The 55457-nt window shown below is 70.4% G+C and carries 56 protein-coding genes (2 of these 56 running past the window's edge); 42 read left to right on the top strand and 14 right to left on the bottom strand.

Annotation, left to right across the window (positions count from 1 at the left end):
- Positions 1-1077, top strand: the 3' portion of a protein-coding gene (locus ABZ370_RS32470) for a hypothetical protein (RefSeq protein ID WP_358628022.1). Its footprint begins 345 nt before the window's first position; 1077 of the gene's 1422 nt are visible here — the last part of the coding sequence; its start codon lies beyond the left edge, outside the window; its stop codon occupies positions 1075-1077.
- Here the strand turns inward: ABZ370_RS32470 and ABZ370_RS32465 are convergent.
- Both ABZ370_RS32465 and ABZ370_RS32460 read right to left on the bottom strand, forming a co-directional pair.
- Positions 1067-1399, bottom strand: a complete 333-nt coding sequence (locus ABZ370_RS32465; RefSeq protein ID WP_358628019.1) for a YnfA family protein — start codon at positions 1397-1399, stop codon at positions 1067-1069. The genes ABZ370_RS32470 and ABZ370_RS32465 overlap by 11 nt on opposite strands.
- Before the next feature lie 36 nt (positions 1400-1435).
- Positions 1436-1984, bottom strand: a complete 549-nt coding sequence (locus ABZ370_RS32460) for a hypothetical protein (RefSeq protein WP_358628016.1) — start codon at positions 1982-1984, stop codon at positions 1436-1438.
- Positions 1985-2132: 148 nt separating this feature from the next.
- Between ABZ370_RS32460 and hemL the strand changes: the two genes are divergently transcribed.
- From hemL to ccsB, 7 genes are all read left to right on the top strand, one after another.
- Positions 2133-3440, top strand: coding sequence for a glutamate-1-semialdehyde 2,1-aminomutase (hemL, locus tag ABZ370_RS32455; protein ID WP_358628013.1), 1308 nt, complete (start codon positions 2133-2135; stop codon positions 3438-3440).
- Positions 3441-3448: 8 nt separating this feature from the next.
- A complete protein-coding gene (locus tag ABZ370_RS32450) occupies positions 3449-4135 on the top strand; it encodes a histidine phosphatase family protein (protein ID WP_358628010.1) in 687 nt (228 codons plus the stop codon).
- 164 nt (positions 4136-4299) lie between these two features.
- Entirely contained in the window at positions 4300-5481 is a 1182-nt protein-coding gene (locus ABZ370_RS32445; RefSeq protein ID WP_358628007.1) for a hypothetical protein, read from the top strand.
- Positions 5482-5550: 69 nt separating this feature from the next.
- Positions 5551-6168, top strand: a complete 618-nt coding sequence (locus ABZ370_RS32440) for a TlpA disulfide reductase family protein (RefSeq protein WP_358628005.1) — start codon at positions 5551-5553, stop codon at positions 6166-6168.
- A 6-nt stretch (positions 6169-6174) separates the two neighbouring features.
- Positions 6175-6936, top strand: a complete 762-nt coding sequence (locus ABZ370_RS32435; protein WP_358628002.1) for a cytochrome c biogenesis protein CcdA — start codon at positions 6175-6177, stop codon at positions 6934-6936.
- 3 nt (positions 6937-6939) lie between these two features.
- Entirely contained in the window at positions 6940-8700 is a 1761-nt protein-coding gene (locus tag ABZ370_RS32430; protein ID WP_358627999.1) for a cytochrome c biogenesis protein ResB, read from the top strand.
- Positions 8697-9791, top strand: a complete 1095-nt coding sequence (ccsB, locus tag ABZ370_RS32425; RefSeq protein ID WP_358627996.1) for a c-type cytochrome biogenesis protein CcsB — start codon at positions 8697-8699, stop codon at positions 9789-9791. Before ABZ370_RS32430 ends, ccsB begins: the two co-directional genes overlap by 4 nt.
- A gap of 37 nt (positions 9792-9828) precedes the next feature.
- Here the strand turns inward: ccsB and ABZ370_RS32420 are convergent, their stop codons facing one another.
- A complete protein-coding gene (locus tag ABZ370_RS32420) occupies positions 9829-10236 on the bottom strand; it encodes a PLD nuclease N-terminal domain-containing protein (RefSeq protein WP_358628141.1) in 408 nt (135 codons plus the stop codon).
- Positions 10237-10324: 88 nt separating this feature from the next.
- Here ABZ370_RS32420 and ABZ370_RS32415 point away from each other — a divergent pair, with 88 nt between their 5' ends.
- The 3 genes from ABZ370_RS32415 to ABZ370_RS32405 all read left to right on the top strand — a co-directional run bounded on the left by ABZ370_RS32415 (position 10325) and on the right by ABZ370_RS32405 (position 13412).
- On the top strand, positions 10325-11776 hold the full coding sequence (locus ABZ370_RS32415; protein ID WP_358627993.1) for a menaquinone biosynthesis decarboxylase: 1452 nt from the start codon (positions 10325-10327) through the stop codon (positions 11774-11776).
- Positions 11773-12675 (top strand): menaquinone biosynthesis prenyltransferase MqnP, encoded by a 903-nt coding sequence (mqnP, locus tag ABZ370_RS32410; RefSeq protein ID WP_358627990.1) that lies wholly within the window; start codon positions 11773-11775, stop codon positions 12673-12675. The genes ABZ370_RS32415 and mqnP overlap by 4 nt, the downstream gene beginning before the upstream one ends.
- Before the next feature lie 62 nt (positions 12676-12737).
- Positions 12738-13412 (top strand): UbiX family flavin prenyltransferase, encoded by a 675-nt coding sequence (locus ABZ370_RS32405; protein WP_358627988.1) that lies wholly within the window; start codon positions 12738-12740, stop codon positions 13410-13412.
- Between the two features lie 29 nt (positions 13413-13441).
- On the opposite strand, the gene ABZ370_RS32400 is transcribed toward ABZ370_RS32405, so the two are convergent.
- Entirely contained in the window at positions 13442-13609 is a 168-nt protein-coding gene (locus tag ABZ370_RS32400; protein WP_358627985.1) for a hypothetical protein, read from the bottom strand.
- A 126-nt stretch (positions 13610-13735) separates the two neighbouring features.
- Between ABZ370_RS32400 and ABZ370_RS32395 the strand changes: the two genes are divergently transcribed.
- From ABZ370_RS32395 to ABZ370_RS32355, 9 genes are all read left to right on the top strand, one after another.
- Positions 13736-14197: an Lrp/AsnC family transcriptional regulator gene (locus ABZ370_RS32395; protein WP_358627982.1), complete on the top strand. Its 462-nt coding sequence runs from the start codon at positions 13736-13738 to the stop codon at positions 14195-14197.
- Positions 14198-14260: 63 nt separating this feature from the next.
- Complete coding sequence (mqnE, locus tag ABZ370_RS32390; RefSeq protein ID WP_358627979.1) at positions 14261-15442, top strand: aminofutalosine synthase MqnE; 1182 nt, start codon at positions 14261-14263, stop codon at positions 15440-15442.
- Positions 15443-15502: 60 nt separating this feature from the next.
- Positions 15503-16072 carry a GNAT family N-acetyltransferase gene (locus ABZ370_RS32385; protein WP_358627976.1) on the top strand — a complete coding sequence of 190 codons (570 nt, stop codon included), beginning with the start codon at positions 15503-15505 and terminating at the stop codon, positions 16070-16072.
- Positions 16073-16178: 106 nt separating this feature from the next.
- Entirely contained in the window at positions 16179-16469 is a 291-nt protein-coding gene (locus ABZ370_RS32380; protein ID WP_358628138.1) for a DUF4229 domain-containing protein, read from the top strand.
- A gap of 349 nt (positions 16470-16818) precedes the next feature.
- Complete coding sequence (locus tag ABZ370_RS32375) at positions 16819-18153, top strand: dicarboxylate/amino acid:cation symporter (protein WP_358627974.1); 1335 nt, start codon at positions 16819-16821, stop codon at positions 18151-18153.
- Between the two features lie 217 nt (positions 18154-18370).
- Positions 18371-18952 carry a hypothetical protein gene (locus tag ABZ370_RS32370; protein WP_358627972.1) on the top strand — a complete coding sequence of 194 codons (582 nt, stop codon included), beginning with the start codon at positions 18371-18373 and terminating at the stop codon, positions 18950-18952.
- A gap of 26 nt (positions 18953-18978) precedes the next feature.
- Entirely contained in the window at positions 18979-19404 is a 426-nt protein-coding gene (locus ABZ370_RS32365; RefSeq protein ID WP_358627969.1) for a hypothetical protein, read from the top strand.
- 23 nt (positions 19405-19427) lie between these two features.
- Positions 19428-19865, top strand: coding sequence for a hypothetical protein (locus tag ABZ370_RS32360; protein ID WP_358627967.1), 438 nt, complete (start codon positions 19428-19430; stop codon positions 19863-19865).
- Positions 19866-19889: 24 nt separating this feature from the next.
- Positions 19890-20939, top strand: a complete 1050-nt coding sequence (locus ABZ370_RS32355; RefSeq protein WP_358627964.1) for an ATP-binding protein — start codon at positions 19890-19892, stop codon at positions 20937-20939.
- Here the strand turns inward: ABZ370_RS32355 and ABZ370_RS32350 are convergent.
- Positions 20904-21923: an alpha/beta hydrolase family protein gene (locus ABZ370_RS32350; RefSeq protein WP_358627961.1), complete on the bottom strand. Its 1020-nt coding sequence runs from the start codon at positions 21921-21923 to the stop codon at positions 20904-20906. The two genes, ABZ370_RS32355 and ABZ370_RS32350, sit on opposite strands and share 36 nt — an antisense overlap.
- A gap of 242 nt (positions 21924-22165) precedes the next feature.
- On the opposite strand from ABZ370_RS32350, the gene ABZ370_RS32345 reads away from it, so the two are divergent.
- Positions 22166-22759 carry a TetR/AcrR family transcriptional regulator gene (locus tag ABZ370_RS32345; RefSeq protein WP_358628135.1) on the top strand — a complete coding sequence of 198 codons (594 nt, stop codon included), beginning with the start codon at positions 22166-22168 and terminating at the stop codon, positions 22757-22759.
- A 59-nt stretch (positions 22760-22818) separates the two neighbouring features.
- On the opposite strand, the gene ABZ370_RS32340 is transcribed toward ABZ370_RS32345, so the two are convergent.
- The 5 genes from ABZ370_RS32340 to ABZ370_RS32320 form a co-directional block, all read right to left on the bottom strand.
- The gene (locus ABZ370_RS32340) at positions 22819-23418 is read right to left on the bottom strand and encodes a hypothetical protein (RefSeq protein WP_358627958.1); all 600 of its coding nucleotides are present in this window, start codon (positions 23416-23418) and stop codon (positions 22819-22821) included.
- Positions 23415-23915 carry a hypothetical protein gene (locus ABZ370_RS32335; RefSeq protein WP_358627955.1) on the bottom strand — a complete coding sequence of 167 codons (501 nt, stop codon included), beginning with the start codon at positions 23913-23915 and terminating at the stop codon, positions 23415-23417. Before ABZ370_RS32335 ends, ABZ370_RS32340 begins: the two co-directional genes overlap by 4 nt.
- A 189-nt stretch (positions 23916-24104) precedes the next feature.
- Positions 24105-25280 (bottom strand): lipase family protein, encoded by a 1176-nt coding sequence (locus ABZ370_RS32330; protein WP_358627952.1) that lies wholly within the window; start codon positions 25278-25280, stop codon positions 24105-24107.
- Positions 25281-25388: 108 nt separating this feature from the next.
- A complete protein-coding gene (locus ABZ370_RS32325) occupies positions 25389-26474 on the bottom strand; it encodes an AraC family transcriptional regulator (RefSeq protein ID WP_358627949.1) in 1086 nt (361 codons plus the stop codon).
- A 187-nt stretch (positions 26475-26661) separates the two neighbouring features.
- Positions 26662-26865 carry a cold-shock protein gene (locus ABZ370_RS32320; protein WP_014178671.1) on the bottom strand — a complete coding sequence of 68 codons (204 nt, stop codon included), beginning with the start codon at positions 26863-26865 and terminating at the stop codon, positions 26662-26664.
- A gap of 361 nt (positions 26866-27226) precedes the next feature.
- Between ABZ370_RS32320 and ABZ370_RS32315 the strand changes: the two genes are divergently transcribed.
- The 5 genes from ABZ370_RS32315 (at position 27227) to ABZ370_RS32295 (ending at position 32419) form a co-directional block, all read left to right on the top strand.
- Positions 27227-28099 carry a menaquinone biosynthesis protein gene (locus ABZ370_RS32315; protein ID WP_358628132.1) on the top strand — a complete coding sequence of 291 codons (873 nt, stop codon included), beginning with the start codon at positions 27227-27229 and terminating at the stop codon, positions 28097-28099.
- Between the two features lie 67 nt (positions 28100-28166).
- The gene (locus ABZ370_RS32310) at positions 28167-29927 is read left to right on the top strand and encodes a serine/threonine-protein kinase (protein ID WP_358627945.1); all 1761 of its coding nucleotides are present in this window, start codon (positions 28167-28169) and stop codon (positions 29925-29927) included.
- Between the two features lie 57 nt (positions 29928-29984).
- Positions 29985-31184 carry a cyclic dehypoxanthinyl futalosine synthase gene (gene mqnC / locus ABZ370_RS32305; protein ID WP_358627942.1) on the top strand — a complete coding sequence of 400 codons (1200 nt, stop codon included), beginning with the start codon at positions 29985-29987 and terminating at the stop codon, positions 31182-31184.
- Entirely contained in the window at positions 31184-31636 is a 453-nt protein-coding gene (locus ABZ370_RS32300) for a hypothetical protein (protein WP_358627939.1), read from the top strand. Before mqnC ends, ABZ370_RS32300 begins: the two co-directional genes overlap by 1 nt.
- Before the next feature lie 90 nt (positions 31637-31726).
- Entirely contained in the window at positions 31727-32419 is a 693-nt protein-coding gene (locus ABZ370_RS32295; protein WP_358627936.1) for a demethylmenaquinone methyltransferase, read from the top strand.
- 41 nt (positions 32420-32460) lie between these two features.
- Here ABZ370_RS32295 and ABZ370_RS32290 read toward each other — a convergent pair whose 3' ends face one another.
- On the bottom strand, positions 32461-32967 hold the full coding sequence (locus ABZ370_RS32290; protein ID WP_358627933.1) for a GNAT family N-acetyltransferase: 507 nt from the start codon (positions 32965-32967) through the stop codon (positions 32461-32463).
- 105 nt (positions 32968-33072) lie between these two features.
- Here ABZ370_RS32290 and ABZ370_RS32285 point away from each other — a divergent pair, with 105 nt between their 5' ends.
- On the top strand, positions 33073-34395 hold the full coding sequence (locus ABZ370_RS32285; protein ID WP_358627930.1) for a geranylgeranyl reductase family protein: 1323 nt from the start codon (positions 33073-33075) through the stop codon (positions 34393-34395).
- A 50-nt stretch (positions 34396-34445) separates the two neighbouring features.
- Here the strand turns inward: ABZ370_RS32285 and ABZ370_RS32280 are convergent, their stop codons facing one another.
- Positions 34446-35231 carry a VOC family protein gene (locus ABZ370_RS32280; RefSeq protein ID WP_358627927.1) on the bottom strand — a complete coding sequence of 262 codons (786 nt, stop codon included), beginning with the start codon at positions 35229-35231 and terminating at the stop codon, positions 34446-34448.
- 247 nt (positions 35232-35478) lie between these two features.
- Between ABZ370_RS32280 and ABZ370_RS32275 the strand changes: the two genes are divergently transcribed.
- Positions 35479-35898: a CBS domain-containing protein gene (locus tag ABZ370_RS32275; protein ID WP_358627924.1), complete on the top strand. Its 420-nt coding sequence runs from the start codon at positions 35479-35481 to the stop codon at positions 35896-35898.
- A gap of 121 nt (positions 35899-36019) precedes the next feature.
- Here ABZ370_RS32275 and ABZ370_RS32270 read toward each other — a convergent pair whose 3' ends face one another.
- Positions 36020-36835 (bottom strand): C40 family peptidase, encoded by an 816-nt coding sequence (locus tag ABZ370_RS32270; protein WP_358627921.1) that lies wholly within the window; start codon positions 36833-36835, stop codon positions 36020-36022.
- 754 nt (positions 36836-37589) lie between these two features.
- On the opposite strand from ABZ370_RS32270, the gene ABZ370_RS32265 reads away from it, so the two are divergent.
- Genes ABZ370_RS32265 through nuoN form a run of 14 tightly spaced genes read left to right on the top strand, consistent with a single transcriptional unit; the run spans position 37590 to position 53667 of the window.
- Positions 37590-37949: an NADH-quinone oxidoreductase subunit A gene (locus tag ABZ370_RS32265; RefSeq protein WP_358627918.1), complete on the top strand. Its 360-nt coding sequence runs from the start codon at positions 37590-37592 to the stop codon at positions 37947-37949.
- 32 nt (positions 37950-37981) lie between these two features.
- On the top strand, positions 37982-38536 hold the full coding sequence (locus ABZ370_RS32260; protein WP_358627915.1) for an NADH-quinone oxidoreductase subunit B family protein: 555 nt from the start codon (positions 37982-37984) through the stop codon (positions 38534-38536).
- Entirely contained in the window at positions 38533-39270 is a 738-nt protein-coding gene (locus ABZ370_RS32255; RefSeq protein WP_358627912.1) for an NADH-quinone oxidoreductase subunit C, read from the top strand. Before ABZ370_RS32260 ends, ABZ370_RS32255 begins: the two co-directional genes overlap by 4 nt.
- Complete coding sequence (locus ABZ370_RS32250) at positions 39270-40622, top strand: NADH-quinone oxidoreductase subunit D (RefSeq protein WP_358627909.1); 1353 nt, start codon at positions 39270-39272, stop codon at positions 40620-40622. The genes ABZ370_RS32255 and ABZ370_RS32250 overlap by 1 nt, the downstream gene beginning before the upstream one ends.
- A gap of 17 nt (positions 40623-40639) precedes the next feature.
- Positions 40640-41449, top strand: a complete 810-nt coding sequence (nuoE, locus tag ABZ370_RS32245) for an NADH-quinone oxidoreductase subunit NuoE (RefSeq protein WP_358628129.1) — start codon at positions 40640-40642, stop codon at positions 41447-41449.
- A complete protein-coding gene (gene nuoF, locus ABZ370_RS32240; protein ID WP_358627906.1) occupies positions 41449-42831 on the top strand; it encodes an NADH-quinone oxidoreductase subunit NuoF in 1383 nt (460 codons plus the stop codon). The genes nuoE and nuoF overlap by 1 nt, the downstream gene beginning before the upstream one ends.
- Positions 42828-45323: an NADH-quinone oxidoreductase subunit G gene (locus ABZ370_RS32235; protein WP_358627904.1), complete on the top strand. Its 2496-nt coding sequence runs from the start codon at positions 42828-42830 to the stop codon at positions 45321-45323. The genes nuoF and ABZ370_RS32235 overlap by 4 nt, the downstream gene beginning before the upstream one ends.
- Positions 45320-46687, top strand: a complete 1368-nt coding sequence (nuoH, locus tag ABZ370_RS32230) for an NADH-quinone oxidoreductase subunit NuoH (RefSeq protein ID WP_358627901.1) — start codon at positions 45320-45322, stop codon at positions 46685-46687. The genes ABZ370_RS32235 and nuoH overlap by 4 nt, the downstream gene beginning before the upstream one ends.
- Positions 46677-47285 (top strand): NADH-quinone oxidoreductase subunit NuoI, encoded by a 609-nt coding sequence (gene nuoI / locus ABZ370_RS32225; RefSeq protein WP_358627898.1) that lies wholly within the window; start codon positions 46677-46679, stop codon positions 47283-47285. Before nuoH ends, nuoI begins: the two co-directional genes overlap by 11 nt.
- Complete coding sequence (locus ABZ370_RS32220; RefSeq protein WP_358627895.1) at positions 47282-48142, top strand: NADH-quinone oxidoreductase subunit J; 861 nt, start codon at positions 47282-47284, stop codon at positions 48140-48142. Before nuoI ends, ABZ370_RS32220 begins: the two co-directional genes overlap by 4 nt.
- Positions 48139-48438: an NADH-quinone oxidoreductase subunit NuoK gene (gene nuoK / locus ABZ370_RS32215; protein ID WP_009715954.1), complete on the top strand. Its 300-nt coding sequence runs from the start codon at positions 48139-48141 to the stop codon at positions 48436-48438. Before ABZ370_RS32220 ends, nuoK begins: the two co-directional genes overlap by 4 nt.
- A 16-nt stretch (positions 48439-48454) precedes the next feature.
- Entirely contained in the window at positions 48455-50350 is a 1896-nt protein-coding gene (gene nuoL / locus ABZ370_RS32210; RefSeq protein ID WP_358627891.1) for an NADH-quinone oxidoreductase subunit L, read from the top strand.
- A gap of 3 nt (positions 50351-50353) precedes the next feature.
- Positions 50354-52018, top strand: coding sequence for an NADH-quinone oxidoreductase subunit M (locus ABZ370_RS32205; RefSeq protein WP_358627888.1), 1665 nt, complete (start codon positions 50354-50356; stop codon positions 52016-52018).
- Positions 52015-53667 (top strand): NADH-quinone oxidoreductase subunit NuoN, encoded by a 1653-nt coding sequence (nuoN, locus tag ABZ370_RS32200; protein WP_358627885.1) that lies wholly within the window; start codon positions 52015-52017, stop codon positions 53665-53667. The genes ABZ370_RS32205 and nuoN overlap by 4 nt, the downstream gene beginning before the upstream one ends.
- Positions 53668-54243: 576 nt before the next feature.
- On the opposite strand, the gene ABZ370_RS32195 is transcribed toward nuoN, so the two are convergent.
- On the bottom strand, positions 54244-55457 hold the final stretch of the coding sequence (locus tag ABZ370_RS32195; protein WP_358627882.1) for a fumarate reductase/succinate dehydrogenase flavoprotein subunit. 1537 nt of this gene lie beyond the right edge of the window; 1214 of the gene's 2751 nt are visible here — the last part of the coding sequence; its start codon lies beyond the right edge, outside the window; the stop codon is at positions 54244-54246.

Genomic DNA, 55457 nt, shown 5'->3' with positions numbered 1-55457 from the left:
CACCAGCAACAGCAGCAGGACAACCACCAGCAGCAGGACAACGGGCATCACGGCAACGGCAAGCACGACGACGGGCGCCACGAGAATGGCCGCCAGGACAACGGCCAGCAGGACGGGCGCCACGAGAATGGCCGCCAGGACAACGGCCAGCAGGACGGGCGCCACGAGAACGGCCGCCAGGACAACGGCCAGCAGAACGGGCGCCACGAGAACGGTCAGTCCGCGAACGGCCAGCAGAACGGGCGCCACGAGAACGGTCAGTCCGCGAACGGCCAGATGGCCAACGGCCAAGCGGTCAACGCTCAGGCCGCCAACGCTCAGGCCGCCAACGGCCAAGCCGCCAACGCTCAGGCCGCCAACGGCCAAGCCGCCAACGAGGGCCAGAGCGGGCGTATGAACGGCCGTCCGACCCGCTGGCAGCGCGAGAACAGCGCCCCGCAGGGCCACGGCTACCAGCAGCGCAGCATGGCCCAGCCCGAGGCGGCTGAGCAGGCCGCCGACGTCATGCCGCAGGATCGTTACGGTGCCCCGTCCGCCCACGGCGACCACCAGGACGACCACGGCCGCAAGGACGACCACGGCCGCAATGACGACCACGGTCGGCAGAACCACCAGGCCACCAACAACGCGCAGAGCGCCGAGGGACCGGTGACGCTCCAGCGGGCCGTGGAGATCGCCGAGTGCGAGGCCGGCGGCCAGGCCGTCAGCGCCGAGCTGGTGGACGACTGCCCCGAGGACGACCCGCGGCACAACGACCACGGAAAGGACAACAACCGCAAGGACGACCACCGCAAGGACAACAACCGCAAGGACCAGCAGCACCGTGACCCGCAGCGCCACGGCGACAACAACCAGCACGACAACAACCAGCACGACAACAAGCAGCACGGCGACCACAAGCAGCAGGACTCGCGCCACAAGGACGACGACCGGCACCAGGTGTGGGCCGTGGACGTCGAGTGCGACCACACCGTCACCCGGGTGCTGATCGACCCGGACACCGGCTGCGTCCTCGGCTCAACCAAGCAGCAGGACAACGGCGACCACGCTCAGCACGGCCACCCGCTCACCTTCTAGGCGCGTACATGATGACGGCGACACCGGCCAGGCAGATCAACGCACCGAGAACATCGAAGCGGTCCGGCCGGTAGCCGTCGGCGACCATGCCCCAGGCGAGTGATCCGGCGACGAAGACGCCGCCGTACGCCGCGAGGATGCGGCCGAACTCCGCATCCGGCTGGAGCGTGGCCACGAAACCGTAGGCGCCGAGAGCGACGATCCCGGCGCCGATCCAGGCCCATCCCCTGTGCTCGCGCACACCCTGCCAGACCAGCCAGGCGCCTCCGATTTCCAGGAGGGCGGCCAGGACGAACAGACTGACGGAGCGTGCGATGAGCATGGGGGAAGGCTACGGCCGAGGGGCTACGGCCGAGGGCTAGGGCCAGACCAGGCAGTACGGCTGATGGCCCGCCTCGTGCAGCCGGTGGCTGAAGTCCTGCCACTCGTGGAGCAGTTGGTAGACCAGGAAGGCATCGCGCGGGCCGCCGCGGTCCGGGACCGTGGACCAGATGAACGCCGCGGCGCCCACCGCCTCTTCGCCGACGCCGCGCAGCGGGTCGACGGCGGTCATCGGCAGCTTGACGACGGCGTAGTCCGGGTGCAGGACGACGAGTTCGAGCGGCGGCACCTTGTGCAGCGGGACGCCCTCGATGCCGGTGAGGACCATCGCGGCCACCGTCTCCGGCTTGATCTTGGTGAACATGCCGTGGCCCAGCTCGTCACCGCCGAGCTCCTCGGGACGCATGGAGATGGGGACCCGGGCGGCGGTGGCCCCGTCGGGCGCGCCGAAGTACTTGTAGGTCACCCCCATGCGGCCCCCACTCCTGCTTGCCCTGCCCGCGTCTTCTCGCCTATGGCGTCCGGGACGGGGACGCTCGGGGCCTCGATCGTCAGTCCCCTCACCCAGTTCGCCACTGCGATGCATATCTCCACCCGACCACTCGCGGCCGCCGCCGCGCAACCCGATCATTGCGACTGATCAAACTGATCAATATGACTTGAGACCTCCCCCGAGTAGGCGCTATGAAACTCCCGGCGGCAGGACTCCGTCACCCTCTGACAACATGGCTTGCGTGAGCTATCCGTACGCAGCCCCAGTTTCGCAGACGCTTTTCGATCGTGCGGCCGTCGTGACGCCCGGCGGCGTGAACTCTCCGGTCCGGGCTTTCCGCGCCGTCGGAGGTACGCCCCGCTTTATGGTGTCCGGTGACGGTCCGTACCTCACCGATGCCGACGGACGCGAGTACGTCGACCTCGTATGTTCGTGGGGACCGATGATCCTCGGCCATTCGCACCCCGAGGTGATCGCGGCCGTGCAGGCCGCCGTCGCACGTGGCACGTCGTTCGGTACGCCGGGCGAGGGCGAGGTCGAACTCGCCGAGGAGATCGTGGCCCGGATCGGCCCCGTCGAGCAGGTGCGCCTGGTGTCGTCCGGCACCGAGGCGACGATGTCGGCCATCCGGCTGGCCCGTGGGTACACCGGCCGCCCCAAGGTGATCAAGTTCGCGGGTTGTTACCACGGCCATGTGGACGCCCTGCTGGCCGCGGCCGGGTCCGGGGTGGCGACCTTCGGGCTCCCCGACACCCCCGGGGTGACGGGCGCGCAGGCGGGGGAGACCGTCGTGCTGCCGTACAACGACCTGGAGGCGGTACGGGCGGCGTTCGCCGCGCACCCGGGCGAGATCGCCTGTGTGATCACCGAGGCCTCGCCGGGCAACATGGGCGTGGTGCCGCCGCTGCCGGGGTTCAACGCGGGCCTGAAGGAGCTGTGCGCCGACAATGGCGCGCTCTACATCTCCGACGAGGTCATGACCGGCTTCCGGGTCTCCAAGGCCGGGTGGTTCGGGCTCGACGGGGTCGTACCCGATCTGATGACCTTCGGCAAGGTCATGGGCGGCGGCTTCCCGGCCGCGGCCTTCGGCGGCCGCGCCGACGTCATGGCGCAGCTGGCCCCGGCCGGTCCGGTCTACCAGGCGGGCACGCTCTCCGGGAACCCGGTCGCGACGGCCGCCGGTGTGGCGCAGTTGCGGCTGCTGGACGACGCGGCGTACCAAAAGGTCGACGCGGCCTCCGCGCGGCTGCGGGCGCTGGTGACCGAGGCGCTGGACAAGGCGGGTGTCGCCCACCGGCTGCAGACCGCGGGCAACATGTTCTCCGTCTTCTTCACCGACGAGGACGTCACGGACTACGCCGGGGCGAAGGCGCAGCAGGCGTTCCGCTTCACCCCCTTCTTCCACTCGATGCTGTCCCAGGGTGTCTATCTGCCGCCGTCCGCCTTCGAGTCGTGGTTCGTCTCGACCACCCATGACGAGCGGGCGCTGGAGCGGGTGGCGGAGGCTCTGCCGGGGGCGGCGCGGGCCGCCGCCGAGGCGACTGAATGATGGGTGACATGACACAGAGCGAGAACGACATCACCGTCGTCCATGTGATGCGCCACGGTGAGGTGGAGAACCCGGAGGGCGTGCTGTACGGGCGCCTGCCCGGCTACCACCTGTCCGAGCTGGGCCGCCGCATGGCCGACCGGGTCGCCGAGCACCTCGCCGAGCGCGACATCACCCATGTGGTCGCCTCCCCGCTGGAACGGGCCCAGGAGACGGCCGCGCCGATCGGCAAGGCGCACAGTCTGGACGTGGCGGTGGACGAGCGGCTGATCGAGGCGGCGAACGCCTTCCAGGGGAAGACCTTCGGGGTGGGCGACGGCGCGCTGCGCAGGCCCGCCAACTGGCGTCATCTCACCAACCCCTTCCGTCCCTCCTGGGGGGAGCCGTACATCGACCAGGTGGTGCGGATGATGGGGGCGCTGGGCGCGGCGCGGGACGCCGCCCGCGGGCATGAGGCGGTCTGTGTCAGCCATCAGCTGCCGATCTGGATCGTGCGCAGCTTCGCGGAGCGGCGGCGGCTGTGGCACGACCCGCGCAAGCGGCAGTGCACCCTGGCCAGCCTCACCTCCTTCACCTACCGCGGCGACAAGATCGTGTCGGTCGGCTACAGCGAACCGGCCCGTGATCTGGTCCCCGCCCATCTCCTCGCGGGCGCCAAGAAGGTGAAGGGGGCCTCCAAGGGGGTCGGTGCGTGACCAGCGCGCTGTAGGCGTCTCATCGCATGGGGTAATCGTTTCGGGGGTAATGTTCCGGAACTGTAATTGAGCGCGTCCGTTCGGAACCCCGCTATTCGTCTCGCCATCTCAAAGGTCGTCCGTGGCCCGGACAACCAGTACGGCGAGTGCGAATTGAGGACGCTATGCGTGAGGTCAGCCGGAGGGGGATGCTCGGTCTCGGTATGGGGGCGGTCGCGTCACTGACCGCTGTCGGCTGTTCATCGGGGTCGGAAAAGGCGGCGCCGAAGAGGACGGCACAGGCAAAGCCGATAGGCGACGGTTCGACCTCCCGTGGGGTGACCCGGCCGAAGGACCCCAAGCCGGAGCGTCTTGAGCGGGGGCAGAAGCCGCCGCAGTTCGTGGTCTTCTCCTGGGACGGTGCGGGAGAGGTCGGCAACGGCCTCTTCCCGCGTTTCCGGAAGATCGCCGAGGATCACGGCGCGACCATGACGTTCTTCCTCTCCGGCCTTTACTGCCTGCCGGAGTCGAAGAAGTCTCTCTACAAGCCGCCGAACAACCCGGTGGGCGCCTCCGACATCGGCTATCTCACCGACGACCACGTCAAGGCGACGCTGGACAACGTGCGTCGTGCCTGGCTGGAGGGCCACGAGATAGGGACCCACTTCAACGGCCACTTCTGTACCGGCCGGGGCAGCGGCGCCAACTGGACCTCCGCCCAGTGGGAGTCCGAGATCGAGCAGGCCGTGTCGTTCGTGACGCAGTGGCGTACGAACACCGGATTCAAGGACGTCGATCCGCTGCCCTTCGATTACCGCGAGGAACTGATCGGCGGGCGCACCCCGTGTCTGCTGGGACAGCAGAATCTGCTGCCGACCGCACGAAAGCTCGGCTGGCGCTATGACGCCAGTTCGCCCGGCGGGCGGCAGGTATGGCCGACGAAGAAGATGGGGCTGTGGGACTATCCGCTCCAGCAGATTCCCTTCCCCGGGCATTCCTTCGAAGTGCTGTCGATGGATTACAACATCCTGGCCAACCAGTCGCAGAATTCCACGAACGCGCCGCCCGCCAACTATCCGGGCTGGCGCAAGCAGGCCACCGACGCGTACATCTCCGGTTTCCAGCGGGCGTACGAGTCCAATCGCGCCCCGTTCTTCATCGGCAACCACTTCGAGAAGTGGAACGGCGGGATCTATATGGACGCCGTCGAGGAAGCGCTCAAGCACATGGCCGACGAGAAGCGGAAGGACGTGCGGCTGGTGTCCTTCAAACAGCTCACGGACTGGATGGACGCGCAGGACCCGGCGGTGCTCGCCGATCTGCGGAGGTTCGGCGTGGGCGAGGCGTGGAGCGCGAGCAGCGGCTGACCGCCCCGCTCCGTAAGGCGGCGAGGGGGGTGGCGAAGATCGGCAAATGGGCCATGCGAAACTTTTCACATGAGTGCCTGCCGCGCCCCTCGGCGCCTCGCGACCTACCGTCGCGCAACCGTGCTGGCCACCGGGGCCGCGGTTGCCGCGCTGTCCCTCTCCGCCTGTGGTAGCGGCGGCACCTCGGGCGGATCGGCCGATACCAAGTTCGTGCAGGGCAAGGGCGGCGTCGACACCGTGGCCAAGGGGGACCGCCACGAGGCTCCCGAGCTGTCCGGCAAGACCCTCGAAGGCAAGCCGCTCGATGTGGCCGACTACAAGGGCAAGATCGTCGTCCTGAACGTGTGGGGCTCCTGGTGCGCGCCCTGCCGGGCCGAGGCCCCGAACCTCGCCAAGGTCGCCAAGGACACCAAGGCCAAGGGCGTCCAGTTCATCGGGATCAACACCCGGGACAGCAACCGAGCCCCCGCGCTCAGGTTCGAGAAGGCGTTCAAGGTCGACTACCCGAGCCTGTACGACCCGATCGGCAAGCTGATGCTGCGCTTCCCCAAGGGAAGCCTCAACCCGCAGGCCATCCCGTCGACCATCGTTCTGGACCGGGATGGCAAGATCGCGGCCCGCGCCCTCACCCCGCTCAGTGAGGACAGCGTGCGCAAGATGATCGACCCGCTCATCGCGGAGAAGTGACCTCTTGTGACTACGCTCGCCGCCGCAGGCGCGAACGAGACCGTGATGACCGGGGCGCTGCTGCTCGCGCTGCCGATCGCCGTTCTCGGCGGACTGGTCTCCTTCTTCTCCCCCTGTGTGCTGCCCCTGGTACCGGGCTACATGTCCTACGTCACCGGGATCACCGGTACGGATCTGGCGGAGGCCAGACGCGGCCGGATGGTCGCGGGCGCCTCGCTCTTCGTGCTCGGCTTCACCGCCGTCTTCGTCTCCGGCGGCGCGCTGTTCGGCCACTTCGGCTGGACGCTCCAGGAGCACAAGGAGACCATCTCCAAGATCCTCGGGGCCGTCACGATCCTGATGGGCCTGGCCTTCATGGGGCTGCTCAAGGGCTTCGGACAGCGGGAGTTCCGCTTCCACATCTCGCCCACGATGGGGCTGGCGGGCGCGCCGGTGCTGGGTGCCCTGTTCGGCGTCGGCTGGACGCCGTGCCTGGGGCCCACCCTCACCGCCGTGCAGGCGCTGGCGTTCAATGAGGGGAGCGCGGGTCGCGGCGCTCTGCTCACCGTCGCGTACTGCGTCGGGCTCGGGCTGCCGTTCGTCGCCGTCGCGGTGGCCTACCGGCGCGCGCTGGGCGCCTTCGCCTGGGTCAAACAGCACTACGTGTGGGTGATGCGGACCGGTGGCGGTCTGCTCATCGCCCTGGGGGTGCTGCTGCTCACAGGTGTCTGGGACAGCATCATGAGCGACACGCAGAGCTGGGCTCAGGGCTTCAACGTTGGGATCTGATCCATGTCCACCACCGATACCGACTCCGCGGCCGAGAAGGCGGCCGAGGCGGCCGACGAGACGGCTGACAAGGCGGCCGACAGCGGCAAGGCCGCCGAGGAGCGCGAGCTGGGCGCCGCGGGGTCGCAGCTGTCCACCGCGCCCGTCGAGGAGGTCAGCGTCCCCTCGCTGGGGCCGCTCGGCTGGGCCAGGTGGTTCTGGCGGCAGCTGACCTCGATGCGGGTCGCGCTGCTGCTGCTCTTCCTGCTCTCCCTGGGGTCGATCCCGGGCTCGCTGATCCCGCAGACCAGCATCGACCAGCTCAAGGTCCAGGACTTCAAGGACAAGCACCCGACCGTCACCCCGGTCTACGAGAAGCTTCAGCTCTTCCACGTCTACAGCTCGGTGTGGTTCTCGGCGATCTACATCCTGCTGTTCATCTCGCTCATCGGCTGCATCGTGCCGCGCACCTGGCAGTTCGTGGGCCAGCTGCGCGGCCGCCCGCCGGCCGCCCCGCGCAAGCTCACCCGGCTTCCCGCGTACACCACCTGGCGCAGCGACGCCGAGCCGGAGAAGGTGCTGGAGGCGGCGCAGCGGATCATGAAGCGGAGGCGCTTCCGCAGCCAGCTCACGGGGGGCGCGGTCGCCGCCGAGAAGGGCTACCTGCGTGAGGTCGGCAATCTGCTGTTCCACGCCTCGCTGATCGTGCTGCTGGTCTCCTTCGCCGCGGGCCAGCTGTGGAAGACCGAGGGCAGCAGCCTGATCACCGAGGGCGGCGGCTTCTCCAACAGCCTGACCCAGTACGACGACATCAAGACGGGGCAGCTGTTCAAGAGCGACGACCTGGCGCCCTTCAGCTTCCAGCTGGACCGCTTCCACGCGACCTACGAGCGCAGCGGCCCCCAGATGCGCACGCCGCGCACCTTCCGCGCCGATGTCACCTACTGGGACGGGGCGGACGGGCCCGCCCGGAAGACCTCGATCAAGGTCAACGAGCCGCTGGAGATCCAGAATTACAAGGTCTTCCTGCTGAACCACGGCTACTCGCCGGTCGTCACGGTCCGGGACGGCAAGGGCGATGTGGTGCACCAGGGGCCGGTGGTCGGGCTGCCGATCGACGGGGCCAACCTCACCGAGAGCATGGTGATCAAGCTCGGTGACTACCGCGACAAGAACGGCAAGCGTGACCAGGTCGCGTACCAGGGGCAGTTCCTGCCGACCTGGGTGCGCAGCAAGGGCATGTTCTCCCAGTTCCCGGCGCTGGACAATCCGGCGCTGGTACTGACGGCCTACCACGGCAGCCTCGGCATCGACGGCGGTACCCCGCAGAGCGTGTACCAGCTCGACAAGTCGCGGATGAAGCAGTACCGGGAGCCGGACGGGAAGACCAAGTTCGCCCGGGCGCTCGCGCCGGGCGACACCATGAAGCTGCCGAACGGCGAGGGCTCGCTGACCTTCGACGGCATCAAGAGCTGGGCCAGCTTCCAGGTCTCGCACAAGCCGGGTGACCAGACCGCCCTGCTGGGCGCCGTGGGGGCCCTGGTGGGCCTGGTCGGCTCGCTGTTCATCCAGCGCCGCCGGGTCTGGGTCCGGGCGGCACGGGGCGCCGACGGCGCGACCGTCGTCGAGATGGCCGGACTCGGCCGCAGCGAATACGCCAAGCTCCCCGAGGAGCTGGCCGAACTGGCCGTCCGGCTGCAGACGGACGCGCCCCCCGCGGCAGAACCGGAAGACGGTCCGGAACCCGCAGACCCCGCAGATCCCGCAGAAGGAGCGCGCGCGTGAACCTCGCGGCCGCAGTCAACGAGAATCTCGCCCACTACAGCAATGTGCTGATCTACACGGCGATGGCGGTCTACACCCTCGCCTTCCTCGCCCATATCGCCGAGTGGGTCTTCGGCAGCCGCAGCGCCGTGGGCCGCACCGCCGCCGCGATCACCACCGAGACCGCGGCCGCCAACCGCGCCTCGGCCACGGTGCGGACGGCTGAGAAGGGCGGCGGCACCGCCGTCCTGGAGCGGCCGAAGGTCATCACCCGGGCCGCCGCGGGCAGCCGCGACGTCCCGGACGGGCCGGGCGCGTCGGGCGGCACCGAGCAGGGCGATGTCTACGGCCGGATCGCGGTGGGCCTCACCGTGCTGGCGTTCCTCACTCATGCCGGTGGTGTCCTCACCCGCGCGCTGTCCGTGGAGCGGGCGCCCTGGGGCAACATGTACGAGTTCTCCACGACCTTCGGCATGGTCGCGGTCGCCACATACCTCGTGCTGCTCGCGCTGAAGAAGAACGTCCGCTGGATCGGTCTGCCCCTGGTCACCACGGTCCTCCTCGACCTCGGACTCGCTGTCTCTGTCTTGTACACCGACAGCGACCAATTGGTTCCGGCGCTGCACTCGTACTGGCTGTGGATTCACGTCAGCTGCGCGATCATCTCCGGCGCCGCGCTGTACATGGGGGCCGTCTCCACGCTGCTCTACCTCTTCCGCGACCGCTACGAGGCGCAGCTGGAGAACCCGGAGAGCAAGCAGTTCCGGCAGGGCGTCAAGTCCGTGCTGGCGCGGGTGCCGTCGGCGGCGTCGCTGGACAAGTTCGCGTACCGCATCAACGCCACGGTCTTCCCGCTGTGGACCTTCACGATCATCGCGGGCGCGATCTGGGCCGAGGCGGCCTGGGGCCGCTACTGGGGCTGGGACCCCAAGGAGGTCTGGTCCTTCATCACCTGGGTCGCCTACGCCTGCTACCTGCACGCCCGGGCCACCGCCGGGTGGAAGGGGCGCAAGGCCGCCTACCTCGCGCTGATCGCCTTCGCCTGCTACCTGTTCAACTACTACGGCGTGAACATCTTCATCACCGGCAAGCACTCCTACGCCGGAGTCTGATCCGGTACACCACGCCGCTCACGCCGCCCGCGCTCCGTCAGGACGCGGGCGGCGTGTTGTCGTCCGGGCCGTCGCCGCCCCTGCGGCGCAGCTCCTCCTCGCGGCGGCGCAGATCCGCCTCCCAGTCCTTCAGCTGCTCCTCGTCGCGCTCCTTCGGCGGCTGCTCGCCGCCGTCCGCGTCCTCCTTCGGGCGCTCGCCCAGGGACTTCAGGAACTCCGGGTTGTCGTCCGGGGCGACCCATTCGCGCCGGACCTCGGCCGCCGGGACCCGCTTGCGGCCCACCAGCAGCCAGGAGATCGAGCCCACCACCGGGAACAGCAGGACGAGGATCGCCCACAGCGGCTTGGGGATATAGCGGACGTCCCGCTCTTCGGTGGTGATGCAGTCGATGAACGCGTAGATGCTGAGTGCCAGCGGCACCAGGATCATCAGCACCCGGAGCATGAGGCGATCCCCCTGCGTGTGGTGTTCGGGCCGGTCGTACGGGCCCCAGTTACGGGACCAGGGTAGTGCGTACCGGATACTGGGACGCATGGCTTATGACGATCTTCGTTCCTTTCTGCGGGCGCTCGACAGGGAAGGCGACCTCAAGCGCGTCAAGGCCGAAGTCGATCCGTATCTGGAGATCGGCGAGATCGTCGACCGCGTCAACAAGGCCGGCGGTCCCGCGCTGCTCTTCGAGAACGTCAAGGGCGCGGCGATGCCGCTGGCCATGAACGTCTTCGGCACGGACCGCAGGCTCCTCAAGGCCCTGGGGCTGCGCTCGTACGACGAGATCAGCGAGAAGATCGGCGGACTGGTCAAGCCCGAGCTGCCGCAGGGCTTCGGCGGGATGCGCGAGGCGTTCGGGAAGCTCGGTTCGATGGCGCACGTACCGCCGAAGAAGGTGAAAGAGGCGCCGGTCCAGGAGGTGGTGCTGACCGGGGACGACGTCGATCTCGACGCGCTCCCGGCGCTGTTCACCTGGCCCGAGGACGGCGGCTCGTTCTTCAACCTCGGTCTCACCCACACCAAGCACCCCGAGACCGGGGTGCGCAACCTCGGCCTCTACCGCCTCCAGCGCCACGACCGCCGCACCATCGGCATGCACTGGCAGATCCACAAGGACAGCCGCAACCACTACCAAGTCGCGGCCCGGCGCGGCGAGAAGCTGCCGGTCGCGATCGCCTTCGGCGCGCCGCCCGCCGTGACGTACGCGTCGACCGCACCGCTCCCCGGTGACATCGACGAGTACCTGTTCGCGGGGTTCGTCCAGGGCCGCCGGATCGAGATGGTCGACTGCAAGACCGTGCCGCTCCAGGTCCCGGCCGCCGCCGAGGTCGTCATCGAGGGCTGGCTGGAGCCCGGGGAGATGCTGCCGGAGGGGCCGTTCGGCGACCACACCGGCTTCTACACGCCCCAGGAGCCGTTCCCGGCGCTGACCATCGACTGTGTGACGATGCGGTCCCGCCCGCTGCTCCAGTCGATCGTGGTGGGCCGTCCGCCGACCGAGGACGGGCCGCTGGGGCGGGCGACCGAGCGGTTCTTCCTCCCGCTCCTCAAGATCATCATCCCGGACATCGTGGACTACCACCTCCCCGAGTCGGGCGGCTTCCACAACTGTGCGATCGTCTCGATCGACAAGAAGTACCCCAAGCACGCGCAGAAGGTCATGCACGCCATCTGGGGTGCCCACATGATGTCGCTGACCAAGCTGATCGTCGTGGTCGACGCCGACTGTGACGTACACGATCTGCACGAGGTGTCCTGGCGCGCGTTGGGGAACACCGACTACGCCCGCGATCTGACCGTGGCCGAAGGCCCCGTCGACCATCTCGACCACGCCTCGTATCAGCAGTTCTGGGGCGGCAAGGCGGGCATCGACGCCACCGCGAAGTGGCCCGAGGAGGGCTACACCCGCGACGGCGGCTGGCCGCATATGGTCGAGTCCGATCCGGAGACATCCGACCGGGTGACGCGACGCTGGAAGGAGTACGGGCTGTGACCTCTGCCGCTGCCGCCGTGCCGCAGCCCGGTCGCACCAAGGCTTTCCTGCGCCTGGTGATGATCGAGCACTCCGTCTTCGCGCTGCCCTTCGCGTACACCGCCGCGCTGACCGCGATGCTGCTGTGGGACGGGCGCGTCCACTGGGCGCGGCTGCTGCTGATCACGGTCGCCATGGTGGGCCTGCGCACCTTCGCGATGGCCGCCAACCGGATCATCGACCGCGAGATCGACGCGCGGAACCCCCGGACCGCCTCCCGCGAGCTGGTCACCGGCGCGGTCTCGGTGCGCACCGCCTGGACGGGGGCGCTGGTCGCGCTCGTCGTCTTCCTGGGCGCCGCCGCACTGCTGGGCCCGCTGTGCCTGGCGCTCGCACCCGTCGCGGTCGTGCCGATGGTGGTCTATCCGTACGGCAAGCGGTTCACCGACTTCCCGCACGCCATCCTGGGCCTGGCCCAGGCCATGGGCCCGATCGGGGCCTGGATCGGGGTCACCGGGGAGTGGTCGTGGGACGCGGTGATCCTGGGGCTGGCGATCGGCATCTGGATCGGCGGGTTCGACCTGATCTACGCCTGCCAGGACGTGGCCGCCGACCGGGCGCACGGGGTGCGGTCCGTACCGGCGCGTTTCGGCATCGCGGGGGCGCTCCACGGGGCGCGCGCCTGCCATGTGATCACCACACTGCTGCTGGTCTGGTACGCGCTGGCCACCGGCGCCGGGGCCTTCTTCTGGCTGGGGCTGGTGATCGTCGCGGCGGCGTTCGCGTACGAGCACACGATCGTGCGCCCGGACGATCTCTCCCGCCTGAACCGCGCCTTCTTCACGGTGAACGGCTTCATCGGAATCGCCCTGTTCTGCTGCGCTCTGCTCGACCTGGTGGTGCGGGGCCTCGGCCTGTGAGACCCGCCGGATAGGCTCGGTGTGTGGAGCCGCCGTACGGGCCGAACAGGCCGCACGATGAAGTGAGCAGACGCCGGCCCTGGGTGGTCGGTGTGTCCGGCGCGTCCGGGACGCCGTACGCCGCGTCGGTGCTGCGCGCGCTGCTGCACGCGGGGGAGGCCGTGGACCTGGTGATCAGTCGCGCCTCGCGGCTGACGCTGCTGGACGAAACGGGGATCGGATTCCGGGACGCGCACTGGCGGGAGGATCTGCGCCGCTGGCTGGCGCGCGGCGCGGACGGTACGCCGGACGCCTTCGACGTGCCCGTGGACTCGGCGGACGTGTCCCACTGGTCGGCCGGGGATCTGGCCGCCGGGCCGTCCTCGGGCAGCTACGACGTCAAGGGGATGCTGATCGTCCCCGCGAGCACCGCGTGTGTGGCCGGGGTCGCACTGGGGCTGTCGAAGGATCTGCTGCAGAGGGCCGCGAGCGTGACGCTCAAGGAGCGGCGCAGGCTCGTGGTGGCGGTGCGGGAGACCCCGCTGAGCGGGCAGACCCTGCGGCATCTGGTGTCGCTGGACGAGGCGGGCGCCGTGGTGCTGCCCGCCTCACCGGCGTTCTACGCGGGCGCGACGCACATCCAGGATCTGGTGGACTTCGTCGCGGGGCGGGTGCTGGACGCGGCGGGGGTGCCGCACAAGCTGTACCGCCGGTGGGAGGGGGAACTCGGTGGAGACCGGGGACCGGAGACCGGGTAGGGGGTGCCCCGGGCCGGGGTCCGGCGCGTCTAGCGCGTCCAGCGCTTCCTGGCACGGGCGGCGTGGGCCGCGACGACGGCCGCGCGGCGGGCCGTGCGGGACACCGGGCGGTCGGGGTGGCGGACCACGGCACGCGAGCGGCCGGCCAGTTCCCGCAGCTCCAGCATGCGGGCTTCAAGACCTTCGATCGTGTACACGGTGAGTTCTCATCTCCTGAGGTAACAGGGCGAACGCCTCAATGATTTACAGGACTTGTGGTCCTGGTGCCTTAGATTGTACATGTAAAGTCGCTCTAACCCTGAATAATGGAAGGCGCACGGCATATGGACGCGGTGGACAGGCAGCTCATCCAGGCCCTGCGGGAGAACGGCAGGGCCTCGTACGCGGAGCTGGGCAGACTCGTCGGCCTGTCCGGGCCGAGCGTCACGGACCGGATCAACCGCCTGGAGACGGCCGGGGTGATCACCGGCTATCGCGCGACCGTGGACGCGGCCTCCCTCGGCCTCGGCGTCACCGCCCTGATCGGCCTCCAGCTCTCCGACGCCGCCGACCACGAGGACGTGGCGCAGCGGCTGCGGGCCCTCGCCGAGATCGAGGACTGCTGGTTCATCGCGGGCGACGACTCGTACATGCTCAAGGTGCGCACCTCGAACGTGGACGGCCTGGAGCGCACCGTCCGCAGGCTGTCCGGCACCAAGGGCGTCGCCCGGACGCGTAGCACGATCGTGCTGTCCACCAAGTGGGAGAACCGGGTCGGCGAACTTCCCGAGGACGTCGAGGCGTAGTCTCGGCGAAGGCCGACACCGGCACGACGACGTAGGGCCAGACGCATGGGAGGCGGCCGTCGCATGAGCGCAGCGACACACGACGCGGGTTTCAAGCGGGAGTTGGAGCAGAAGGTTCTCGCGGGGGAGCGGCTCACCCGTGAGGACGGCATCGCCCTGTACGAGTCCGACGACCTGGCCTGGCTGGGCGGGCTCGCCCATGAGGTCCGCACGCGCAAGAACGGCGACGTCGTCCACTTCAACGTCAACCGTCACCTCAACATGACGAACGTGTGCACCGCGTCCTGCGCCTACTGCTCCTTCCAGCGCAAGCCGGGGGAGAAGGACGCGTACACGATGCGCATCGAGGAGGCCGTCCGCCTCGCCAAGGCGATGGAGAACGACAAGCTCACCGAGCTGCACATCGTCAACGGGCTGCACCCCACCCTCCCCTGGCGCTACTACCCGCGGTCGCTGAAGGCGCTCAAGGAGGCGCTGCCCGCCGAGGTGTCGCTGAAGGCCTTCACCGCCACCGAGATCCACCACTTCGAGAAGATCTCCGGAATGTCCGCGTCCGAGATCCTGGACGAGCTGATCGACGCCGGTCTGGAGTCGCTGACCGGCGGCGGCGCGGAGATCTTCGACTGGGACATCCGGCAGCACATCGTCGACCACGACACCCACTGGGAGGACTGGTCGCGCATCCACCGGCTGGCGCACGAGAAGGGCCTCAAGACCCCGTGCACCATGCTGTACGGGCACATCGAGGAGCCCCGGCACCGGGTGGACCACGTGCTGCGGCTGCGTGAGCTGCAGGACGAGACCGGCGGTTTCCAGGTCTTCATCCCGCTGCGCTACCAGCACGACTTCGTGGACATGAAGGACGGCAAGATCCGCAACCGGCTCCAGGCGCGCACCTCCATGGCGACCGGCGCGGAGGCGCTGAAGACCTTCGCGGTCTCCCGGCTGCTGTTCGACAACGTCCCGCACGTCAAGGTCTTCTGGGTGATGCACGGGGTGCAGACCGCGCAGCTCGCCCTCAACCACGGCGCGGACGACATGGACGGCTCGGTCGTCGAGTACAAGATCACGCACGACGCGGACAACTACGGCACGCCGAACAAGCTGACCCGTGACGACCTGCTGGACCTGATCCGGGACGCGGGCTTCCGCCCGGTGGAGCGCAACACCCGGTACGAGACCCTCCGCGAGTACGAGGGTCCGGACCCGGCCCGGCGCGAGTCGCCCCAGCCGATGCGGGTGTGACCGCCCGCGTCGCCGGGCCGGGGGCCAGGTTCGGACAGGTGCTCGGTTATCGTCGTCCGCATGCCGCTGACGTTCGACCTGGACCCCGAGACCACGCCTGAGCTGCTCGACTCGATCCGCACGCTCTGGGCCGACGTCTCGAACGCGGGCGGCGCGGTCGGCTTCGTGCCGCCGGTGACCACGGAGGACGTACGTCCCGAGCTGATCAAGCACCTCGCCGCGATGGCCGAGGGGCGCACCCGGCTCCTCGTCGGCCGGGACGAGGCCGGGCAGGTCGCCGCGACGGCCTTCTTCACCTTGAACGCCCACCGGCTGATGCGGCACTGGTGCTGGCTCTACAGCGTGATGGTGCACCCCTCCCACCAGGGCAAGGGGTACGGCCGCGAGCTGATGGCCGCCGCGGAGAAGGCCGCGCGGGGGATGGACGGCATCCACGGGATACGGCTCACCTGCCGGGGCGGTACCGGGGTGGACCGGTTCTACGCGGGGTGCGGCTACCAGGAGGTCGGCCGGGTGCCGGGGGCGATCAAGGTCGCGGACGACGACTTCCGCGACGACATCACCATGTGGCTGCCGCTGAACCCACTGCCGCTGAACCGACTGCCACTGAACCCACTGCCGCTGAATTGATCAGAAACCGGACGTGATTCACTGGGAGGACAGGCACTTCCAGCAGAACGTCCAGGAGAACCTCCAGGAGAAAGGGGACCCCGTGGTGTCCCTCAAGCCGAGCGCCATGTTCCGCTACACCAGCATGCGCCTGGGCATCTTCGCCGGGTGCTTCCTGGTCATGTGGGGTCTGGTCTACTTCCGCGTGGTTCCGGCGGGCCTCGGCGCCTCCAACCTGTTCTGGGTCGTGCTGCTCGCGCTGATCGTCTCCGCCCCGCTCAGCTTCGTCCTGCTGCGCAAGCAGCGCGAGGCGATGGCCGTGCAGGTCGCTGAGCGCGTCGACCGGGCCAAGGAGCGGCTGGCCGCGAGCCAGAGCCAGGAGGACGGCGCGCAGAAGGCCGCGCAGGACGGCGTGTAAGCCTCCTCACACCCCACACACGTTTCCGACGCCCCCTGGGCCAGCGACCGCTGGCCCAGGGGGCGTTGAGCTGTTTCCGGCCACCCCGGACCGTCCGGAACGGGTCCGAAAGGTCAAAGATTTTCTTTGGGTTCCCCAAAGACACGGTGTTAATGTACTTGTCATGAAGACAGCAGCCGCGCCCCGTATCGCAGCGAGCGTTCCGCTCGTGGCGCGCCTGCACATCGATCTTTGCCGCTGTCGGTCCGCGGCCTGTCAACGCCGCTGACCTCTCTCGTACAGCGGCCGGAGATCCCGTACGGACTCCTGGCTTTCTCTCGCCCTCTTAACCTCCCCCGGAGTGTGTCCGTTGTCGTCCCGCCCCGAGACGTCCGACAGGACGTCGTCCTTCCGCCTGCCCAAGGTGCCGTTCTGGGCGCAGATCCTGCTGGGTCTCGTCCTCGGCGTGGTGCTCGGCTGGGTCGCCCGCAGCGGCGACGTCGGCTGGCTGGTCACCACGCTGGACAAGATCGGCTCGACCTTCGTCCAGCTGCTGAAGCTCGCCGTCGCCCCGCTGGTCTTCTTCGCGATCCTGATATCGATCACGAACCTGCGGAACGTCAGCAACGCCGCCCGGCTGGCCACCCGCACGCTGCTGTGGTTCATGGCCACCTCGCTGATCGCGGTCGCCATCGGCCTGGCGATCGGCCTGCTCACCAACCCGGGCGCGGGCACCGGCCTGACCGCCAAGGACGGCGCCAAGCCCGACCACGCCGGGTCCTGGCTGGACTTCCTCACCGGCATCGTGCCGACGGACGTCATCACGCCGTTCACCGAACTGCAGGTGCTGCAGATCGTCTTCCTGGCCGCCGTCGCGGGCGTCGCCGCCCTGCAGCTCGGCGAGCGGGCGCAGCCGATCCTCACCCTGAGCCAGTCGGTGCTGGAGCTGCTGCAGAAGGCCCTGTGGTGGGTCATCCGGCTGGCCCCGCTGGGTACCGTGGGGCTCATCGGCTCCGCCATCGCCGAGTACGGCTGGAACCTCATCGGCAAGTACGCGACCTTCACCGCCGACGTCTACATCGGCTGCGCGCTGGTGATGTTCGGCGTCTACCCGCTGCTGCTGGCGACCGTCGCCAAGGTCAACCCGCTGAGCTTCTTCAAGGGCGCCTGGCCCGCGATCCAGCTGGCCTTCGTCTCCCGCTCCTCGGTCGGCACCATGCCGGTCACCCAGCGGGTCACCGAACGCCTGGGCGTGCCCAAGGAGTACGCGTCCTTCGCGGTGCCCTTCGGCTCGACCACCAAGATGGACGGCTGCGCCTCCATCTACCCGGCGCTCGCCGCCATCTTCATCGCCGAGATCTTCGGCGTGCACCTCGGCATCGGTGACTACCTGCTGATCGCCTTCGTCTCGGTCATCGGCTCCGCCGCCACGGCCGGCCTCACTGGCGCGACCGTCATGCTCACCCTGACCCTCTCCACCCTCGGCCTCCCGCTGGAGGGCGTCGGCCTGCTGATGGCCATCGACCCGGTCCTGGACATGATGCGGACGGCCACGAACGTCGCCGGACAGGCCCTGGTGCCGGTTCTGGTCTCGGCCCGCGAGAAGATCCTCGACCACGACGCCTACGCCCACGCCACGTCGTCGCCCCTGGACGACCGCGAGAAGGCCGAAGAGCAGCCGGAGCGTCAGCTGGCCACCGTGTAACCCCGGAAGCCCCTGCCCCGCGCCAAGCCCTGTGCCCCCGAGCCTCCCCGAGGCCGGGGGCACTGTGCTGTCCGGGTGGCGGGCTGTGGCCTCAGGGGAGATTGTTTCGATCAGGGGGTGCTGTATTCCTGTCAGTTTCTTTCACGGTATGTGTTATCCAGTGTTACGGCGCTAATATGTGATTCGTGTACATGCGGTCATACGGGGGAGAACACGCATGCCTGACACCACAGCGGGGAAATCGCTGCGCTCCGCGCGCGACTTGATCGAAAAGGCGCTCCGGGAGATGGCGGACAAGGCCGTCCTGCCGAAACCGGGTGCCGAGCGGGGCGTTGTCGGCAAAATCGCGCTCCGTCACATCCTGAAGATGATCGATGTCGTGATCGCGGCTCTGGAGGCCCCGCCGGAATCCGACTCGATCGTCGTGTACGGCATCCTCGCCGAGGAGTGCGAGCCCGTTCTGGGGCTGCCGCCGAGTGACGTCTTCAGTGCGCTGGTCGAGATGTGCGGCGAGCCGTACGGGTCGTCCATCCGGCCGGAACTGCCCCGGGCGAAGCCGTCGGTGATCGATACGCTCCGCCGGGAGATCGTCGCGGTGACCGTCGAATACCGGGCCCGGCCCGGGGAGACGGGGGTGCGGATCATCGAAATGCTCTACGGGGCCGATCGGCAGAAGGTGCGCCGCAAGCGCATCAAGCAGGAGATCGACTGGGGCGACATACCCGAGGACGTGCGCGGGCGGATCATTCGCGACGGCGACGAGGGCGTCACCTTGAGCCTTCCGCTGGGGAGGGCTTGATGGCTTTCTTCATTCCTCTGATCATCATGGCCATCGGTCTCGCCATGTGGAACCGCATCATGGTCTGGGCCCGGGATCAGCTTTTCCCCTGGGTGGCCGAGCACGTTCCCTGGATGTCCGACACGGTGAAGCTGGCCTTCACGGAACTGGACAAGTACGCCACCGCGATCCGCCGGAATGTGAAGACGGCTTGGCAGCAGCTGCGGACCTATCTTCTCGAACAGGTCATCGAGTTCGAGAAGGGGCTGACCCCGAACACCTATGTCCGTCGCATGACCGCACTGATGAAGAACCATCTGCGAAGTGACGCGCCGGTCAAGCGGATCGTGGTCGAGGAGGACGTCGCCTGGGACGACCTTCCCGAGAAATACCGTCAGTCGCTGGTGGCGGGCGACGGGGGAAAATACCGCATGGACGTGACCAGGATGCGCGACCAGGAACTCGAAGAATGATCCGCAGAGGAAGAAACGGGCACATGTCGCTGTGGTGGTGGACGGGCGTCGGTGTAGTGGTGGTGGCGGCCCTGGTCGCGTCGCGGCGATGGCCGCGGCCCGCCGGGCGTGGGCGGGGCGGCCGTCTCACCGCCGTCGTCCTGGCGGCCTTGGCCGAGGACTGGGCGGCGCGCATGGACTCGCGCCCCGACGACATCCGGGTCGCCGTTCTCGGCTCCGGACCAGCCGGACTGCGCGACCGGCTGGTATCGGAAGTGCGGGAGGTGGAGGTCGTGTTCATCCGGCCCGCGACCGGGCGGTCGGACGCGCACACCGTCGTCCGCTGCGTCTACGGGAACCCCGAAAGCGCCCTGGTGACCGAGACCGTCACCGGCTGGGACGACATTCCCGACGATGTCCGCGCGGAGTTCATCCGCCAGGAAATCGACGAGGTCAGCCGTCGCTGGACCATGGCCGGCTGACATCCACTGATACGGGGGCAGTGAATGGACGAGGGACGTAACACGGTGCCGCGGCGCTGGACGTTCGCCGATTCCGGCGGCGAGACGGTCCGATCGGCTACGACGACGGCGACCGCGCCCGCTCGGCGCACCGAACGTGCCGGGGAATCACCCGAGACGGTCGACTTCCGGGTGGAGCGGCCCGCCCGGACCTTCGGTGATCTCGTCCTGGCGGACGTGGTGCGCCGACGCGTCGACACCGCGCTGAACGTGGTCGCGCACCGGGACGTGCTGTTCAAGGAATGGAATCTGGCCGCGATTTCCCCGCACCGCGGCGGCGCGGTGGTGAGCCTGTACGGCCCGCCCGGTACGGGGAAGTCCGCGTGTGCGGAGGCGATCGCCCACCGTCTCGGCCGCCCGTATCTGCGGGTCGGCTATGCCCAGATCGAATCCCGTTACGTCGGTGAGACGCCGAAGAACATCGTGCGGTGTTTCGCCGAGGCCCGACGGCACGATGCCGTGCTCGTCTTCGACGAGGCGGATTCCATTCTCGGCCGCCGGCTGAGCCGGGTCACCCAGAGCGCCGACCACAGCGTCAATGTCTCCCGCTCGGTGATGCTCACCGAACTGGACCATTTCGACGGCGTCGTGGTCTTCACGACCAACTTCCCGGAAAACTATGACGTGGCCTTCGTCCGCCGGATTCTGGCGCATATCCGGCTGGAACTCCCCGACCTCGCCGCGCGGCGCGATCTGTGGACGAAACTCCTCCCGAAGGAACTGCCGCTGCACCCCGAGGTCACCGCCGACACCCTGGCGGCCGAATCCGAGGGCATGGCCGGTGGCGACCTCGTCAACGTCATCATGGCCGCCGCCGCGGCGGCCGTGGCCCGCAGCGGAGAGAGGCGGGTGGTCGAACTCGCCGATCTCCGCGACGAACTGGCCGCCGCGGCCCGGGCGCGGCGCGAGGTCGGGAAACCGCCCGCGTCGCCGCGCCTGGTGGCCTGGGAGGACGTGCCCCCGTCCGGCTCAGGGACGTCCGGCTCGGGGGCGGGCGGCTCAGGGACGGGCGAGGGCGGTGGTCAGGAGGGGTAGCGCACGGTCCAGTTCGCGCTCCCAATACGGCCAGGTGTGGGTGCCGGGGCCGTAGAGGCGGGCGGTGAGGGCCAGGCCGTGGGCCCGGGCGCGGCGTACGTAGTCCTGGGCCATCAGCCCGAGGCCCTGTTCGGTGGGGTCGACGGGACGGCCCGCGGGATCGAGCGGCCCGGGGGTGCCGTCGCCGCAGGAGACGTACACCGGGTAGCCGCGGGGGAGCCGGGTGAGCTGGGTGTACGGGTCGTGGGCCGCCCACAGCGCGGACTGGGCCGTGGGGTCGCCCCACAGCGCGGTGGGGTCGGCTCCGTACTGCTTCACGATGCCCTGGACGCCGCCCGGGTTCCGCAGGGGGTGGACGACGCCGCTGAACGAGGCGGCCGCGCGGAAGAGGCGGGGGTGGCGGGCCGCGTAGGACAGGGCGCCGAAGCCGCCCATCGACAGGCCCGCGATCGCCCGGCGGCCGTTGCCGCGCAGCGCGCGCTCCAGCAGCGGGCGCAGCTCGGCGAGGTGGAAGGTCTCCCAGGCGGGCGGGCCGTAGGCGCCGCCGTTCCACCAGTTCGAGTAGAAGCCGGAGGGGCCGCCCTCCGGGGACACCACCAGGGCGGGGACGGACGCGGTCAGCCCCTCGACGTCGGTGTTGAGGGTCCACGCCTCCCAGCCCGGGCCGGGGTCGCAGCAGCCGTGCAGGAGGTAGAGAACCGGCCAGCGGTGGTGCGGCCGGCGGTCGTAGCCACGGGGCAGCAGGACCCGGGCGTGGCCGTCGCGGCCGAGGGCGGGGGAGTTGATCGTCAGGTCGAGGACGCGTTCGCCGACGCGGTCGGCGGCGGTGATGCGGGCCTGGTCGGTGGCGGTGCCGGGGGCGTGACCGGCGGCGGTGTCGTGGGTCCGGTCGGCGGGCCGGGAGCGGGCCTCGGCCGGGGTGGGGAGCAGGGGCGCGGCGGCCAGTGCGGCGAGCGCGGCGGCTGCGCGGCGGCGGGAGGGCATCGTCCGTATCTCCTTCGCTCGGTGCGTGCGGAGCTGAACGGGGCGTTGCGCGTGCGCTGTTGACACTGTGAAGGGACGAGCGGGCCGTGACAAGAGTGGGTGCCGACCAGGTGATCTTCGTTCCGGTCCCCCGTACGCTGGTGGGCGTCAGAGGTGTGCGGGGGCACTGTCGTAAGGGGGCGGTCCGCGTGGGCGGGGTGACCAGGAGCAAGCGCGTACCGCGGGTGGTGCGGGAGCAGCAGATGCTGGACGCGGCCGTGCGGGCCTTCGCCCGGAGCGGCTACCAGCACGCCTCGATGGACGACATCGCCGAGCTGGCCGGGGTCTCCAAACCGCTGGTCTATCTGTACCTCAACTCGAAGGAAGACCTGTTCGCGGCGTGTGTTCGGCGGGAGGCGGCGTCGCTGGTGGCCGCGGTGCGGGGTGCGGTCGAGCGGGGCGCGCCGCCGGACCGTCAGCTGTGGAGCGGGCTGAGCGGCTTCTTCGCGCACACCGCGTGCCACCCCGACGGATGGGCGCTGCTGCACGTCCAGGCGCGGACGCACGGCCACCCTTACGCGCACGAAGTGGCGGCGATGCGGACGGAGATCGTGGCGTTCGTGACCCAGCTGATCGCGGCGGCGGCGCGGAAGGGCGCACGGGAGCGGCGGCTGGCGGCCGCCGAGGTGTCCGGGCTTGCCCACGCCCTGGTCGGGGCGGCCGAGTCGCTGGCGGACTGGGCGGGCGGCGGGGCGGAGCCGGACGGCCTCCCGGCCCAGGAGGCGGCGGCCACCCTCATGAACTTCGCCTGGGCGGGGCTCGGGAACCTGCTGCGCGGAGAGGGCTGGAGGCCCTAGTTTTCACCGGTCGCCGGTCGCCGGTCGCCGGTCGCCGGTCGCCGGTCGCCGGTCGCCGGTCAGCCGATCCGCGCCCGGGCGTACAGCGCCGCCGGGTCCGCCGCGCGGGAGACCGCCGAGGGGTGGGCGTCCCGCTGGGACACCGGATGTCCGACGCCCTCCCGCCAGGCCGCGGACGGGTTCGTTCCGCTGTCCGAGCCCGCCTTGTCCGGGGCCAGGTCGAGCGGCACGAAGTTGGACGGGGCGGTGTGCCAGCCGTCCGGGGCGACCCGGGTGGCCAGGAGGTACGTCCGCCCGGTCAGCAACGCCGGGGCCTCGCCCACCACGACCCGTCGCCGCCGCAGTGGATCGTCGCCGCCCTCCTGGGCGACCCGTACGTCCCCGGACACCTCGCCCTTCAGGGTGGACTGGACCTCGACCCGGTACGTCGTCCACAGCAGCCGCTCGCCGTCGGTGCGCCGCACCCCCTCGCGGGCGGTGACCTTGCCGACGAAGACGTCATCGGCCCAGCCCGCGGCCAGCCCGGGCGTGTCCAGCCGGACCGCGTAGGTGGGGTGGAGCCGCGTACTGCGGTACGGGACCTCGAACCAGGCCAGCGCGCTGGCGCCCACCGCCGCCAGGGCCGTGACCAGCGCGATCGTCCCGGTACGGAGGCTCATGAGCCCCACACGGCCCGGTACGCGGAGATGTCGGCGGCCGTGGGGGCGAAGGCGGTGCGGGTGTCGTTGCAGTACATGACCGCGCCGCGGGCGGAGCGGTGGCCCAGCCGGAGGGCGTGGCCCAGCTCGTGGGTGACGATGCCGCGCTTCACGTCGGCCGGGTACGCGCCGAGGAAGTGGTCGTTGAGGACGATGTCGTCGGAGCCCAGCTCATGGGACTCCCACAGCCCCGACCAGCCGATGTCGGCGCGGTCGACGTCGGTCGCGTCGACGTCCGCGTAGGCCGAGCCGGTGTGCGGCTTGATGTCGACCTTGCCCAGGGCGTTCCAGCTCTCCCGGGCCCGCGCCCACTCGGCGGTGTACTTGGTGTGCAGGGCGTACGTCAGCTCCGAACCGTCCACCGATCCGGTCGTGTTCGGGTCGTCCGGGCAGTCGGCGGCGACGGCCGATGACGCGGGCAGCCCCGCGCACAGCCCGGCGGTCAGGGACGCGCTCACCGCGATGCGTATACACCGCCGGGCGAAACGGGCGCCATTACATCGACCCACGTCCGCAAACCCCTCGTTCGTGTGAGGCCCGAGAGCTTCAACGTACGAGGGGTCGCGGGGCGCCGCATGTGCACAGGGCCTCCTGGGGGAACCGGAGGCCGTCGTCGGGCCGGCGCCTATCGGTGGCTCAAGCGGGGCTCAGGTGCCGCAGTTGCCGTCCGCCGGTTTGTCGTCGAGCCGTGCGCCGAGCCAGTCCATGGCCGCTGGGACTCCGGTGAACGCGGTCGTCACATGGTCGCCCGGATAGCTCTTCCACTCCACCCGCGCGCCCTTCTCGCACCACCGGGTGCGCAGGTCAGCGCCGACCTGGTACGGAATCAGCTCGTCCGCCGTGCCCTGATAGAGGTAGACCGGATGGTCAGGGGCGCGGTCGCCCAGATAGGAGGCGCGCAGCGCGATCTGCCAGAGCGGCGAGGCGAGCGGGTCCCGGACGGTCACATCGGACAGCTTCTGGAAGAGCCCGGCGATGGTGCTGATCGATGCGCAGTTGTTCCGCATGAAGGCGACATCGTCCTTGCCCTGCTGGTTGAGGTAGGAGTCGAGCGCCAGTTCGGGGAAGGCCGCGTCTTGTCCGGCGAGGGCCATCAGGGCGAGCCCGGCGCCCACGCCGCCGTCGTTGTAGTCGAGGGTGGCGGGCAGATCGGCGGGCACGCCCCCGGCGACGGTGCCCTTCACCCGCAGCTCGGGTGCGTAGGAGGAGCTCAGCTGGGCGGCCCAGCCGGCCGCCTGGCCGCCCTGCGAGTACCCCATGATCCCGACCGGGCCGTCCGGCGAGAGGCCCGCCTCGGGGAGCCGCTGCGCTGCGCGCGCCATGTCCAGCAGGGCGTGCCCCTCGGACCGGCCGACCGTGTAGGTGTGATCGCCGGGGGTGCCCAGGCCCTCGTAGTCGCTGACGGCGACGGCCCAGCCGCGGCGCAGCGCGAGGTCGATCAGCCCGCCCTCGGAGCTGGTGCCCTGCGGGAAGCGGCCGGAGGCCGCGCAGCTGTCGGCGAGGCCGACGGCGCCCATGCCCCAGGTGACGAGCGGGCGGGGGCCGGTCTTGCCGTCGTCGGGGACGATGACGGTGCCGGAGACGGTGTTCGCGGTGGACCGGGCGGTGGTCGAGCGGTAGGTGACGTGCCAGGAGCGGGTGGTGACGGGCGCGCCGGGCAGGGCGCGGAACGAGGTCGGGGACTTGGTGACGATGTCACCCGGCCTGTCCTGGGTGGAGGCGGTCCGGGCGGTGTCGGTCGTGGCCATGGCCGGTGCGGTCGGCAGCGCGGCCGACAGGGCCAGCGCGGTGAGGGTGGCGAGCACGGTGGTGCGGGTGCGCATACGGCTCTCCCAACGGTGCGATTGTGCTGCGGTGCTGTGAGGGGGACCGTAGAGACGTGTGGTTTGTCTGTTGCTGACCGGAGCGCTCAGATTCGCTGACCTTATGTCTCATCCGGTCGTGTGGCCGTACGCCAGCCGGTACGCGCCCGGCGTCATCCCCGTCCAGCGCCGGAACGCCCGGTGGAACGCGGTGCCTTCGGAGAAGCCCAGCCGCACCGCCAGCTCCTCGATCGGCTCCCCGGTCTCCCGCAGGCTGCCGATCGCCGCGTCCCGCCGCACCTGGTCCTTGAGCTGCTGGAAGGAGGTGCCCTCCTCGTCCAGCCGCCGGCGCAGCGTCGCGGGGCTGACCGCGAGCCGGGCCGCGACCTCCCGCAGCTCCGGCAGCCGCCCGGCGGCGGCCGGGCGCGCGCGGTGGCGGCCGACCGGTCCGCCGCCGGTCCGCAGACCCCCGGCGAGCACCTGGCGCACCTGCTGGGCGACGGTCGTGCGGTACTCGGGGCGGCCGAGCAGCCCGTCGGGCGCGCGGCGCAGCAGCGCCTGGAGGGACGCCTCGTCCTGGATCACCGGTGCGGACAGCCAGCGGGGGTCGAACCCGGCGGCCGTACGGTCCCCGCCGAAGTACGCGGCACAGTCGAACAGTTGCTCGTATTCGTCCGCGTGTGGGGGCGCGGGGTGGGCGAACTGGGTCCACAGCAGCGGAATCCGGCGCCCGATCAGCCAGCCCGCGAGCCGGTGCCAGACGAGCATCACCCATTCGGCGACGATCTGGCTCTCGTGGCGGGTGCGTATCCGCCCGTGGATGCCGAACACCGCCTCGTCGCCCTCGCCGCGCTCCAGTTCCAGGTTGGGCCCGCCGGGGAAGAGCCGGTAGAAGCGCGCGCCGCGCTCCAGGGCGGTGCCGAGGTCCGGGCAGCCGAGCGAGGCGTAGCACATCATGGCGAACGTGCCGGGCCGGCTGCGCGCGGAGCCGAGCCCCAGGAACTCGTCCCCGGTGGCCCGGTGCAGGGCGCGCACCAGCCGGGCGAACTGCTCGGGGGAGAAGCGCGCGCGGTCGTCGCCGAGCAGCAGCGGCGGTATCCGGGCCCGCTGGAGCAGCGGTGCGGTGTCGACGCCGAGCCGCTGCGCGCCGTGCACCGCGGCGCGTACGTGGTGCACCGTGACCGTCCGCCGCCCCCGCCCCTTGGTCCGCCCCATGGTCAAGACGTTAGCCCGACCGGGTGCGGGGTGTCGACGATGCGTCGCGATCACCTTACGCAGCGTAAGGCTTGGGGTTTCGCTTTTGAATGAAATTGAATGGCCCGTGAATAGGAAAGGCCGGAAAAGGCAGGAGCCCTGCTCCCCCGCCGAAGCGGGGGAGCAGGGCTCCTTGGGTACTGCTGGCTCAGGCCGCGCTGACGTTCTCAGCCTGCGGACCCTTCGGGCCCTGCGTGACGTCGAAGGTCACGGCCTGGTTCTCCTCCAGGGAGCGGAAGCCAGACGCGTTGATCGCGGAGTAGTGAACGAAGACATCGGGGCCGCCGCCGTCTTGGGCGATGAAGCCGAAGCCCTTCTCGGCGTTGAACCACTTGACGGTTCCGGTAGCCATAAAGCCCTCCTTGGGCCAAAGGGTTGCCCTGCTCCAGAACCTACAAGAAGTCTGAAAACTACAAAAGCCTGCGGTTACATGCTCCGCAGGCTCTGTACTGCAAGGGAAACCAAACTGCAACTTGCGTTGAGCTTAGCACGCTCCGTGTCCACGAGGAAAGAGCCGAAGATCACGAATGCGGAGGGTTTCCGGACCCCGGAGGAGGGATAGGTACGCAGGTCGAGCGTGTGGTTCCGCGAGATATCGGGCCCGCCGCGTCCACCCCGCCGCCGCTTCGCGCGAAGAGCGGCGCTAGCCTCCGGTTGTGGACAATTCACCGAGTTCCCCCTCGCGGAGTACACCGGAGGCCGCCGAAAGCGTCATCCCCACAGCCCTGGGGCGTCGGGACAGGCCGAGGGTCGGTCACATCCAGTACCTCAATTGCATGCCGCTGTATTGGGGTCTCGCCCGGACCGGCTCGCTCCTGGACTTCGAGCTGACCAAGGCGTCCCCCGACACGCTCAACGATCTGCTCGTCGACGGCGACCTCGACATCGGCCCGATCAGCCTCGTCGAGTATCTGCGCAACGCCGACGACCTGGTGGCGCTGCCCGACATCGCGGTGGGCTGCGACGGGCCCGTCATGTCGTGCGTGATCGTCTCGAAGGTGCCGCTGGAGCAGCTCGACAAGGCGCGCGTCGCACTCGGCTCCGCCTCGCGCACCTCCGTACGCCTGGCTCAGCTGCTGCTCGCCGAGCGGTACGGGATCGAGCCCGACTACTACACCTGCCCGCCCGACCTCAGCCTGATGATGCAGGAGGCCGACGCGGGGGTGCTGATCGGCGACGCCGCGCTGCGCGCCAACCTCCACCACGCCCCGAAGCTCGGCCTCCAGGTCCATGACCTGGGGCAGATGTGGAAGGAGTGGACCGGACTCCCCTTCGTCTTCGCGGTCTTCGCCGCCCGGCGTGAGTACCTGGAGCGCGAGCCGGAGATCGTGCGCGAGGCGCACCGGGCGTTCCTGGAGTCCCGGAACCTGTCCCTGGAGGAGGCCGGGAAGGTCGCCGAGCACGCCACGCGCTGGGAGGACCTGGAGGCGGAGGTGCTGGAGCGTTACTTCACCACCCTCGACTTCTCCCTGGGCGCGAAGCAGCTGGCGGGCATCGCCGAGTTCGCCCGGCTGACCGGTCCGACGACCGGCTTCCCGGCGGACGTCCGGGTGGATCTGCTGGACACCCCCGCCACGACGGGTTAGCCGACCGGGCTGGGCTGCTGCTGTCATGCCCGCCTAAGCTGGTGCGGCGCAGTCGAGGGGGAGGCACATGCAGCCGCTGGAAGCGGAGGACCCGCAGGTCATCGGGGCGTACCGGCTGCTCGGACGGCTCGGTTCCGGCGGTATGGGCGTGGTGTACCTGGGCCGTAGCGCGGGCGGGCGCACAGTTGCGGTCAAGGTGGTGCACGCGCACTTCGCGCTCGACGAGGAGTTCCGCGCGCGCTTCCGGCGGGAGGTCGACGCCGCGCGCCGGGTCGGTGGTTCCTGGACCGCACCGGTCCTCGACGCCGACCCGGAGGCGCGCGTTCCGTGGGTGGCGACCGGGTATGTGGCGGGCCCCTCGCTCAGTCAGGCCATCAGCCACCAGGGCCCGCTGCCCGAGTCCTCGGTACGGGCCCTGGGCGCCGGGCTGGCGGAGGCGCTGGGCGCCGTCCACGGGCTGGGCCTGGTCCACCGCGACGTCAAACCGTCCAACGTGCTGCTCGCCCTCGACGGCCCGCGGCTGATCGACTTCGGTATCGCCCGGGCCACCGAGGGCACCGTCTCGCTGACCTCCACCGGCGCCTCCATCGGCTCGCCCGGTTATATGTCGCCCGAGCAGATCCTCGGCCACCCCGTGACCGGTCCGGCCGACATCTTCTCGCTGGGCGCCGTGCTGACGCACGCGGCCACCGGCGAGCAGCCCTTCCCGGGCGACAGCTCGGCCTCGCTGCTCTACAAGGTGGTCCACGAGGAGCCGCAGCTCGGCCCGGAGCTGACCGGTGACCTGCGCGACCTGGTCGCCGAGTGTCTGGCCAAGGACCCGGCGGACCGCCCGACCCCCGAGCAGATAGCGCGCCGCCTGGCCCCGTCGGACGGTGCCTCGGGGCTCGTACGGTCCGGCTGGCTGCCGGGGGCGCTGATCGAGCGGGTGAGCCGACAGGCGGTCGAACTGCTCGACCTGGAGGCGGAAGCGATCACTCCGTCGCCCGCGGCGAGCCTGCCCGCCGCCCTCCCGCCCGCCGCGACCGCCGCCCCGGCCACTTCCGGAACGCCCGCGTCCGGAACGCCTGTCCCGTCGACTCCCGCCCCGTCGGCCCCCGCGCTGGGCGCGTTCGGCCCGCCCCCGTCGTACGCGGACCAGCCGGGCCATGGGCCGGGCGACCCCGCGACCCCGCCTCCGGGACGGCCGCCGAAAAGCGACAGCGGCGGCGACAGCCGCAGCAGCGGCAGCAGCGCCGAGGGCAGCGGGCAGGGCGGCCGCGGCCTCGCGCTCTCCGCCGCCCTCGGCGGCAAGAAGCGCCCCAGGGCGCTGAGCTGCTCCCTGGTGCTGTCCGTCGCGGGCGCGCTCGCGGTCGCCACGACCGCCGTGGTCCTCGTCCAGAACATGTCCGGGGACTCGGGCGGCGATTCGGCGGCCGACGGCGGCGCCCAGACCGGCCCGGCCCGCCCGGGGGGATCGGCATCGCCCGGCGGATCGGATGTGCCCAAGGGGTTCCTCGGCACCTGGCAGGGTGACCTCACCTCCCAAAACGGCATCCCCGTCGGCACCATGACCATCACCTTCCAGCGCGGCTCCACCGGCCATCAGGTCGCGAGCGGCAGGGTGAAGCTGTCCGTGGTGCGCTGCGACTTCACCTGGAAGCTGGTCTCCGCCAAGCCGAAGGAGCTGCACCTCGACGCCCGGTTCCGCGGGGACGACTCCCAGGCGGGGTGCAGCGACAGCTCGACGGACGAGCAGTACACCCTCGCCTCCGACGGCACCCTGAAGTACAAGGCGAAGGACCGGCAGGCGGGCGATCCGACCGGTACCCTGCGCCGCCTGCGCTGACAAGCGGGGGCGTACGCTGGGTCGGTCCGCCCGTACACCTCCGAAAGGGACGCCCCGGTGACCGCACACGCCACGCTGCAGGCAGTCCTCGACCGCGCCGCCGCCGGGGGGCGCATCACCCCGGAGGAGGCGCTCGACCTCTACCGGTCAGCGCCGTTGCACGCCCTGGGCGCCGCCGCCGACGCCGTACGCCGCCGTCGCTACGCGGGCACCGAGCACATCGCGACGTACATCATCGAGCGGAACATCAACTACACCAACGTGTGTGTGACGGCGTGCCGTTTCTGCGCGTTCTACGCCGCGCCCAAGGACACCGCCAAGGGCTGGACCCGCGACCTCGACGACATCCTGCGGCGCTGCGCCGAGACCGTCGAACTGGGCGGCACCCAGATCATGTTCCAGGGCGGTCACCACCCGGACTACGGCGTCGAGTACTACGAGAAGCACTTCGCGGCCATCAAGGAGGCCTTTCCCCAGCTGGTGATCCACTCGCTGGGCGCCTCCGAGGTCGAGCACATGGCGCGCATCTCGGGCGTATCGGTGGAAGACGCGATCCGCCGCATCCACGCCGCGGGGCTGGACTCCTTCGCGGGCGCGGGCGCCGAGCTGCTGCCCGAGCGGCCGCGCAAGGCCATCGCCCCGCTGAAGGAGTCCGGCGAGCGGTGGCTGGAGATCATGGAGATCGCCCACGGCCTCGGGGTCGAGTCCACCTCCACGATGCTCATGGGCACCGGTGAGACCAACGCGGAGCGGATCGAGCACCTCCGCATGATCCGCGACGTACAGGACCGGACGGGCGGCTTCCGCGCCTTCATCCCGTACACCTACCAGCCCGAGAACAACCATCTGAAGGGGCAGACGCAGGCGACCGTCTTCGAGTACCTGCGGATGATCGCGATCGCCCGGCTCTTCCTCGACAACGTGGCCCACATCCAGGGCTCCTGGCTGACCGTCGGCAAGGAGGCCGGACAGCTGTCGCTGCACTACGGGGCGGACGATCTGGGCTCGGTGATGCTGGAGGAGAACGTGGTCTCCTCGGCCGGTGCGAAGCACCGCTCCAACCGGATGGAGCTGCTCCATCTGATCCGTACGGCCGGGCGGGTGCCCGCGCAGCGCGCGACCACGTACGAGCACCTGGTGGTGCACGACGACCCGGCGAACGACCCGGTCGACGACCACGTCGTCTCGCACCTGTCCTCGACGGCGATCGACGCCGGTACCGCCCACCCCGAGCTGAAGCTGATCGACGCCTCCTGATGCGCACGCTCCACGCGGCGCCGCTGGTCCGGTACGCCCTCGCCGACGGCGCCGCCGAGCTGCGCGACGGCGCGGTCCTGGTCGACGGCGGCCGCGTCGCGGCCATCGGCCCCCTGGACGAGCTGCGGGCCGCGCATCCGCGGGCGCGGGTGCGGCAGTGGCCCGGCACCCTCGGCCCCGCCCTCGTCCACGACGGGCCGGTACCGGACGCGCCGACGCCCCGGGAGCGCGTCCACGCCCTGCTGCGGCTGGGCGCGACGGCGGTCCTGGCCGAGCACGTCGCCGACCCCGCGCTGCGCGCCGCCGCCGAACGCAACGAGGTCGCCGTCCTCGACCGGCCGCGCCCGGCCGCCCTGGCCGAGGCCGGACGGGCCGATCTGGCGGTCTTCGGCGCGGACGGGGCCTGCCTGGCCACCGTGCTCGCCGGGCGCCTGGTGCACCGCCGCCGCTGAGCCCCGTACGGAGCGGCGCGCCGACCCCCGTACGGAGCGGCGCGCCGACCCCCGCACCGGGCGGCGCGGCGCGAGGTGAACAATGGGCGGGTGACCCGAGCATCCCTGGACAAGCAGCCGCACGAAGTCGCCGCGATGTTCGACGACGTGGCGGCCAACTACGACCTGACCAACGACGTGCTGTCGCTCGGCCAGGCCCGGCTGTGGCGCAAGGCGGTCGCCCGCGCCGTCGACGCCCGCCCCGGGGACTGGGTGCTCGACCTCGCCGCCGGTACGGGCACCTCCTCGCTGCCCTACGCGGAGGCCGGTGCGTATGTGGTGCCCTGCGACTTCTCGCTCGGCATGCTCCGCGAGGGCAAGCGCCGCCACCCGCGGCTGCCGCTGACGGCGGGCGACGCGACCCGGCTGCCCTTCGCGGACGGGGTCTTCGACGCGGTGACGATCTCCTTCGGGCTGCGCAACGTGCAGGACACCGAGGGTGCGCTGCGCGAAATGCTGCGGGTGACCCGGCCGGGCGGGCGGCTGGTCGTCTGCGAGTTCAGCCACCCCACCTGGGCCCCGTTCCGCACGGTCTACAGCGAGTACCTGATGCGTGCGCTGCCGCCGATCGCCACGGCGGTCAGCAGCAGCCCGGACGCGTACGTCTACCTGGCCGAGTCCATCCGTACCTGGCCCGACCAGCCCGCGCTGGCCGCCCGCCTGCGCGAGGTGGGCTGGACCCGCACGGCCTGGCGCAATCTGACCGGCGGCATCGTGGCCCTGCACCGCGCCACCCGCCCCTGACGTCTGACCTCTGAGCCCGGCCCCGGCCCCCGAGGCCGCGCTCAGAGGTCCAGGCGGAAGCACACGGCGGGGGACTTCGACACCGGCGTCACCAGATGTTCGCCCACCCGCATGCCCAGCCTCCGCGCCACCGCGATCGACCGGTCGTTGCGCTCGTGCACCATCGCCACCACGCGTCCGATCCCGGCCGCCCGCACCCGCTCCAGGGCCGTCCGCGCGGCGGCCGTGGCATACCCCCTGCCCCAGTGGGCGCGCCCCAGCCGCCAGCCGATCTCGATCTCGCCCGCCGGCCCCCAGTCATGGGGCCACGGCTGGGCGCCGGTGAAGCCCACCACCTCATCCGAGGCGTCGAGCAGCGTGTACAGACAACAGCCGTGCCGCTCGGCGTGATCGCGCTGGCGGGCGGTGAACTCCTCGTAGTGGGCGAGGGACTGGGACGCACCGCCGTGGAACTCCATCACCTCCGGGTCGTCGAAGACCCGGTGCCAGGCCGCGGCGTCCTCGGATGTGGGCAGGCGGAGCCGTATCACAGGCTGAGTCACGGTCATGGCGGGGCCGCCCTTCGCAGTCGCCGGAGTACGCCCCCATAGACTGCACATGTCCAGTGCCCGGCGCGACCGGCACGCTGTTACCCAGGCCACGGGAGACCCTGCGTGAGCGAGACCGCACCCACCGCGAGCGCCACCGGAAGCGCATCCTCCGGGATCTCGGAGCGCAGCGCCGATGTGATCGTCGTCGGCGCCGGACCGGCCGGTTCCACTACGGCGTACCACCTGGCCAAGTCGGGACTCGACGTTCTGCTGCTGGAGAAGACGGCGTTCCCGCGCGAGAAGGTGTGCGGCGACGGTCTGACCCCGCGCGCGACCAAGCAGCTCGTCGCGATGGGCATCGACATCTCCGAAGAGGCGGGCTGGCTGCGCAACCGCGGCCTGCGGATCATGGGCGGCGGCATCCGCCTGGAGCTGGACTGGCCGGATCTGGCCGCCTACCCCAACTACGGCCTGGTGCGTAAGCGCGACGACTTCGACGACCAGCTGGCGCGGCAGGCCCAGAAGGCCGGGGCGCGGCTGTACGAGCGCTGCAACGTGGGCGCCCCGATCACCGACGACCGCACCGGCCGCATCACCGGCGTCGAGGCGAAGCTGGGCGAGGAGAAGACGCCCGTCACCTTCCACGCCCCGCTGGTCGTCGCCGCCGACGGCAACTCCACCCGGCTCTCGCTCGCCATGGGCCTGCACCGGCGCGAGGACCGGCCGATGGGCGTGGCGGTGCGCACGTACTTCACCTCGCCCCGCCACGACGACGACTACCTCGAATCCTGGCTGGAGTTGTGGGACAAGCGCGGCGCCGAGGACCGGCTGCTGCCCGGCTACGGCTGGATCTTCGGCATGGGTGACGGCACGAGCAACGTCGGCCTCGGAGTGCTCAACACCTCGTCCTCCTTCAAGGAGCTGGACTGGCGCGACATCCTCAAGGCGTGGTGCGCGTCCCTGCCGGAGGAGTGGGGCTACACCCCGGACAACATGACCGGTCCGATCCGCGGCGCGGCCCTCCCCATGGCCTTCAACCGGCAGCCGCACTACACCCGTGGGCTGCTGCTGGTCGGCGACGCGGGCGGCATGGTCAATCCGTTCAACGGCGAGGGCATCGCCTATGCGATGGAATCCGGACAGATCGCGGCGGACGTGATCGTCCAGGCCCACTCCCGCGCCACCCCCGCCCAGCGGGAGATGGCACTGCGGCGCTACCCGCGGGTCCTCAAGGACGTGTACGGCGGCTACTACACACTGGGCCGCGCGTTCGTGAAGCTGATCGGCAACCCGAAGGTGATGAAGCTGGCGACGGAGCGCGGGCTCACCCACCCGATGCTGATGCGCTTCACGCTGAAGCTGCTGGCCAACCTGACGGACCCGACGGGCGGCGACGCGATGGACCGCATCATCAACGCCCTGACGAAGGTGGCCCCGCGGGCCTGACGCCTCCAGGTCGGCTCCAGACCGTCGCTTAGGCCGTCGCTAGGTCATCGCTAGGCCGCGTCGGGGCTCTCGCTGGTGATCACGCCGAAGGGGGCCCCGGCCACGTCCGTCAGCCAGGCCATCCGGCCGATGCCCTCCGACGTCATGGCGGGCATCAGCACGGACCCGCCCAGCTCCTGACCCTTCGCGACGACCCGGTCACAGTCCGCCACCTCGAAGTACGGCAGCCACTGCGGCGGCGTCGAATGTCCCTGCTGGAGCTGCGCGACGCCGCCGAAGGTGCCGTCCTTGCCGCCGCCGGTCGTCGACAGGACGGTGTACGTACCGCCGGGGAACGACATCTCCTCGGAGTCCCAGCCGAAGACGATGCGGTAGAAGGCGCGGGCCGCGGCCGGGTCGGGGGAGTGCAGCTCCGTCCAGCACAGCGAGCCGGGCTCGGTGACCGCCTCCAGACCGGACGTCTTGCCGGGCTGCCAGACCGCGAACCGGGCGCCGCCGGGGTCGGTGAACTGACCCATCCGCCCCTCGTCGAAGACGTCGAACGGCGCGGCGCGCACACTGCCGCCCGCCTGCTCGACGGAGCGCGCGGTGGCGTCGGCGTCGGGGGTCTGGAAGTACGGGGTCCAGGCGGACCGGGCCCCGGCGTCGGTGAGCGGGCCGAGGGCGGCGACGGTCTTGCGGCCGTGGGTGAAGAAGCCGTATCCGCCCGCTTCGGGACCGGCCGACTCGAAGGCCCAGCCCAGCAGTCCGCCGTAGAAGGCGCGGGCCGTCTCGATGTCGGGGGCGCCGAGATCCAGCCAGTTGGGTGCGCCGGGGACGAAATCGGTGGTGAGCATGGCCGCTCCTTCGGCGATCGTGCGCAAGGGGCTTATGTGGTGCTCCGAGTGTGGGGCTCCGACTGTGGTGTTCCGACTGTGGTGTTCTGACGACAGTTCTCAGTCTGGCACCGGGCGGTCGCGCGGGCCCGCCGGCGGTGGTGCCATGGAAGGGAGGGGGCGCCGTGCGCGGCTGCCGCGGCGACGCCGGACCGATCGGGCCCACGGGCCGGTTCCTGGCCCCGGTGGGCCGTTCAGGAGGTACACCATGACGAAGGCCGCAGACATCATGCACCCGGGCGCGCAGTGGATTCCGGCCACGGAGAACCTGGAGCGCGCCGCGCAGTTGATGCGCGATCTGGATGTGGGCGCCCTGCCCATCAGCGACAGCCAGGAGCGGCTGTGCGGCATTCTCACCGACCGCGACGTCGTCGTCGGCTGTGTGTCCCAGGGCCGCGATCCGTCCCGGATGACGGCGGGGGACCTCGCCAAGGGCACGCCGCGCTGGATCAGCTCGGACGCCGACGTCTCCGAGGTGCTGCGGGAGATGGAGCACCACCGCATCCGCAGGCTGCCGGTGATCGACAAGAACAAGCGGCTGGTCGGCATGATCAGCGAGGCGGATCTGGCCCGGAATGTCTCCGAGCAGCAGATCGGCGAGTTCGTGGAGAAGGTCTACGCCACGTAGACAGGCGTGAGGCCGCCGTTCCGCTCTGAGCGGCGAGGAACGGCGGCCCCATGGCCGGAATCAGCCGAAAGCCAGCCTGAGCGGCTCAGGCGGCTCAGGCAGCCCAGGTGGCTCCTCCGGCTCAGAGGACGCGGACGGCCCCGGTCGGCTGGTCGTAGTCCAGCGGACGCTCGACGATGCCCGTGCTCGGGTTCTGGGCGCCGATGAACTTGCCGTCGCCGATGTAGACGCCGACGTGGTACGCGCTGCCGGAGCTGCCCCAGTAGAGCAGGTCGCCCGCCTGGAGGTTGTCCAGGGACACCTGGGTGCCGGTGGCCGACTGGTCCTGCGAGACCCGCGGCAGGTCGATGCCGACCTGCTTGAACGCGGCCTGGGTCAGGCTGGAGCAGTCGTACGAGGACGGGCCGCTGGCCCCGAGCACATACGACTTGCCCAGCTGCGCCTTGAGGAAGCTGATCACCGAGGCGGCGTTGCCGGTGGCGCTGGAGCCGGCGGCGCTGGAGACCGAGGCGGTGGAGAGGGTGGCGCGCTCGGCGGAGCGGGACGCCTTCTCGGCCCTGGCCTCGGCGGCCTTCTTCGCGGCGGCGCGGCGCGCCTCGGCCTCACGCTCCTTCTTGTCGGCAACCGCCTTGGCCTTCTTGGCGGCGGTCTTGGCCTGGGTGGCGGCCTGGTCCTGCTGGGCCTGGAGCTCGTAGCCGGAGGCCGCCTGCTGCGTGGCGGCAGCCGTCTGGGCGGCCGTGTTCGCCAGCGTGTCGCTGACGGTCGGCATTTCGAGCGTGGCCTCGTGGGCGGCAGGCTCGGCGGCGGAGGCGGGCATGGCAGCGCCGGCCACCGCGAGGGTGAGGAAGCCACCGGTCATCCCGGCGCGGAGTGCACGCGTGGAAGCGGCGGTACGGCGGGGCTTCCGGTGGCTGGGTATGTGTGCGATCGGGGACATAGGTCACTGGGTACCAGGGCCCAAAGGCCCGGATCAACAAAAGTGGTCTGCACCACATTTGGCATGTACGCAGCCAAAACCCGGGCTAAATGATCTCCATCGCGGGTGCCGGTGCCATGCCCGAATTCCTCGATCATGTCTCTGCGCATGGCATTTGGCGTTACGCGGTCACGGCGGGCGGCCTATCACCGATGCGGCCCGCATACCAATGGTTCCCGCCAAATCGAGATCCACAACTCTTTCCGGGGTGGGATACCTCACGGATTCGTGTCCATTTTGTGACGCTCGTGAACGGAGGCGCGAACCAGTGATCAAGGGGTGTTGGAGAGCGGCTCGGACCGGGGTCGAGTGAAGGGTCGAGAAGGGGATCGAGGGGGGGGTGGGTGCGGGTCACTCGCGAGGATGGGGGTCCAATATCAGCTGACGATGCCCGCCTCAAATTTGCATGTATGTACCATGTCTTGGTAGGGGCGCACCGCGCTCACCTGTGATGACATCCTCGAATGTCACGGCTCGTGACTGAATGGATGCTTCACGTACAAGATCACCGCTCATCCGACTTCATGATCCTTCGTCAGGTGGTGGAGATCACAAAGACGTTGGCGTACCCCGTGTCGCAGATCACAGACCGACGGGCATAAGATGCAGGCGAAACGGGCTTGTGAACTGCCTCACATGAACGCGATCTTCGTGGGGTACGGCAGGTCCGAACGGTCCGCCAGCCAGTCATCGTCGACTGAAGGGAGCGAGGACGGTGAACGCATACGCGCCCATCCTCGTACTGGGAGCACTCGGGGCAGGTTTTGCGGTCTTCTCGGTGTTCATGGCCGCGATCATCGGCCCCAAGCGCTACAACCGGGCCAAGCTCGAGGCCTATGAGTGCGGCATCGAGCCGACTCCGCATCCGGCCGGCGGTGGGCGCTTCCCCATCAAGTACTACCTGACGGCGATGCTCTTCATCGTCTTCGACATCGAGATCGTCTTCCTCTACCCCTGGGCGGTCACCTTCGACGCTCTGGGGCTGTTCGGGCTCGTGGAGATGCTCCTCTTCGTGCTCACCGTCTTCGTCGCCTATGCGTACGTCTGGCGGCGCGGCGGTCTGGAGTGGGACTAAAGGGGCTCAAGAGGAGATAGGGGAAACAGCGCATGGGTATCGAAGAGAAACTTCCGAGCGGGTTCCTGCTGACCACCGTCGAACAGGCCGCCGGGCTGGCCCGTAAGTCCTCCGTCTTCCCGGCCACCTTCGGCCTGGCCTGCTGCGCCATCGAGATGATGACGACGGGTGCCGGGCGCTACGACCTCGCCCGCTTCGGCATGGAAGTCTTCCGCGGCTCGCCCCGGCAGGCCGATCTGATGATCGTCGCCGGGCGGGTCAGCCAGAAGATGGCCCCGGTGCTGCGCCAGGTCTACGACCAGATGCCGAACCCGAAGTGGGTCATCTCGATGGGCGTGTGCGCCTCCAGCGGCGGCATGTTCAACAACTACGCCATCGTGCAGGGCGTCGACCACATCGTCCCCGTCGACATCTATCTGCCCGGCTGCCCGCCGCGGCCCGAGATGCTCCTGGACGCGATCCTCAAACTCCACCAGAAGATCCGCGAGGAGAAGCTCGGCGTGAACCGCGAGCAGGCGGCCCGTGAGGCGGAGGAAGCGGCGATGAAGGCGCTCCCGACGATCGAGATGAAGGGGCTGCTGAGGTGACAGCGAACGGTAACGGGGTCAATCCCGATAAGGACCTCAACGCCGAGAACCTCCCCGGCCGCCGCGGTGACCAGGGCGAGGCGATCCGCGTCCAGCACGGCATGTTCGGCGCCAACAACGGCGGCGACACCACCGGCTATGGCGGGCTGGTGCGCCCCGTACGGCTGCCCGGCCAGGCCAGCCGCCCGTACGGGGGCTGGTTCGACGAGGTCGCCGACGAGCTGGAGGGCGCGCTGGAGGAGCAGTCGCTGCTCCCGGGCAACGCGATCGAGAAGACCGTCGTGGACCGCGACGAGCTGACCTTCCACATCGCGCGCGAACATCTGCCGCGGGTCGCCCGGACCCTGCGCGACGACCCGGCGCTCCGCTTCGAGCTGTGCACGGGCGTCAGCGGCGTCCATTTCCCCGGTGACAAGGGCCGTGAGCTGCACGCCGTCTACCACCTGCGGTCGATCACCCATAACCGGGTGATCCGGCTGGAGGTGAGCGCCCCGGACAGCGATCCGCACATCCCGTCGGTCGTCGACGTCTATCCGACCAACGACTGGCACGAGCGGGAGACCTACGACTTCTTCGGCATCGTCTTCGACGGTCACCCCGCACTGACGCGGATCATGATGCCCGACGACTGGCAGGGCTTCCCGCAGCGCAAGGACTACCCCCTCGGCGGCATCCCCGTCGAGTACAAGGGCGCCCAGATCCCGGCTCCGGACCAGCGGAGGTCGTACAGCTGATGTCTGCCACCCACGCAAACCCCTCTGCCTCCTCGGCCTCCTCCGCTTCCGGGCGCGAGACCACCGAGGGCACCGTCTACACCGTCACCGGCGGCGACTGGGACGAGGTCGTGGCCGCCGCGGCGAAGGCGGACGACGAGCGGATCATCGTCAACATGGGTCCGCAGCACCCCTCGACCCACGGGGTGCTCCGGCTGATCCTGGAGATCGACGGCGAGACGGTCACCGAGGCGCGCTGCGGAATCGGTTATCTGCACACCGGCATCGAGAAGAACCTCGAATACCGGAACTGGACGCAGGGCACCACGTTCGTGACGCGCATGGACTATCTGACGCCCTTCTCCAACGAGGCGGCGTACTGCCTGGGCGTCGAGAAGCTCCTCGGCATCGAGGACCAGATCCCGGACCGCGCCACCATCATCCGGGTGCTGATGATGGAGCTGAACCGGATCTCCTCCCATCTGGTGTGCATCGCCACCGGTGGCATGGAGCTGGGCGCGACCACCGTCATGATCTACGGCTTCCGCGACCGCGAACTGGTCCTGGACCTCTACGAGCTGATCACCGGCCTGCGGATGAACCACGCGTACATCCGTCCCGGCGGCCTCGCCCAGGATCTGCCGCCCGGTGCGGTCGACCAGGTCCGCGCGTTCCTGAAGACGATGCGCAAGAACCTGGTCGAATACGACAAGCTCGCGACCGGGAACCCCATCTTCAAGGCCCGCCTCCAGGACGTCGGCTACCTCGATATCGCCGGGTGCATGGCGCTCGGCGTGACCGGCCCGATACTGCGCTCCACCGGGCTGCCGCACGACCTGCGCAAGGCCCAGCCGTACTGCGGCTACGAGAGTTACGACTTCGAGGTGCCGACCGCCGACACCTGCGACGCCTACGGCCGTTTCCTGGTCCGGCTGGAGGAGATGCGGCAGTCGCTGCGCATCGTCGAACAGTGCCTGGACCGGCTGGAGCCCGGACCGGTGATGGTCGCGGACAAGAAGATCGCCTGGCCCGCGCAGCTCGCGCTGGGAGCGGACGGGCTCGGCAACTCCCTCGACCACATCAAGAACATCATGGGCACCTCGATGGAGGCCCTGATCCACCACTTCAAGCTGGTGACCGAGGGATTCCGGGTCCCGCCCGGACAGACGTACGTGGCCGTCGAGTCGCCCAAGGGCGAACTGGGCGTGCACATGGCCAGCGACGGCGGCACCCGCCCGTACCGCGTCCACTTCCGCGATCCGTCGTTCACCAATCTCCAGGCCGTGGCGGCCATGTGCGAGGGCGGCCAGGTCGCCGACGTCATCGTCGCCGTCGCGTCCATCGACCCCGTGATGGGAGGCGTCGACCGGTGACAGACGTGACTCTGGGCATGCCGCAGCTGCCCGCCCCCGACTACCCGGCCGAGGTGCGGTCCCGGCTGGAGGCGGACGCCGCGGAGGTGATCGCCCGCTACCCGGACAGCCGCAGCGCCCTGCTGCCGCTGCTGCACCTGGTGCAGTCCGAGGAGGGCCATGTCACCCGCACCGGCATCCGGTTCTGCGCCGAGGTGCTGGACCTGACCACCGCCGAGGTCACCGCGGTCGCCACCTTCTACACCATGTACCGGCGCAAGGCCTCGGGCGACTACCAGGTCGGGGTGTGCACCAACACCCTGTGCGCGGTGCTGGGCGGAGACGCGATCTTCGAGGAGCTGCAGAGCCATCTGGAGCTGGGCAACGGGGAGACCACCGAGGACGGCAAGGTCACCCTGGAGCACATCGAGTGCAACGCGGCCTGCGACTTCGCACCCGTGGTGATGGTCAACTGGGAGTTCTTCGACAACCAGACGGTGGGCTCCGCCAAGCAGCTGGTCGACGACCTCCGGGCGGGCCGCACGGTCACCCCGACCCGCGGCGCGCCGCTGTGCACGTTCAAGGAGACCGCGCGCATCCTCGCCGGTTTCCCCGACCCGCGCCCGGGCGCCGTCGAGGCCGGTGGCTCCGCCGGACCCGCCTCGCTCACCGGGCTGCGGCTGGCCAAGGGGGAGGAGGCGCCCGGCCGGGTCGTCTCGCCGAGGTACGGGGGCGCCCCGCAGGACGAGGCGCCGCCGACGCACCCCAGTTCGCATGACGCACCGCAGCGGACCTCGGCTTCCGATCCGCACCACCCGGCAGGTCCGGCCGCCGAGGAGGGGGAGTGATGACCGTGACGACCGAGCGATCCGGGCACAGCCCCGAGAAGCTGCTGGCACCCGTGCTCTCCGCACACTGGGACGAGGCGAACTCCTGGACGCTGCGCGCCTATCTGCGGCACGAGGGCTACCAGGGCAGCGCCAAGGCCCTCGCCATGGACCCCGATGCCGTCATCGCGCTGGTGAAGGACGCGGGACTGCGCGGCCGCGGCGGCGCGGGCTTCCCCACCGGAATGAAGTGGCAGTTCATCCCGCAGGGCGACGGCAAGCCGCACTATCTCGTCGTCAACGCCGACGAGTCGGAACCCGGCACCTGCAAGGACATCCCCCTTCTCTACGCCAATCCGCACGCCCTCATCGAGGGCATGGTCATCGCCTGCCACGCCATCCGCTCCGACCACGCCTTCATCTACCTGCGCGGTGAGACCGTGCCGGTGCTGCGCAGGCTGCACGAGGCCGTACGCGAGGCATACGAGGCGGGCTACCTGGGCACGGCCGAGCGGCGCAGGGAGAAGCTCGGGGTGGACGGGCTTCCCGGCCTCGACATCACGGTGCACGCGGGCGCGGGTGCGTACATCTGCGGTGAGGAGACCGCACTGCTGGACTCGCTGGAGGGCCGCCGCGGCCAGCCCCGGCTGCGGCCCCCCTTCCCCGCGGTCGCCGGTCTGTACGCGTGCCCCACTGTGGTGAACAACGTCGAATCCATCGCCTCGGTTCCCTCGATCCTGAACAAGGGCAAGGAATGGTTCCGTTCGATGGGCAGCGAGAAGTCCCCGGGCTTCACGCTCTACTCGCTGTCCGGGCATGTGGCCAACCCCGGCCAGTTCGAGGGCCCGCTCGGCATCACCCTGCGCCAGCTGCTCGACATGAGCGGCGGCATGCGCCCCGGCCACCGGCTGAAGTTCTGGACGCCGGGCGGCTCGTCCACCCCGCTGCTCACCGAGGAACACCTCGACGTCCCGCTGGACTACGAGGGCGTGGGCGCGGCCGGGTCGATGCTGGGCACCAAGGCGCTCCAGTGCTTCGACGAAACGACCTGCGTGGTGCGGGCGGTGACCCGCTGGACCGAGTTCTACGCGCATGAATCCTGCGGCAAGTGCACACCCTGCCGTGAGGGCACGTACTGGCTGGTGCAGCTGTTGCGCGACGTGGAGGCGGGCAAGGGGCGGATGGCCGACCTCGACAAGCTGGCCGACATCGCCGACAACATCAACGGCAAGTCGTTCTGCGCGCTGGGCGACGGCGCGGCCAGCCCCATCTTCTCCTCGCTCCAGTACTTCCGGGCGGAGTACGAGCAGCACATCACCGGCGGAGGCTGTCCCTTCGACCCGGCCAAGTCCACCGTCTGGGCCGACGAGCCGCGCTCCACTCATCTGGGGGTGACCGCATGACCGTGACCACCAACGCACCCTCGGGAGGCGGGGAGGCGGCGGTGCCGCGAGAGGACCTGGTCTCCGTCACCATCGACGGGATCGAGATCTCCGTCCCGAAGGGGACCCTGGTCATCCGCGCCGCCGAACTCCTCGGCATCGAGATCCCGCGCTTCTGCGACCACCCGCTGCTCGACCCCGCGGGCGCCTGCCGCCAGTGCATCGTCGAGGTGGAGGGCCAGCGCAAGCCGATGGCCTCCTGCACCATCACCTGCACCGACGGCATGGTCGTGAAGACGCAGCTCACCTCGCCGGTCGCCGAGAAGGCGCAGCGCGGGGTGATGGAGCTGCTGCTGATCAACCACCCGCTGGACTGCCCGGTCTGCGACAAGGGCGGTGAATGCCCGCTGCAGAACCAGGCGATGAGCGCCGGACAGGCCGACAGCCGCTTCGAGGGCCAGAAGCGGACGTTCACCAAGCCCGTCCCGGTCTCCGCCCAGGTGCTGCTGGACCGCGAGCGCTGTGTGCTGTGCGCGCGCTGCACCCGCTTCTCCAACCAGATCGCGGGCGACCCGATGATCGAGCTGCTGGAGCGGGGCGCGCTGCAGCAGGTCGGCACGGGGGAGGGCGACCCGTTCGAGTCGTACTTCTCCGGCAACACCATCCAGATCTGCCCGGTCGGCGCGCTCACCTCGGCCGCGTACCGCTTCCGCTCCCGCCCCTTCGACCTGGTCTCCTCGCCGAGCGTGTGCGAGCACTGCGCGGGCGGCTGCGCGACCCGCACCGACCACCGGCGCGGCAAGGTCATGCGGCGGCTCGCGGCGGACGACCCGGAGGTCAACGAGGAGTGGATCTGCGACAAGGGCCGCTTCGGCTTCCGCTACGCGCAGCTCCCCGACCGGCTCTCCACCCCGCTGGTGCGCAGCCGCGAGTCGGGGAAGCTGGAGCCCGCGGGCTGGCCCGAGGCCCTGGCGGCGGCGGCCGAGGGTCTGGCCGCGGCGCGCGGCCGCACCGGGGTGCTGACCGGCGGCCGGCTGACGGTGGAGGACGCGTACGCGTACGCCAAGTTCGCGCGGACCGTCCTGGAGACCAACGACATCGACTTCCGGGCCCGCGCGCACAGCGACGAGGAGGCCGACTTCCTGGCCGCCCACATCGCGGGCCGCGGCCGTGACCTGGACGGCGGCGGACTGACGTACGCGGCGCTGGAGAAGGCTCCGGCGGTGCTGCTGGCCGGGTTCGAGGCCGAGGAGGAGGCGCCCGGGGTCTTCCTGCGGCTGCGCAAGGCCCACCGCAAGCACGGTCAGCGCACCTTCTCGCTCGCCACCCACGCCACCCGGGGTCTGACGAAGGCGGGCGGCACCCTGCTGCCCGCCGCGCCCGGCACCGAGACCGAGTGGCTGGACGCGATCGCGGGACGCACGGGTCTGGACGAGGACGGTGAGCGGGCCGCCGAGGCGCTGCGCCAGGACGGCGCGGTCATCCTCGTCGGCGAGCGGCTGGCGTCGGTGGCGGGCGGACTGACCGCCGCCGTACGGGCCGCGGCCGCCACCGGGGCCACGCTCGCGTGGATTCCGCGCCGGGCGGGCGAGCGGGGCGCGATCGAGGCAGGCGCGCTGCCCGGGCTGCTGCCCGGCGGCCGTCCGGCGCACGATCCGCGGGCCCGCGAGGAGACCGCCGCGGTGTGGGGGATCACCGATCTGCCGCACCAGGTGGGCCGCGACACCGGCCAGATCGTGGAGGCCGCGGCGACCGGCGGGCTCGGCGCGCTGCTGGTCGGCGGGGTCGGGGTGGCGGATCTGCCCGATCCGGCGCGGGCCGTGGCGGCCCTGGACACGGCGGAGTTCGTGGTCAGCCTGGAGCAGCGGCCCTCGGAGGTCACCGAACGGGCGGACGTGGTGCTTCCGGTCGCGGCCGCCGCCGAGAAGTCCGGCACGTTCCTCAACTGGGAGGGCCGGGCCCGGCTGTTCGAGGCCGCGCTCAAACCGGACCAGATGACCCGCCGTCACACCCTCCCGGACGCCCGGGTGCTGCACATGCTGGCCGACGCCCTCGATACGGACCTGGGCCTGCCGGATGTGGCGGCCGCCCGTACCGAGCTGACCCGGCTCGGCACCTGGCAGGGGCTGCGCGCCACCGCCCCGCTGGAGACCGGGGGCCCGCTGCCCCGGCCCGCCGAGGGCGAGGCGGTGCTCGCCGGCCACCGGCTGCTGCTCGATCTGGGGCGGCTGCAGGAGGGCGATCCGGCGCTGGCGGCGACCCGGCACGCCGCGGTGGCCCGGCTCTCGGCGGCGACCGCCGAGGAGGCGGGAGTGGCCGACGGACAGCCGCTGCGCGTCACCGGCCCGGCCGGTTCCGTCCAGCTGCCCCTGTGTGTGACGCCGATGCCCGACCGGGTCGTCTGGCTGCCGCTGGCCTCCACGGGCGGCGGTGTGCCGCGCGATCTGGGCGCCGGTCCCGGTGACGTCGTCACGATCGCCGCTCCCGCGACCGAGCCGGAGGTGTCCTCATGAAGTATCTGGCGGCAGAGGACCTGTCGATGTTCGGCCACGACCCGTGGTGGCTGATCCTGATCAAGGCCGTCTTCTGCTTCGCGTTCCTGATGCTGACGGTGCTGATCTCCATCGTGATGGAGCGCAAGGTGATGGGCTGGATGCAGCTGCGCATCGGGCCCAACCGGCACGGGCCCTGGGGCATGCTGCAGTCCCTCGCGGACGGCGTGAAGCTGATGCTCAAGGAGGACGTGGTCGTCAAGGGCGCCGACAAGGTGGTCTACGTCCTGGCGCCGATCGTCGCGGCCATCCCGGCCTTCATGGCGGTCGCGGTGATCCCGTTCGGCCCGTCCGGCGGCGAGGTGTCGGTCTTCGGGCACCGCACCGCGATGCAGCTGACCGATCTGCCGATCGCCGTCCTCTATATCCTCGCCACCGCCTCGGTCGGCATCTACGGCATCGTGCTGGCGGGCTGGTCGTCCGGGTCGACGTACCCGCTCCTCGGCGGCCTGCGCTCCTGCGCCCAGATGATCAGCTACGAGATCGCGATGGGCCTGTCGTTCGCGGCGGTGTTCCTCTACTCCGGGTCGATGTCGACCTCGCAGATCGTCGCGTCCCAGCAGGACCGCTGGTACGTGGTGCTGCTCCCGGTCTCGTTCCTCATCTACATCGTGGCGATGGTCGGGGAGACCAACCGGGCGCCGTTCGACATGCCGGAGTCCGAGGGCGACCTGGTGGGCGGCTTCAACACCGAGTACTCGTCGATCAAGTTCGCGCTGTTCATGCTCGCCGAGTACGTCAACATGGTCACCGTCTCGATGGTCGCCGTGACGCTCTTCCTCGGCGGCTGGCGGGCGCCCTGGCCGATCAGCACCTTCTGGGAGGGCGCCAACCACGGCTGGTGGCCGATGCTGTGGTTCCTCGGCAAGGTCGTCTCGTCGCTGTTCGTCTTCATCTGGATTCGCGCCTCGCTGCCCCGGGTGCGCTACGACCAGTTCATGAAGCTGGGCTGGAAGGTCCTCATCCCGATCTCGATGGTCTGGCTGATGCTGGTCGCCACCGTGCGGGCGCTGCGCAATGAGAACTACGACAACCAGTCGATCGTGCTGTATGTCGGCGGTGCGGTGATCGCACTGCTGCTGCTGTCCTTCGTCGTCGACATCTTCCGCGACCGCGGGGAGACCGCGAAGGGCGAGGCCGGAGCGGCCGTGGAGGAGGGCCCCGAGCCCGCCTTCGACCCGATGGCGGGCGGATTCCCGGTGCCGCCGCTGCCCGGCCAGTCCCTGCCGCCCGTACCGCGACGGCGCTCCCGGCAGGAGCGGGAGCTGATTGTCAGTGGTGGCCCCGACACTGTGAGTGACGGAAAGGAGGCCGATGGTGTCTGACTTCCAGAACCCGGTGGCCGGTTTCGGCGTGACCTTCAAGGCCATGTTCAAGAAGCGGCTGACCGAGCAGTACCCCGAGGAGAAGAAGCCCACCGCGCCCCGCTTCCACGGACGTCACCAGCTCAACCGGCATCCGGACGGGCTGGAGAAGTGCATCGGATGCGAGCTGTGCGCCTGGGCCTGCCCGGCGGACGCGATCTACGTGGAGGGCGCGGACAACACCGAGGAGGAGCGCTACTCCCCGGGCGAGCGCTACGGCCGCGTCTACCAGATCAACTATCTGCGCTGCATCCTGTGCGGCCTGTGCGTCGAGGCGTGCCCCACCCGGGCGCTGACCATGACCAATGACTACGAACTGGCCGACCGCACCCGCGAATCGCTCATCTACACCAAGGAGGAGCTGCTCGCGGGCCTTACGGAGGACATGGTCGACAGCCCGCACGCCATCTACCCCGGGATGGACGAGCAGGACTACTACCGGGGGCTGGTGACCGAGGCCGCGCCGGGGACCACCCGTCAGACCGCGGTCAGCAAGGGCGAGACGCCCAAGCCCCCCGAGGTCGACGGTGAGCAGGCCGAAGAGGAGGTGCAGGCATGAGCGGCGCACTGGCCGCGGCGGCCTCCACCACCTCCACCGGTGAGGCCGTCCAGTTCTGGGTGCTCGGCACGGTCGCCGTGGTCGGCGCGCTGGGCACGATCCTGATGCGCAAGGCCGTGCACAGCGCCCTGAGCCTGGCCGGCACCATGATCGTCCTGGCGGTCTTCTACCTCGCCAACGGGGCGTACTTCCTGGGCGTCGTCCAGATCGTCGTCTACACCGGCGCGATCATGATGCTGTTCCTCTTCGTCGTGATGCTGGTCGGCGTCACCGCCGCCGATTCGCTGAAGGAGACGCTGAAGGGGCAGCGCTGGCTCGCCGCCCTGTGCGGGCTCGGCTTCGGCATCCTGCTGTGCGCCGGAATCGGAAACGCCTCGCTGACGACGTTCGCCGGGCTCGGGCAGGCCAACTCCGGCGGCAATGTGGAGGGTCTGGCGGCTCTGGTCTTCACCAAGTACGTCTTCGCCTTCGAGATCACCGGCGCTCTGCTGATCACCGCGGCGGTCGGCGCGATGGTGCTGACCCACCGCGAGCGCACCGAGCGCGCGCTCAGCCAGCGCGAGCAGTCCGAGGCGCGGGTGCGCACCGGCAAGCACGTCCCGCCGCTGCCCGCCCCGGGTGTCTACGCCCGGCACAACGCGGTGGACATCCCCGGTCTGCTGCCCGACGGCACGACCTCCGACCTGAGCGTCAGCGCGACGCTGCGCGCCCGCGGCCAGGTCCGGGACGTCTCCGGTGAGGCGCTGGCGGAGCTGGCGGCGCTGGAGCAGCGCTCGGAGCGCTGGCTGGGCCGGAAGCCGGGGAGCGGCGACAGCGCGTCCGAGGACCCCGAGCACCACAAGGGAGTCGCCAAGTGAATCCGGTCAACTACCTCTACCTGGCCGCCCTGTTGTTCACCATCGGTGCGGCCGGGGTCGTGATCCGGCGGAACGCGATCGTCCTCTTCATGTGCGTCGAGCTGATGCTGAACGCGTGCAACCTCGCGTTCGTCACCTTCTCCCGGCTGCACGGCAACCTCGACGGCCAGATCATCGCGTTCTTCACGATGGTCGTCGCGGCGGCGGAGGTCGTGGTCGGCCTCGCGATCATCGTGACCGTCTTCCGCTCCCGCCATTCGGCCTCGGTCGACGACGCCAGCCTGATGAAGCTCTAGAAGGGGTCGCGTTCAAGTGGAGAACCTCATCGGATTGCTCGTCGCGGCCCCGCTGCTCGGCGCGGCGCTGCTGCTGTGCGGGGGGCGGCGGCTGGACCGCACGGGCCACTACCTCGGCACGGCGCTCGCGGGCGCCTCCTTCGTGATCGGCGCCGTGCTCTTCGCCGACATGCTCGGACGGGGCGCGCACGACCGCGCTCTGCACAGCCAGGTCTTCAGCTGGATTCCGGTGGGCGGCTTCCGCGCGGACGTCGCCTTCCAGCTCGACCAGCTGTCGATGACCTTCGTCCTGCTGATCTCGGGTGTGGGCACGCTGATCCACATCTACTCGATCGGCTACATGGCGCACGACGAGCGGCGCCGCCGCTTCTTCGGCTATCTCAATCTCTTCCTCGCGGCCATGCTGCTGCTCGTCCTCGCCGACAACTACCTGCTGCTGTACGTCGGCTGGGAGGGCGTCGGTCTCGCCTCGTACCTGCTCATCGGCTTCTGGCAGCACAAGCCGAGCGCGGCGACGGCGGCGAAGAAGGCGTTCATCGTCAACCGCGTCGGCGACATGGGCCTGTCCATCGCGATCATGCTGATGTTCACGACGTTCGGCTCCTTCGCCTTCGCCCCCGTGCTGGCCAACGCGAACGACGTGAGCGAGGGCAAGCTCACCGCCATCGGGCTGATGCTGCTGCTCGCCGCGTGCGGCAAGTCGGCCCAGGTGCCGCTGCAGTCCTGGCTCGGCGACGCGATGGAGGGCCCGACCCCGGTCTCGGCCCTGATCCACGCGGCGACGATGGTGACCGCGGGCGTCTACCTGATCACCCGCTCCGGCGCGATCTTCAACGCCGCGCCCGACGCCCAGGCCGCGGTGGTCACGGTCGGCGCGGTCACGCTGCTCTTCGGTGCGATCGTCGGTTGCGCCAAGGACGACATCAAGAAGGCGCTGGCCGGGTCGACCATGTCGCAGATCGGCTACATGATCCTGGCCGCCGGGCTCGGCCCGATCGGCTATGTCTTCGCGATCATGCACCTGGTCACCCACGGCTTCTTCAAGGCGGGCCTGTTCCTCGGCGCCGGGTCGGTCATGCACGGCATGAACGACGAGGTCGACATGCGCAAATACGGCGGCCTGCGAAAGTACATGCCGGTCACCTTCGTCACCTTCGGGCTCGGCTACCTCGCCATCATCGGCTTCCCGGGGCTCTCCGGCTTCTGGTCCAAGGACAAGATCATCGAAGCGGCCTTCGCCAAGGGCGGCACCGAGGGCTGGATTCTCGGCGGCGCGGCCCTGCTGGGCGCGGCCATCACCGCGTACTACATGACGCGCGTGATGCTGATGACCTTCTTCGGCGAGAAGCGCTGGGAGCGCGACGCGCAGGGCAACGAACCGCATCCGCACGAGTCGCCGAAGTCCATGACCATCCCCATGATCGTCCTGGCCTTCGGATCGGTCTTCGCGGGCGGGCTGTTCAGCCTGAACGACGCGTTCCTGAAGTGGCTGGAGCCGGTCACCGGCCACAGCCACGGCCACTCCCCGCTCAGCGCCGCGACGGTCACCGCCGGGACGATGGTCGTCCTCGTGATCGGCGTCGCGCTCGCCTGGGCGCAGTACGGACGCAAGCCCGTGCCGCGCACCGCGCCGCGCGGCTCCCTGCTCACCCGGGCCGCCCGCCGCGATCTGCTCCAGGACGACTTCAACCATGTCGCGCTCGTCCAGCCCGGCCGCTACCTCACCCGCGGTCTGGTCTACGTCGACCACACGCTGGTCGACGGGGTCGTCAACGGCACCGCGGCCGGGGTCGGCGGACTGTCCGGCCGATTGCGCAAGCTCCAGAACGGCTACGCCCGTACGTACGCGGTCTCGATGTTCGGCGGTACGGCGGTCCTCATCGCCGCGACCCTGCTGATGAGGGCGGTCTGAGTCATGTCCTTTCCCCTGCTGACGGCCACGGCCGCGGTGCCCGCGCTCGGCGCGGTCGCCACCGCCGCGGTGCCCGCCGCCCAGCGCGCCGCCGCCAAGTGGGTGGCGCTGGCCTTCTCCCTGGTCACCCTCGCCCTCGCGGCGGTCGTCCTGGTCCGCTTCGACCCGGACGGCGGCCGCTTCCAGCTCACCGAATCCCATGCCTGGATCAAGGACTTCGGGGTCCGCTACGAACTGGGCGTGGACGGCATCGCGGTCGCCCTGATCGCGCTCACCGCCGTGCTCATCCCTTTCATCATCCTGGCGGGCTGGCATGACGCCGACCCGCTGGAAGGCGCCCGGCCCAACCGCCGCTGGCGGCCCACTCAGGGCTTCTTCGCGCTGATCCTGCTGGTCGAGGCGATGGTGGTGATCTCCTTCGAGGCCACCGACGTCTTCCTCTTCTACATCTTCTTCGAAGCCATGCTCATCCCGATGTACTTCCTCATCGGCGGCTTCGGGGACCGGGCCGGGGAGCGGTCCGAGGAGGAGACGGCCACCCAGCGCTCGTACGCCGCCGTGAAGTTCCTGCTGTACAACCTGGCGGGCGGGCTGATCATGCTGGCCGCGGTGGTCGGTCTCTACGCGGTCACCGCCGACGACCTGGGCACCGGCACCTTCTCGCTCCAGCAGATCGTTCAGGCCCGGTCGAGCGGACAGCTCGACATGGCGACCAGCACCGAACGGCTGCTGTTCCTCGGCTTCTTCTTCGCCTTCGCGGTGAAGGCCCCGCTGTGGCCGCTGCACACCTGGCTGCCCAACGCGATGGGCGAGGCCACCTCCCCCGTCGCCGTGCTGATCACCGCGGTCGTCGACAAGGTCGGCACCTTCGCGATGCTCCGCTTCTGCCTCCAGCTCTTCCCCGAGGCCAGCAAGTGGGCCACCCCGGTGATCGTCGTCCTGGCGCTCATCAGCATCATCTACGGCGCGCTGCTGGCCATCGGCCAGCGGGACATCAAGCGGCTGATCGCCTACGCCTCGATCTCCCACTTCGGCTTCATCGTCCTCGGCATCTTCGCCTTGACCACCCAGGGCCAGAGCGGCGCCACCCTCTACATGGTCAACCACGGCATCTCGACCGCCGCGCTGATGCTGGTGGCCGGGTTCCTCATCACCCGGCGCGGCTCCCGGCTCATCGCCGACTACGGAGGCGTGCAGAAGGTCGCCCCGGTGCTCGCCGGGACCTTCCTGATCGGCGGTCTGGCCACCCTCTCGCTGCCCGGGCTCGCGCCCTTCATCAGCGAATTCCTGGTGCTGGTCGGCGCGTTCAGCCGCTATCCGGCGGCCGGAGTGATCGCCACCCTCGGCATCGTGCTCGCCGCGCTGTACGTCCTCATCCTCTACCAGCGGACCATGACCGGCCCGGTGAAGGAGGAGGTGCGCACCATGCCCGATCTGCGGCCGCGCGAGCTGCTCGTCGTCGCGCCGCTGATCGCGCTGCTGCTCTTCCTCGGCGTCTACCCGAAGCCGCTGACCGCGATCGTCAACCCGGCCGTCGACCACACGCTGTCCGTGGTGGACGAGAAAGATCCCAAGCCCGATCACCCCGTCACTGACGCGGGCTGGTTCCACTACAGCCCCAAGCCCGAGGGTGCTTCCCACGACGGTGCTTCCGGAGGTGCCAAGTGACCCACGCGGCCACTGTCCACAGCCTGTGGACAACAGCGGCGGCGGCGCCCGACAAGATCCCCGCGCCGCACATCGAGTACGGGCAGCTGGCGCCCACCCTCATCGTGCTCGGCGCCGCGATCGTCGGTGTACTGGTCGAGGCGTTCCTGCCGCGCGCCCAGCGTTACGCCGCGCAGCTGTTCGTCTCCGTCGTCTCCCTCGCCGCGGCCTTCGCCGCCGTCGTCGGGCTCGCCGCGAGCGACTACGGCACCGGAAAGGCCCATGTCGCGGCCATGGGCGCCGTCGCCATCGACGGCCCCGCGCTCTTCCTCCAGGGCACCATTCTCCTGGTCGCGCTGGTCTCGGTGTTCACCTTCGCCGAGCGGCGGCTCGACCCGGTCGTCCATGGCAACCGCGTCGACTCCTTCGCGGCCCAGGCCGCCGCGATCCCCGGCGGCGACGCCGAAAAGGCCGCCGTCAAGGCCGGGTTCACCACCACCGAGGTCTTTCCGCTGGTCCTCTTCGCGGTGGGCGGCATGCTCGTCTTCCCCGCCGCGAACGATCTGCTGACCCTGTTCGTGGCGCTGGAGGTCTTCTCCCTCCCGCTGTACGTCCTGTGCGCGCTCGCCCGGCGCCACCGGATGCTGTCGCAGGAGTCCGCCGTCAAGTACTTCCTGCTCGGCGCCTTCTCCTCCGCGTTCCTGCTCTTCGGCATCGCCCTGCTGTACGGCTACGCGGGCACCGTGGGGTACGCCGGTATCGCCGACGTCGTCGACGGCCAGGTCCGCAACGTCACCCCGGCGCTCGCCGGGACCATGGGCAACGACGCGCTGCTGCTCATCGGCGGGGCGATGGTGCTGATGGGGCTGCTGTTCAAGATCGGCGCCGTGCCGTTCCACATGTGGACCCCGGACGTCTACCAGGGCGCCCCCACTCCGGTCACCGGCTTCATGGCCGCGGCCACCAAGGTGGCGGCCTTCGGCGCGCTGCTGCGGCTGCTGTACGTCGTCCTGCCGGGGCTGCGCTGGGACTGGCGGCCGGTCATGTGGGGCGTCGCCATCGTCACCATGCTGGGCGGTGCGATCGTCGCCGTCACCCAGACCGATGTGAAGCGGCTGCTGGCCTACTCCTCCATCGCGCACGCCGGGTTCATCCTCGCCGGTGTCATCGCCACGACCCCCGAGGGCATCTCCTCCGTCCTCTTCTACCTCGCCGCGTACTCCTTCGTGACCCTCGGCGCCTTCGCGGTGGTCACCCTGGTGCGCGACGCGGGCGGCGAGGCCACGCACCTGTCCAAGTGGGCCGGGCTCGGCCGCCGCTCCCCGCTGGTGGCCGCCGTCTTCGCGGTCTTCCTGCTGGCCTTCGCCGGTATCCCGCTGACCAGTGGTTTCGCGGGGAAGTTCGCCGTGTTCAAGGCGGCGGCGGACGGGGGCGCGGGGGCGCTGGTCGTGGTCGGTGTGATCTCGTCGGCGATCGCGGCCTTCTTCTACATCCGGGTCATCGTGCTGATGTTCTTCAGCGAACCCCGCACGGACGGCCCGTCGGTGGCCGTCCCCAGCCCTCTGACGTCGTCGGCGATCGCGATCGGCGTCGCGGTCACGGTCGTCCTGGGCGTGGCGCCCCAGTACTTCCTGGACCTGGCAGGCCAAGCGGGCGTATTCGTGCGCTAGCCGTTCCCGAACCCAGGGCGCTCCGCCCCGGACGGACACCGCGACGGTGCCCGCCCGGGGCGGCGCTGTTTTCCCCACCCCACCCCACCCCGCCCCTTCCCGAACCCAGAGGGCTGCGTCCCCTGGACCCCCGCATGCGTCCTCCGGACGCGGCATCGCGCGGCGTTTGGGGAACGGGCATTCACGGCCGTGCCCCGCCCCGGGGGCTGGCCCAGCGAACGTGTCGGCCCGGTGCGGTCAGTGGCGGGCAGCGGCCGCCTGGTCCACCAACGCGTAGCCCGGCGTGGGCGAGTGGGGCGTCGGAGTCGCCGTGGGCTGGTATAGGGGTCTGCGGGGGCTCGCCCCGCTGGCCCCGCCCGCGGCTGTGCCGCGCGCGCCCCGCCCGTCCCGGGGCCTGGGAAACCGGCACACGCCCCGGCGGAGCCTCGATCCGCGGTGGCGGGGCGCGTCTCCGCCACAGAAGGGCCGGGCTGCGGGACCAGCTCGGCCAGGGGTGCGGGGCGGAGCCCCGGGGCGGGGGTCCGGGGGGCTGGCCCCCTGGGTTCGGGAAGGGGCGGGGTGGGGGAAATGGCCCCGCTAGGCGGTCGCCTTGGACGCGTAGGCGCGGACGTCGGCGTCTGGGTCGGAGTGGACCGTGGACAGGGCCTCTCGGGCGGCTGGGTTCTGCTCTGCCAGGGGGAGCAGGGCCAGGACTGCTGCCTTGCGGACGTCGGCGTGGGGGTCGGACAGGGCCTCGGCCAGGGCGGGGATGCCGAGGTCCGGGGCGGCGGCGGACAGTGCTGTCGCCGCGGCCCGGCGGACCTGCCATGCGGGGTCCTGCTGGGCCGCCAGTGCCTCCGCGTCCAGCGGCGGCGGGCAGCCGGCCGAGGCCAGGGATTCCAGGGCGGCGGCCCGTACGAGGACGTCGCCGTCGTGGAGCAGGGGCGTGAGAAGGCGGCGGGCCTCCGCCGCCGGGGCGCCGGGCGCCAGGGTGCCCAGCGCGGCCGCCGTCGCCACCCGGACCTCGCGCGAGGCGTCCGCGGTGCCCGGCTCCAGCGCGGTGAGCGCGTCCACCGACACCAGCGCCCGCACGGCCTGGAGGCGGACCTCGATCGTCGCGTCGGTCAGGGCCCGGGCGAACAGCGCCGCGTCGCCGAGGCTCAGCGCGCGCAGGACGTCCAGGGCTGCCGCCCGTACCGCCGGGTCGGTCACCTCCAGGGCGTGCAGCAGCGGTTCGCGGAGGGAGGTTTCCGGGGGCAGCACCTCTACCAGCTCGCGCAGGGACGCCGCCGCCCCGGCGCGTACCCCGGCGTCCGGGTCGGCCAGCGCCTCCGCCAGGGCCGGGCCGGTGCCCGGTGGGGCGGTTTCGGTGAGGGTGGCGACGGCGGCCCGGCGGACCGCCGGGTCCGGGTCGGCCAGGTAGGGCCGCAGGGCCGGGAGTTCGGGCTGTTCCTCGGCCAGAGCGAGGAGTTCGAGGATGCGGGGGGAGGAGGCCGGGGTGGATGCTTCTGCTTCGTCGTGCCGGGAGCTGTCGACGGACGCCCCCGATCCGTGCGGCGCGGCCTCGCGCGGGCCCGCCGTGGCGACCTGTTCGGGCCACACCTCGCCGATCTCGCGGGACGCCCCGCCGACGGGGGCGTACTCCTCGATCGGGACGAGGTACGGAGCCACTGGACGCGCGGTGAACTCCATCGCCCCCGAGGCCGACTTCCGCAGATCCAGATGGTGCAGCCAGTCCGTGTCGTCGCGCCGCGGATGGTCCGTGCGCTCGTGGTAGAGCCCCCAGCGGCTCTCCGTCCGGGCGAGCGAGG

This window comes from Streptomyces sp. NPDC005962 (assembly GCF_040629205.1).
In the GTDB taxonomy this organism is placed as follows: Bacteria; Actinomycetota; Actinomycetes; order Streptomycetales; family Streptomycetaceae; genus Streptomyces.
This window is presented reverse-complemented; position numbering and strand designations above follow the sequence as displayed.

What these genes read in the sequence shown, in the direction of transcription:
- ABZ370_RS32465 (WP_358628019.1), bottom strand. Translation starts at nt 1,399, where the DNA reads ATGCTCATCGCACGCTCCGTCAGTCTGTTCGTCCTGGCCGCCCTCCTG.
- ABZ370_RS32460 (WP_358628016.1), bottom strand. Translation starts at nt 1,984, where the DNA reads ATGCATCGCAGTGGCGAACTGGGTGAGGGGACTGACGATCGAGGCCCC.
- ABZ370_RS32450 (WP_358628010.1), top strand. Translation starts at nt 3,449, where the DNA reads ATGACACAGAGCGAGAACGACATCACCGTCGTCCATGTGATGCGCCAC.
- ABZ370_RS32445 (WP_358628007.1), top strand. Translation starts at nt 4,300, where the DNA reads ATGCGTGAGGTCAGCCGGAGGGGGATGCTCGGTCTCGGTATGGGGGCG.
- ABZ370_RS32440 (WP_358628005.1), top strand. Translation starts at nt 5,551, where the DNA reads ATGAGTGCCTGCCGCGCCCCTCGGCGCCTCGCGACCTACCGTCGCGCA.
- ABZ370_RS32430 (WP_358627999.1), top strand. Translation starts at nt 6,940, where the DNA reads ATGTCCACCACCGATACCGACTCCGCGGCCGAGAAGGCGGCCGAGGCG.
- ABZ370_RS32420 (WP_358628141.1), bottom strand. Translation starts at nt 10,236, where the DNA reads ATGCTCCGGGTGCTGATGATCCTGGTGCCGCTGGCACTCAGCATCTAC.
- ABZ370_RS32415 (WP_358627993.1), top strand. Translation starts at nt 10,325, where the DNA reads ATGGCTTATGACGATCTTCGTTCCTTTCTGCGGGCGCTCGACAGGGAA.
- ABZ370_RS32395 (WP_358627982.1), top strand. Translation starts at nt 13,736, where the DNA reads ATGGACGCGGTGGACAGGCAGCTCATCCAGGCCCTGCGGGAGAACGGC.
- mqnE (WP_358627979.1), top strand. Translation starts at nt 14,261, where the DNA reads ATGAGCGCAGCGACACACGACGCGGGTTTCAAGCGGGAGTTGGAGCAG.
- ABZ370_RS32385 (WP_358627976.1), top strand. Translation starts at nt 15,503, where the DNA reads ATGCCGCTGACGTTCGACCTGGACCCCGAGACCACGCCTGAGCTGCTC.
- ABZ370_RS32380 (WP_358628138.1), top strand. Translation starts at nt 16,179, where the DNA reads ATGTTCCGCTACACCAGCATGCGCCTGGGCATCTTCGCCGGGTGCTTC.
- ABZ370_RS32370 (WP_358627972.1), top strand. Translation starts at nt 18,371, where the DNA reads ATGCCTGACACCACAGCGGGGAAATCGCTGCGCTCCGCGCGCGACTTG.
- ABZ370_RS32365 (WP_358627969.1), top strand. Translation starts at nt 18,979, where the DNA reads ATGGCCATCGGTCTCGCCATGTGGAACCGCATCATGGTCTGGGCCCGG.
- ABZ370_RS32360 (WP_358627967.1), top strand. Translation starts at nt 19,428, where the DNA reads ATGTCGCTGTGGTGGTGGACGGGCGTCGGTGTAGTGGTGGTGGCGGCC.
- ABZ370_RS32355 (WP_358627964.1), top strand. Translation starts at nt 19,890, where the DNA reads ATGGACGAGGGACGTAACACGGTGCCGCGGCGCTGGACGTTCGCCGAT.
- ABZ370_RS32350 (WP_358627961.1), bottom strand. Translation starts at nt 21,923, where the DNA reads ATGCCCTCCCGCCGCCGCGCAGCCGCCGCGCTCGCCGCACTGGCCGCC.
- ABZ370_RS32345 (WP_358628135.1), top strand. Translation starts at nt 22,166, where the DNA reads ATGCTGGACGCGGCCGTGCGGGCCTTCGCCCGGAGCGGCTACCAGCAC.
- ABZ370_RS32340 (WP_358627958.1), bottom strand. Translation starts at nt 23,418, where the DNA reads ATGAGCCTCCGTACCGGGACGATCGCGCTGGTCACGGCCCTGGCGGCG.
- ABZ370_RS32330 (WP_358627952.1), bottom strand. Translation starts at nt 25,280, where the DNA reads ATGCGCACCCGCACCACCGTGCTCGCCACCCTCACCGCGCTGGCCCTG.
- ABZ370_RS32325 (WP_358627949.1), bottom strand. Translation starts at nt 26,474, where the DNA reads ATGGGGCGGACCAAGGGGCGGGGGCGGCGGACGGTCACGGTGCACCAC.
- ABZ370_RS32320 (WP_014178671.1), bottom strand. Translation starts at nt 26,865, where the DNA reads ATGGCTACCGGAACCGTCAAGTGGTTCAACGCCGAGAAGGGCTTCGGC.
- ABZ370_RS32310 (WP_358627945.1), top strand. Translation starts at nt 28,167, where the DNA reads ATGCAGCCGCTGGAAGCGGAGGACCCGCAGGTCATCGGGGCGTACCGG.
- ABZ370_RS32300 (WP_358627939.1), top strand. Translation starts at nt 31,184, where the DNA reads ATGCGCACGCTCCACGCGGCGCCGCTGGTCCGGTACGCCCTCGCCGAC.
- ABZ370_RS32290 (WP_358627933.1), bottom strand. Translation starts at nt 32,967, where the DNA reads ATGACCGTGACTCAGCCTGTGATACGGCTCCGCCTGCCCACATCCGAG.
- ABZ370_RS32280 (WP_358627927.1), bottom strand. Translation starts at nt 35,231, where the DNA reads ATGCTCACCACCGATTTCGTCCCCGGCGCACCCAACTGGCTGGATCTC.
- ABZ370_RS32275 (WP_358627924.1), top strand. Translation starts at nt 35,479, where the DNA reads ATGACGAAGGCCGCAGACATCATGCACCCGGGCGCGCAGTGGATTCCG.
- ABZ370_RS32270 (WP_358627921.1), bottom strand. Translation starts at nt 36,835, where the DNA reads ATGTCCCCGATCGCACACATACCCAGCCACCGGAAGCCCCGCCGTACC.
- ABZ370_RS32260 (WP_358627915.1), top strand. Translation starts at nt 37,982, where the DNA reads ATGGGTATCGAAGAGAAACTTCCGAGCGGGTTCCTGCTGACCACCGTC.
- ABZ370_RS32250 (WP_358627909.1), top strand. Translation starts at nt 39,270, where the DNA reads ATGTCTGCCACCCACGCAAACCCCTCTGCCTCCTCGGCCTCCTCCGCT.
- nuoE (WP_358628129.1), top strand. Translation starts at nt 40,640, where the DNA reads ATGCCGCAGCTGCCCGCCCCCGACTACCCGGCCGAGGTGCGGTCCCGG.
- nuoF (WP_358627906.1), top strand. Translation starts at nt 41,449, where the DNA reads ATGACCGTGACGACCGAGCGATCCGGGCACAGCCCCGAGAAGCTGCTG.
- ABZ370_RS32235 (WP_358627904.1), top strand. Translation starts at nt 42,828, where the DNA reads ATGACCGTGACCACCAACGCACCCTCGGGAGGCGGGGAGGCGGCGGTG.
- nuoH (WP_358627901.1), top strand. Translation starts at nt 45,320, where the DNA reads ATGAAGTATCTGGCGGCAGAGGACCTGTCGATGTTCGGCCACGACCCG.
- nuoI (WP_358627898.1), top strand. Translation starts at nt 46,677, where the DNA reads ATGGTGTCTGACTTCCAGAACCCGGTGGCCGGTTTCGGCGTGACCTTC.
- ABZ370_RS32220 (WP_358627895.1), top strand. Translation starts at nt 47,282, where the DNA reads ATGAGCGGCGCACTGGCCGCGGCGGCCTCCACCACCTCCACCGGTGAG.
- ABZ370_RS32205 (WP_358627888.1), top strand. Translation starts at nt 50,354, where the DNA reads ATGTCCTTTCCCCTGCTGACGGCCACGGCCGCGGTGCCCGCGCTCGGC.